The sequence below is a fragment of the Coprococcus sp. AM97-35 genome (genome assembly GCF_027697525.1).
GTDB lineage: Bacteria > Bacillota > Clostridia > Lachnospirales > Lachnospiraceae > Allocoprococcus > Allocoprococcus comes.
This window is the reverse complement of the sequence record NZ_JAQESL010000006.1, coordinates 1-57,671: the sequence shown is the minus strand read 5'-3', so window position 1 is coordinate 57,671 and position 57,671 is coordinate 1. Positions and strand designations below refer to the sequence as shown.

Below are 57,671 nucleotides of genomic sequence, written 5' to 3'. Positions count from 1 at the left end.
TTCGCTTGCCGTTTTCGTTCTTCACTTGTTTTGTTATAAGCCATTATCTTTCTTCCGATCTGATTTTTGGTATAGAAATCAAATCGGAGCATGGCGGTGACCGGATATGTGGTATCCCACAATTCTCAAAAAATATCGAAAAAAAAGTGTTGCAACCAGTATGATGATTACAACACTTTGTTCATTCTTATTGTTTAATTCTTTTTGTTGGACCCATTGATGCAAATACCACTTCTCCTATTGCTCATGTCTCCCCTCAAAACATTACATTTAGAAGCATATGACATAATAATTAACCACTACCCCATATTATAAATACCACCCAGAGATACTTATTTCAGACTGATAATCAGATTTTTATTGAATTTATTAATCTATATGTTATGACAACATATCTTTCAGACATGTACTCCGGTAGTCACTCGGTGATATTTTATATCTTTCTTTAAATACTCGGTTAAATGTTCTCTGACTTTCAAATCCACTATCCAGACAAATGTTTGTAATAGAATCACTCGTATTTTCCAAACGCTGGCATGCATAGTTCAGCCTTGCATCGTTAAGATATTGATTAAAGTTTCTATGGAATGTTTTGGAAAAGAGTCTGGATAAAACATATTTGCTCACCCCCAGATCTTTTGCCATCTCTTCCAGCGAAAATTTCTTCTTAAAATTTGCTGATATATAGGAAACTGTCTGGTAAATAAGATCGTTGCTCCCCACATTACTCTTTTCTACCAAATTTAATTTTCCTATACAGCGTGCCAACACAATTTGAAGATATGCCTGTGCAACAGTAATATCCGACTGTTCTGTCTCTAAAATTGCATTTATAACCCTATATACCTCCGGTTCAACCTTTTCCGCTTTGATGATTGGGTATTCAGGAGCCATGGATTGCATGATATCTGCAAATTTGGCTATCGTAAATGGCGATGCAATCAGATAAGTCGCTTTATTTACACCGGGTTTCAGTACCTGATAGTGATGAATAACATCTGGAAATACAAAGCCTATATCTCCTTTTTCCATATGGTATAGTTCCTGTCCGACACCAAGTTCTAATGATCCACTTGTTACACAAACGATCTCCAGTGCATTATGAAGATGTGGTTCAATATGTTTTGACTTCCTATTTATTGCTATGATCTCCTCTTTTGTGTCAACATATTTTAACTGCATGAAATACTCCCCTTTGCAACATTTGTCTATATCTTCTTTCGATTTGGCAAGCAATCCTTTTACACCTATCTTATAATCAACTTGTAAATAAGGAAAGGAGGAATTGCAAATGAGCAACCTAAAAAAATATCTGAATGACCTTTTAGTATTCTACATTGAATATTTTGAGCATCCTTACCATGTATAAATACTAAAAGGACTATTTTGTGAAAACTGAATATTTTCTTAAGGCCATTTCACAAAAATGAAGTGGTCCTTTTTTATTTTCAAAATACAGTTCAATCACTTTATATATAGAAAAAAGCACTGTCTCATCGAGCAATGACCAGACAACGCTTTCTCCTGTCAATTCTAATTTATGTCTGATGCATCTGTTACTTCATCTGCAGCAATTCCTTTTTCTGCTTTCAGTTTTTTATTTGCATCTTCTACATTCATTCTTGAAAGTACAAACATAATCAATACATCAAAGATTAACGGAAGCCAAAGATACATAAACTGCATCATATCAAGTGCAGACTGCGGCTGAGTTGTATTTGTTCCGATATATCCACTGAACTCAAGCAACCATCCAACAACAGCGGTTCCAATACCTCCACCGATTTTTACGCCAAGAGAAGTACAAGAGTACATCGTTCCGTCAATTCTCTTTCCCTGTGTAAGATAAGTGTACTCAGAGCAGGATGCGATAACTGCATTCATATCTCCCTGCCATGGCCCCTGACCTAAGGCTGCAAGAGCTGTAAATGCCATCATCAGCGGAACACTGCCCATATATCCTGCAACAACAACAAGTGCTCTACCGATGACTGCTAAGACATAACCTCTTAAGTTCAGTTTATACATACCTTTCCACTTACCAACTAATGTCGGTGTGAAAATCAGGGCAATGATCAGTGGAATATTTACTGCCCATGCAAATTGTCCAAACAAATTCTTATTTTTCAGTACCCATGTCATGTAATAAATGCCAGCTCCAATCATGGCACCATATAACTGCTGTAAAATATATGTTCCACAAATCATCATGTAATATTTGTTTTTAACAAGAAGCTTGAATGCCTGTACCATTCCGTACTTTTCATTATCATTCTTTACTTCTCCTTCATTAAGTTCTTCCTCAGGAAGTTCCTTAACAGAAAGTGCTGAAATCGTATTTACGACAAGACCAATGATTGCATAGATAATAGCAACCGTTCTCCATGCTGCAGCATCTCCACCACATTTATCTACAAATCCAACTGTAATTGCCTGAATCAGAAGACTTGTTGAAAACGCAAAAATAAAACGGTAAGATCCCATCTGCACACGCTCTTTGCTGTTCTTTGTAATCAGTGACGTAAGTGCTGAATAAGCAATATTGTTTGCTGTATAAAACACACCATTTAACAGTGTGTAAGAGATAAAGAACCATGCATATTTAGCCGTTGTTCCCAAGCTGACTGGTACTGCAAAACAGCAGACCAGCGTAATGGCACAACCAATATATCCATATAGCATCCAAGGTTTCGCTTTTCCCATTTTACTGTGTGTTTTGTCAATCATTGATCCAAAAAATATATCCGTAAAACCATCAAATAGTTTTGATACGGCAATTAGGGTACCTACGACACCTGCAGCAAGTCCTACTGAGTCCGTCAAATAGACCATTATAAAAGATGTCAGGAACGCATAGACTACATTACCTGCAATATCGCCTGATCCATATCCAATTTTGTTATACCATTTCAAATACTTTTTTTCTTCCATCGAATTTCTTTGCTCCTCATCTTCATCGCACTTAGAATTTCAAGATGTCTAACAGAGTATGATGTCTAATTCTAGTTTTTTCTCTGTTTTTGTCTGATTGCTCTGTATATCCGGACTTTACATAACAATCAGACTCTCTTTCCTTGTTTACAGGTTACATGAAACTTTATTATCCCTTTATATACGGTATCAGTGTAAACTGGAACCGGAATAATACATCATCAAATCGGTACTGCTCCAATACAACTGGACCACAACTGTTAGAACCAATGCCATTTAGTGCATAGTCAACACAAAATACTACACTATCTGATTCTGTCAGTTCATAATTATGCGTTTTCTCCTCAAGTTCTTCCTGCGTATAATAAGAAGCATTGAATGAGAAGGCATTTTCCGCAGAGGCCACAATTCCATATCGGCTGTTGTTAAGCTCTACATATTCACAATCATAATGGCTTCCATTTTCCTGTGGGCGAATATAATCCTCATGCAAATCATCTACATTTGCCCGATACAAACCGTGGCTCGCAGCCTGATGTTTGTCACAATAGCTTTCCTGTGGTCCCATTCCAAAGTATCGTGCAGCTGAAAGTTTTTTATCCAGGAACATCCTCACACCAAATCTTGGCAGGTCCGGAAATTCATCATCTTTTGTTACTGCAATATCTGCATCAATCTTTCCAGCAGCTTCTATTTTCCATGTGATCGTCACATCAAGAATCTTCTGTACTGTCTCTGCCACAACGGATGCATGGCTTGTAATTTTCACACCATGCTTTCCCTGCACGACCTCTGTCGTGTAAGCTCTTGTATAAGCTTTATCATAATGGGCTTTCTTCCATTCAGACTTGATGTACATATCATTATCTGTTGGTGCCCTCCAGATATTTAATTCCATCGGGTGGTTCAGATATTCCCGACCTGCGAATTTCATCTCTGTAAAAAGTGCAGTCCGTCGGTCGATTGTATATGCGAATTCACGGCCTTTGATATGAATCTGGGTATCATCTTCACTCACCTGTAATTCAGAATCCGTCACTGTTTTTTCAACCCATTTTTCTGCTAACTGGCATTTGGCATCCTTCTGGCTTACTTCGATCTCATCAAATCCAAGGATATAATCCTCTTCCAGCAGAGGCATTTCTTTTTTCAGGTGATAAGTGAGTTTTAAATAGCATTTTCCATTTTCCGGAACGTTGACCTGCAGGTTTGTTTTTCCTTCACTATGTGGTACCACAGATACTTCATCAAGTTTTCCTTTCCCAATCAAAAGTCCATCCTGTGTCAATTCATAGCTGATTTTCACATAATCTTTCAGATTATCAAAATCCATGTAGTTATGAAGCACCAGTTCTCCGCTTTCTTTGTCATAGGAAATAACCCTTGCCGGGCGATAAACATTCTTGTATTCCAAAAGTCCTGTATGTACCGTTCTGTCCGGATATACTAATCCATCCATACAGAAGTTGCCATCATGAATTTCTTCGCCATGGTCGCCCCCATAAGCATATATAGTCTTTCCATTCTCAGCAGTTCCATGAGCAATCGCATGGTCACACCATTCCCAGACAAAGCCGCCGCACATTTTATCATTATCCTGAATCATCTGGAAGTAATCTTCAAAGTCTCCAGGTCCGTTTCCCATACTGTGACAGTACTCTACCAAAAGGAAGGGTTTGCTTCCATCTTTATCCAGATATTCCTGAATTTCGGAAAGCGCCGGATACATCCGGCTGTACACATCCAGATTGCTGTAATCATATGTTTCATCATAATTACGGTATCTTGCACTCTCATATTGTGTGATGCGGTCTGGATCAAAATTCTTTGTCCATTCCAGTGCTTTTTCAAAGTTGCAGCCATAAGCACTCTCATTTCCCATTGACCACATAACAATACAGAAACGGTTTTTGTCACGTTCCACCATGAGTTTTACGCGATCAACGATTGCCTCTTCCCATGCCGGATCATCTGCAATCATCTCATTCCATCGTTTGAACCGATTGTAATCGGTGTCTTCTTTTCTGTAGATCATAAATGGACCATGAGCTTCAATATCTGCTTCATCTATTACCATGAATCCATACTTGTCACACATTTCATAGAAAAATGGTGCGTTCGGATAGTGGCTGGAACGGATCGCATTAAAATTATGCTGCTTCATTAACGTAAGATCGGTTGTAATCTGTTCCGGATTGATTGTAAATCCAGTAACCGGATCAGAATCATGTCGATTGACACCACGGAATTTAATCTTCTGTCCATTTAAATAAATAACCTGGTCTTTAATCTCTATCTTTCTTAATGCAATGTGATCTACAATTACTTCATTCTCTGTTTCAAGAATCAGTTTATATAGATATGGATTTTCTGTATTCCAAAGTTCCGGACTTGCGATTTCTAATACAGCTGTTCCTTCTTCAGCAATACTTCCTAGTGCTACGACTGCTCCGTTTCTATCTTCAATCGAAATTTTTACATTTAACGGAGAGTAGAATTTCATTTCAATTTCTACTTTCGCAAGCATATCCTCAATTCTTGTTTTAATATGATAATCACTGATTGCCTGTTTTGGGCGTTTCAAAATGTACACATCCCGGAAAATACCACTCATACGGAATTTGTCCTGATCTTCCAAATAGGAACCATCACACCACTTCATGACCAGAACCGCTATGCTGTTCTCTCCGTCCCGAAGGAGGTCGGTGATATCAAACTCACTGGTCATATGAGAAACCTGGCTATACCCTACATAAGAGCCATTGATCCATACATAAAAGCAACTGTCTACTCCTTCAAAATTCAAGAAAGCTTTTGGTGCATTTTCATCTTTGTGATAAACAAAGGTATGTGCATATGTTCCACATGGAATATCCTGTGGTACATACGGTGGATCAAATGGGAACGGATACCTGATGTTTGTATACTGATGTGTGTCATATCCTGCCATCTGCCATACACTCGGAACCTGAATCTCATCAAAATTTTCTGTATCATAATCTTTCTCAAAGAAGGATTCCTGAACATCATAGATACTGTTAAAATACTGGAACTTCCAAGTTCCGTTCAATAACTGCATTCGGTCTGACTCTTCCCTGTGCTCCACCAGGTTATCCATTCTTTTGGATGCCGGAATAAAATAGGCTCTGGCTGGCATTGTATTTTCATGCAGTACGCTTAAATCCTCATAATAACGTGGTACAATCATAAATAACTCTCCTTTAATACATATACATTTTTTTGCACTTTGTTTTTCCACAGCAAACCTTGTCTTTTACTTTTATGTTTACTCTTCTCTGTTTTGCTATATATATCTTATCCTAATCTGCAAAACATGTCTATGAATTGGATTAGACAAAATATGCACTAAATGATACAATAACAAAAAAGGAAAAGAGGTGCTACCATATGTATATGAATACCGGTTATTTAAACCACTCCCATATGGATTTCAAAGACAAAAGTCGCCCACTGGTTGTAGGAAGTTGCGGTACTTACCGCCTTTCCAGCCATCCAAAGTTACCAACCTACCGTCCAAGGGGACGCCTGGATTATCAGATTATCTATATCACTGCTGGTTGTGGGCATTTTCATTTTGACAATATGGATAACGAAACGATTGTCCCCGCCGGTAATATTGTACTGTACAGACCGAAGGAACTTCAGAAATATGAATATTATGGAAAAGATAAGACAGAAGTATACTGGATTCATTTTACAGGCAACAATGTAAAAAATATCCTACGGCAATATGGATTCCCGGATAAAGAGCGTGTATTTCAGGTCGGAACCTCTATGGAATACGAACAGATTTTCAAGCGTATTATCATCGAACTTCAGCGTTGCCAAGATAATTATGAGGAAATGCTTGTCCTTCTGCTCCGTCATCTTCTTATCATCTTTCATCGGGAACTGACCAGGGAACATATCTCGAAAAATGAATACCTGGATCACGAGATGGATAACGCAGTTACCTTTTTCAGTGAAAATTATAACCAGAATATTAGCATAGATGATTATGCTGCCTCACGTGGAATGAGTGTCAGCTGGTTTATCCGAAACTTCAAAAAATACACAGGTTCTACACCAATGCAGTTTATTGTGGGAATCCGAATTAACAATGCCCAGATGTTACTTGAAACAACAACCTATTCCATCAATGAAATTTCTAAAATCGTCGGGTATGATAATCAGCTTTATTTCAGCCGGCTTTTCCACAAGCTGAAAGGATATTCCCCAAGAGAGTACCGAAAGATAAGAAACAAGTTCTAAAATCCACAATATCATAAATCCAGTTTCCCCTCCAAAAGAGGATGCCACGGAATCATCAAATCAACGATTCCATGGCATCCTCTTCTCTCTTTTTGCTATTCTTATTTTACAAACTCAACCGAATAATAATACATATAGATAAATTCATGTTCTGAAAAGCAACCTGCTGTTGACATACCCTGTTTATGAAAGCTGCGAATTGCCTTCTTATTAAGATGACGCTCCATAAGAACCTGACTTAGTTCCTTGCCCGACCGCATTTTATGCCACTTTCGGATGCACTCCCTGCAGCATGTTGCCGGATTGTGTCCAACCCTTTTTTCAGATTCGTGATTTTTTCAAAATCCGGCTTTATAATCAAAAAAGTACTCATCTCAGACACCTAGTACCTTTTACGCAAAAAAACCAGATACCATTTTCGAATGATATCTGGCTTTTCTCTTCTTATACATCTCTTATCAGTCTTTCGTTTCCATAATAACAATCCGACCATTTACAAAACTGATCTTCACTTCATCATCCACAAACTGGTTGCTCACCGTCAGACTGTCGCACGGCATCAGATCATGATGATTGAGCGGCCATTTCGTACCCTCCAAACTGAAATCATAAATCTCGCCTTCCAAAGAAAATACAGAAAGATATGGTCCGTATGCTTCTGACTTTTTCAGCACACAGGATTTATTCGTTACCCAGATTTTATTTTTCTCATCCAGAATGCAGGCATTTACTCCGGCATCACATGCCACACTAAGTGTCTGGACATTCGCCCACAAATGATCGATTCTTCCACCGGTTGCCCCAAGAAGGATCATCTCTTTGCTTCCCAGTGTAATTCCCAGCCGAAGAGCAATCTCTGTATCCGTCGCATCCTTAACCGGATTATATTCCCGGATCGGAATATTCGTCTCCTTGCGATAGTAATCAATCACCTTTGGATCAATACTGTCAAAATCCCCAACAATATACTGAGGCTCAATCTTATGGTTATACAGATACTCAAGCCCCTTATCTACTGCGATAATATAAGCCTCCGGATTTGCTTCAAGAACCTTCTCTGCAAATCCCTCATCAAGCATTCCCCCACTGATAATGACTGTCTTACTCATAATTCTTTAAAATCTCCATCAATTCTCTTGTGTTTTCTCCTGCATTCCCTTTGAATACAGCTGATCCCGCAACAATCACATTTGCTCCCGCATCCAGTGCCTCTTTCACATTGAATGCATAAATTCCTCCGTCAACCTGAATATCAGTCTCAAGTCCACGTTCATTCAGCATTGCCCTAAGTGTTCTGACCTTATCCAGCATCTCAGAAATCAGCTTTTGTCCGCCAAATCCCGGATGGACTGTCATCACAAGGAACATATCCACTTCACCAAGGAATTCCTTCAGGACCTCCACCGGTGTATCCGGTGAAATTGCCAGTCCTGTCTTCATGCCACACGCTTTGATCTTGTCCAGAGTCGCACGTATATCCTTGCATGCTTCATAATGTACAGTAAGAATATCCGCTCCTGCCTCTGCAAATGCTTCCACATAACGGATTGGTTCCGTAATCATCAGATGCGTATCTATCACCTGCTTTACCGCCGGTTTGATTGATGCAAGCACAGGCATTCCAAAAGAAATACTCGGTACAAACACGCCATCCATCACATCAAAATGTAAATATACCGCTCCATTTTCCTCTGTCTGGCGGATACCTTCTTCCAGATTACAAAAATCTGCCGATAAAATAGATGGTGATAATTTATATTCCATTTTAGTTTAGTACCTCCTTTTTTCCTTCTGTTCCAGTTCCCGATACATCTCACAATAATCTTCATACCGCACCGGATGCACTTTTCCCTCTTCCAGAGCCTCTTTTACCAGACACCCCGGTTCACTGATGTGATTACACCCCTGAAACCTGCAGCCTCCCTGATACTGATCAAACTCCGGAAAATAATATTTCAATTCTTCCTTGCCAAAATCATTGGTATACAGTGACGAAAATCCCGGTGTATCCATGATATAGGAATCCTCGTCGATCGGGATCAGTTCTGAATGGCGGGTAGTATGTTTTCCCCGCTCGATCTTTCTGCTGATACTTCCTGTCTCCATATTGACATTTTCCTGAAGACAGTTGATCAGAGAGGATTTTCCAACTCCTGAAGGTCCAGCAACAGTTGTTGTCTTTCCTTTTAGTGCCTCTTTAATCTCCAGAATATTTTCTCCTTCTCTGGCACTTGCAAAGATCACACGGTACCCACAAGCCTCATAAGTCTTCTCCAGAGACTCAATTTCCGGCTCATCTGCAATATCCTTCTTGTTGAAACAGATAATAACCGGAATCTCCTGCCGCTCCATCATAACCAGAAACCTGTCCAGCAGATTAAAATGCGGATCCGGCTTCTTCACTGCAAATACAACCAGTGCCTGATCAATATTTGCCACTGCCGGTCTGATCAGTTCATTCTTCCTTGGAAGGATCCGGATGATATTACCGGTCTTCTCTTCTGCATCTAAGATCTCATATTCTACCAGATCTCCGACCAGTGGTTTAATCTTCTCCTTACGGAAAATTCCTTTTGCTTTACATTCATAAATGACAGATTCTACTACGTCATAAACGTAGTAGAATCCTGCAATCCCTTTTATAATTCTTCCCTGCATAAAACAGTCCTTTTAATTTCCTGTATTGTTGCCGTTATTTGAGTTGTTACCGGAATTATTGCTGCCCGAATTGTTACTGTCGGATCCACTGCTTGCCTGTGAGCCATTGCTTACATACAGTGTGATCGCAGTTCCTACATCTACCGATGTACCTTCTCCCGGATCAACTTTTACAACTTTTCCAGATGGTTCTGCACTGTCAATATCAACTTCTGTATAAGTCAGATTTCTGGCATTCAGTGCTGAAATCGCATCTCCAAGTGTCTTTCCTGTCAGAGTTGGTACCTTCACCTGATCTGCAGGCTTTGGTCCTTTGCTGACAACATAACTCACACTTGTTCCTTCAGCCACCTTCGTTCCGGCATCTGTGCTCTGACGGATAATCATACCTTCTGCATAATCATCTGAATATTCTTCACTGCTCGTTCCGCCATCGGACAGTCTGCTTGCACTCAGTGTAGATACCGCATCATTTACATACATTCCCACAATTGGCGGAACTGACACCTTATCCGGCTGTTTTTCACCTTTACTGATATACAGTGTGATTTTAGAGTCAGCAGATACCTCTGTTCCCTCTGCCGGATCAGTCCTTGTTGCTTTTCCACTTTCAACATCACTGCTGTATTCACTGGTAACAGTAATGTTCTTGCTCGTAAAGCCCTGTTTGATCAGTGCTTTCTTGGCTGCATCTTCATTCATTCCCTCTACACTCTGGATCATGATCTTTTCCGGTCCTGAACTTATTACAACCTTGATCACCGTATTTTTCTTGACTTTCTTTCCTGCTTTTGTCTTCTGCTCAATAATCGTACCTGTTGCCTTATCTGATGCTTTCTCGGATTCTACTTCCAGCTTCAGCTGCTTCTTTTCGCACATCGTCTCTGCAACATTCTGCGGCTGTCCAACCAGATTTGGCACTTCAATCTCATTGGAAACTGAAATCTGACTGTCTGAACGCTTACCGAACACACCTGCTGCTTTGCCGATCAGGAAAATCAGCGCAAATGCAACGATCACTGCAACTGCAGCCATGAGGATCTTCATCATCTTGTTCATCTTCGGATCTACGCCATTTTTACTGTTACCGCGTCTGCCCCCGTTATAATTATCCTCTTCGTCATCCTCATCATAGTCATCATTTTCGTCATATTCTTCATCGTCATAGCCATCATCATACTCTTCGTCATCATAACCATCGCCCTGACGCTTTTTCATACGTGCCATCCGCTCCGGCGAGATCATCACCGTATCTCCCATACTCCGGATCGGAACCATATCTACAAATTCGCCACTCGGATCGACCAACGCCCTCTTCAAATCCTGGATCAGTTCTCCGGCACTCTGGTAACGTCTTTCCGCGCTCTTCTGTGTACACTTGAGAATAATCTTCTCCAGCGCCGGATATAAATCCGGTGCATACTCAGAAGGCGGGGTAATATTCTCCTGTAAATGCTTCATTGCAACCGAAACAGTAGAATCGCCATCGAAAGGAACCCTTCCGGTCACCATCTCATACATGGTGATACCTGCAGAATAGATATCACTCTTCTCATCACAATAGCCACCCCGTGCCTGCTCCGGAGATACATAGTGTACCGATCCCATTGCACTGGTGCTGACTGTCTGCGATGTTGTCGCCTTTGCAATACCAAAATCCGTAACCTTTACCTTTCCTTCTTTGGAAATGATAATATTCTGCGGTTTGATATCTCTGTGTATGATGTGATGATTGTGAGCTGCCTCAATACCGGTACACATCTGAATTGCAATACTGATCGCTTCCTTGGAAGAAAGCTTTCCTTTTTTATGCACATATTCTTTCAGAGTGATTCCTTCTACCAGCTCCATGACCATATAATAGAGTCCTCGATCCTCCCCTACATCATATACATTGACAATATTCGGGTTCAGAAGCCCTGCTGCTGCCTGTGCTTCTGACCGGAATTTCTTTACAAAGTTTTCATCTTCCCTGTATTCTTTTTTCAGGACTTTCACTGCGACATATCTGTTCAGCATACAGTCCTTCGCCTTATATACATCCGCCATTCCACCGGCTCCGATCTTGCTCAGAACCTGATAACGGCCACTTAAATAAATCCCGTCTTTTACCATATACTCACCTCATCAGAAAACGGTTCTGCAAGAACAACACTGATATTGTCATTGCCCCCGTTCTCATTCGCCCGGTCAATCAGATTCTGACCGGCTTCTACGATATCTCTTGCCCCTTTAACTATCGCAAAAATTTCTTCATCCTCTATCATATTACTGAGTCCATCGGAACACATCAGGATGATATCTCCCTTTTTGAGGCTGAATTCATAAAAATCCACCTCTACATCCTCTTTTACTCCAATTGCTCTGGTAATGATATTCTTATCCGGATGATGTCTTGCCTCTTCCTCATTGATTCCTCCCAGACGAACCATCTCTTCTACCAGGGAATGGTCTCTGGAAAGCTGCCTGATATCCTTATTCAGCAGATACAGACGGCTGTCACCTACATTTATAAAATAAAGTGTATGATCGATCACAGTTGCCGCAACCAGAGTGGTTCCCATCCCCTCCAGATTAATGTCTTCATCTGCTTTCTCGATCAGCTTGTGGTTCGCTGTCTGAGCCGCATCTTTTAAAATCTCTTCCGGCCCATCCTTTAATGTATGCTTCAGTTCTTCTTTCAGAACTTCCACCGTATATTTTGACGCAAAATCGCCTGCCTTGTGTCCACCCATTCCATCGGCTACTACCAGAAGATTCGGCAGCGTACCTAATGACTCATCTGTGGCAAACACGTAATCCTGGTTCATTTCACGTTTTCTTCCAACATCTGTCATAGAAAATATTTTCATATTTTATACTCCTTGCATCGTCTTGCGCCGTAACTGTCCACAGGCTCCGTCTATATCTGAGCCCATTTCTCTTCTTATAGTAACATTTATCCCGTTTTTTTCAAGTTTATTTTTGAAATTCTCGGCACTTTTTTTGTCCGGTTTTTCGTAGTTTCTCTCCTTGATCGGGTTCACCGGAATCAGGTTTAAATGGCAGTTTCTGTCTTTTAAGATTCCCATCAGCTCTTTTGCATCCTCCGGTGTATCGTTTACGCCGTGAACCAGGCTGTACTCAAAAGTGATCCTCCGTCCGGTTTTTTCAAAATAATAATCACACGCTTCCAGAACCTCATGAAGCTCGTATTTATTTGCCACCGGCATCAGCGATCTTCTCTTTTCCTGGTTGGAACCGTGCAGGGAAAGTGCCAGCGTGATCTGCAGCTTTTCTTCTGCAAGTCTCCGGATGTTCGGTACAATTCCACAGGTAGACGCCGTGATATTTCTCTGGCTGATATTGAGCCCGTGCTCATCACTGACCATGTGAATGAATTTCAGAAAATTGTCATAATTATCCAGCGGTTCTCCAGTTCCCATGATCACAATATTAGAAACTCTCTCGCCAGTGATCTTCTGGATCTGGTAAACCTGTCTTAACATCTCTGACGGTGTCAGGTTTCGTTCCAGCCCGTCCAGTGTTGATGCACAGAAACGGCATCCCATCCGGCAGCCAACCTGCGAGGAAATACATACCGAATTGCCATGTTTATATTTCATCAGAACACTTTCTACCATATTCCCGTCTTTCAGGCAAAACAGGAATTTATTGGTCCCGTCAATCTTTGAAATCTGTCTTTTTTCCATTTCGACTCTTCGTATTTCGTATGCTGCTTCCAGTTTCTGGCGTAAAGTTTTTGGAAGATTGGTCATTTCTTCAAAATCATCCACCAGCTTTTCATGGATCCAGGAATAAATCTGTCGACTGCGGAATCCTTTTTCTCCAATCGCCAGCATTTCTTCCTGTAACTCTTCAAATGAATACGAAGCGATATCTTTTTTTTCCATTATCTGCCCCTCCGGATAAATTTAGCAATATAGAAACCATCGGTTATATCAGACGGGAAAATCTGTTTCTCCCATTCCAGGTCAAATTCCGGATGTTTTTCGGCAAACCATCCGGCGTTTTCCTCGTTCTCTGTCCTGCTGATCGTACAGGTGCTGTACATCAGTGTTCCCTCCGGCTTCACATATCGGCAAACCGCATCCAGGATCTCTCTCTGAAGTGCTGCAACTTCAGTCTCCGTCTCCGGGTTCATCTTATACTTCAGATCGGTCTTCTTCGCAAGAACACCAAGGCCGGAACACGGAAGATCCGCAATCAGAACATCTGCTTTTTCCTCAGAGTCCGCATCGAAGCAGGTTGCATCCTGCTGTACTGCACGGATATTTTCAAATCCCATCCGTGAAATATTTTCCCGAATCAGCTCTACCTTCATCTCTGTCAGATCCCTTGCCTCTACCATACCTGTCCCATTCAGGACCTGTGCCGCATGGAGCGCTTTTCCTCCCGGTGCCGCGCACACATCCAGTATGTAATCTCCTTCTTTGATTCCTGCCTGTTCTGCTACCATGATCGAAGCTGCATCCTGTACCTGGAATTTTCCTTCCCGGAACGCCGGGATTGCTGCCAGATAATCATAGCCTGAGATCAGAAGCGCAGACGCAAGAAGCGGATGTTCTTTTACCTGAATGCCTTCTCCTGTCAGCTCTCTGATCAGCTCTTCTTTGCTGGTTGCATTTCCATTGATCCGGATTGTTGTTGCACGTTCTTTATAAAAACCTTTCAGGATGTATTTCGTCTTCTCTTCTCCATAATCTCTCACCCACATACGGATGATCCATTGTGGCATGGAATACTTTATTGAGAGAAATTCTTCTGTATTCTCCGGATACGCAATCTTATCAATGTTTCGCGCGATATTTCTAAGTACCCCATTTACAAATCCCCGCAGGTTCTTAAAGCCTTTCCGGATAGCAAGGTTGACTGCTTCATTGCATGCTGCCGAATCCGGAACCTGATCCATGTATTTGATCTGATAGACCGCACAGCGCAGGATATTGCGGATCACCGGTTTCATTTTTTCTGTCTTTACTTTTGAAAACTGGTTGATAATATAGTCCAGTTCTATCCTCCGCTCTGTTGTCCCTTCTGCAAGCCTGGTCAGAAATGCACGGTCCTGCTTGGACAGATACTGATATTTTTCCAGCACCTGTCTGAGCACGATATGACTTTTCTCTCCACGCTCGATTTCCAGCAGGATCATCAGTGCAAGTTCTCTTGTACCTACTCCCTGGTTATTCGTCGTCATTTCTTCTTCCTCCTGTCAGGATCAGTATTCTTAAAAGCTGCAGAAGTGCAGATGCTGCACTCGCCACATAGGTAAGCGCTGCCGCTGTAAGAACACTTCTCGCCTCACGTACTTCTGATTCATATAGCATGCCTGAACTTTTCAGGATTTTAAGTGCTCTTCCCGATGCATTAAACTCTACCGGAAGCGTGATGATCTGGAACAGCACTGCCAATGAAAACATCAGGATTCCAAGATTGATAAACAATGTAGACATTTCTCCTCTGATAAATAATCCCATTATGATCAGCGGCCATGAAATCCCGGATCCAAAATTCGCCACCGGAACAAGTGCTCCGCGTATTGTCAGCGGTACATAATGCCTTGCATGCTGGATCGCGTGTCCACATTCATGTGCTGCAACTCCAAGTGCCGCAACCGATGTCGAACCGTAAGTGGAATCCGAAAGCCGCAGTACATGGTTCGCCGGATCGTAATGATCGGTCAGTTTTCCACTTACTCTCATCACCTGTACATCATAAATCCCTTCCATCCTGAGGATCTGCTCCGCTGCCATCGCACCGGTGATCCCGGCGTGGTTGCGGACCTGATCGTACCTGGCGTAGGTGGAATTCACTTTGGCGGATGCAAGGGCGCAGATGATGACGCCGATGATGACAAGGAAATAAGTTGGATCAAAATAATATGGGTAGTACATGTTTGCCTCCTTGTTGAATAAGGGTCCGCCCGGAAGCGAAAGATATTCGCACGCAGGCCCGCTCGCGCTTAATCCGGAAACGCAGCGGTACTAAGCGCGACCTTCGCTTGCGCTCGGTCTTGCTAAGTGCCGGCGTTTTCGATGACCTGCTTAGCGAATATCTTTCGCTTCCGGGCTACATTTTTCAATGGGTGTCGGCTGTTTGTCCTATCGTGCGGTGCACGATGGGACAAATGCGCCAAAGGGCGCGAAAAACGCTTTGCGTTTTTTTGCGCCAGATATGTTAGGTCGAAAAATATTTGTTAAATTTGCAAAGCTCAAATTCTAAAAGTAAACTCTAGCCTAATTTTGTTCCTGTTTCTATGTGGTATCCGCGTAGGAAGGCATCGGCTTCCATGCGTTTTTTGCCTGGGATCTGGAGGGACTTGATGGCTAGTCTGCCTTCACCGGTCTGGACTTTGAAGCCGTGTTTTGTGACTTCTGTGATCGTTCCGGGCTCATGAGTATCTATGGTTTCTACAACATCCTCTACTTCTGCTTCCCAGATTTTCATCGTTTTGCCTTCCCACTGGGTGTAGGCACTTGGCCATGGATTTAAGCCGCGGATCAGGCGTTCGATTTCTACTGCTGTTTTCGTCCAGTCGATCTCACCGGATTTTTTGTTGAGCATTTTTGCGTATTCGGTGGTGCTTTCGCCCTGTTTTTGTGGAGTAATGGTTCCTTTTTCCAGTTCTGCAAGGGTATGGACGCAGAGTGCGGCTCCTTTTGCGGAAAGTTTATCGAAAAGGCTTCCTCCTGTTTCTTTTTTATCTAATGTGATTTCTACTTTTTCCAGCATATCACCCGTGTCAAGTCCTTCATCCATCTGCATCGTTGTGACACCGGATACTTTTTCTCCATTGATGACCGCCCATTGGATCGGTGCAGCACCGCGGTATTTCGGCAGAAGGGATGCATGGACATTGATACATCCGTACGGCGTCATTTCCAGGATCTCTTTTGGAAGGATCTGTCCAAATGCCACGACTACGCAGACATCTGCCTGATATTTTTTCAGTTCTTCGATACATTCAGGTTCCCGGATCTTCTTTGGCTGATAGACTGGGATATTATGTGCAAGTGCACATTCTTTTACCGGAGTGAACTGCATTTCTTTGCCTCTGCCCTTTGGCTTGTCCGGCTGTGTGACAGCGAGCACTACTTCATGTCCTGCTTCTACCAGTGCTTCCAGTGTTCCGACTGAGAAATCAGGAGTTCCCATAAATATTATCTTCATCTTATCTTAACCTCCCGCTTCCAGCCTAGGCTTCTTCGTATTCTGTGCTGTGAAGTTCGCCTTCTACTTTTTCTACATAAAGATGACCGTCCAGATGCTCCAGTTCGTGACAGATTGCTCTTGCCATCAATCCTTCGCCTTCGATCTCGTATTCTTTCATATCTTCATCAAGTGCTACTGCTTTTACATAATTCGGACGGGTAACAATACCGGATTTACCTGGTACACTAAGACATCCTTCTTCCCCGGTCTGTTCTCCGCTGCTCTCTACGATGCGTGGGTTGATCATGACAACCGGACCTTCTCCGATATCGATGACAACGATTCTTTTGAGAATTCCAACCTGTGGTGCAGCAAGACCTACCCCCATTGCCTCGTACATGGTCTCTAACATATCGTCGATCAGTTCTGTTGTTCTTGGTGTCATCTTTGTTACTTCCTTACACACCTTTGTCAGTACTTCATCGCCTATTTCTCTGATTTTTCTAATTGCCATTTGTTCTTCCTCCTGCCTTTTCTTTTAAAATCCACTCATCGGATCAAAATCAAACTGAATCCGCATCTTTGCAAATCCCCGGTTCAATTCAATATATTGTTCCATTTTATCTTTCATTTCAATCAGGATCTCATAGGATTCCTGCTTCAGATACAAAACTTTCCGGTACACATCCTTGACCTTTCCGACTGCCGGAGCTGCCGGACCGATCACCTGTACCTTGCGGTTCTTCGTGATCCGCATTGCATATAATTTGAGATAGTGCATTCCTTTTTCCAGAAGTGCTTCATCCTCACAGGCTACCAGTACCGCCATCAGATGCTCTGCCGGCGGATACCCCATCAGTTCCCTGTAATTCATCTCTTCTGTATAAAATGCCTGATAATCCTGACGTGCTGCCGTCTGGATACTATAATGCTCCGGGCTGTAGGTCTGAATCACGACCTCTCCTTTTTTTGCCCCTCTTCCGGCCCTTCCCGCAGCCTGTGTCAGAAGCTCGAATGTCCTCTCTGCTGACCGGAAATCATCCGAGTATAAGGACATATCCGCAGCAAGCACGCCAACCAGGGTCACATTTGGAAAATCATGTCCTTTTACGATCATCTGCGTTCCGACAAGAATATCTGCCTCTTCATTTGCAAATGCAGATAGAATCTTTTCATGTCCTTCTTTGGATCTTGTAGTATCCAGATCCATCCGAAGTACCCTTGCCTGCGAAAATTCCTTTTTTACCAGTTCTTCAATCTGCTGTGTTCCTGCGCGGAAACCTCCAATATGAGGGGAGCCGCAGGACGGGCATTTTTTTGCAACCGTTTCTTCGTAGCCACAGTAGTGGCACACCATTTTCCCATTATTGTGCGCTGCCAGTGAAACATCACAATGAGGACATTTTACTACATATCCGCAGGACCTGCAAGAAAGGAATCCGGCATACCCTCTTCGATTCAGAAACAAAATGATCTGTTCCTTCTTTTTCAGACGGTCTTCCATCAGCTCATGGAGCCTGTCACTTAAAATAGAACGGTTCCCTTTTTGCAGTTCTTCACGCATATCCACCGTGTAGACCTCCGGGAGTTCTGCTTTTGCAGTCCGCCTCTTTAATTCCAGCAACGTATACTCTCCCAGCTCGCACCGGTAAAATGCTTCCATGGAAGGGGTTGCCGATCCCAGTACCACACTTGCCCCTTCCAGGCTTGCGCGTTCGATTGCCGTCTCCCGCGCATGATACCGGGGAACCTGTTCACTTTTATAAGCTGCCTCATGTTCCTCATCGATCACGATCAGCCCAAGACTCGGAAACGGGGTAAAAAGTGCAGATCTTGGACCGATCATCACATCAATCTCTCCTTTTTTCGCCCGCATCATCTGGTCATACCGCTCTCCCGCTGAAAGTCTGGAATTCATGATGGAAACGCGTTCCCCAAATGTCCTGTAAAAGCGCATCACCGTCTGGTAAGTCAATGCGATCTCCGGGATCAGCACGATTGCCTGGCGCTTTTCCTTTACCACCTGCCGGATCATTTCCATATAGACCTCTGTCTTGCCGCTTCCGGTCACACCGTATAAAAGATAGGTCTTTCGGATTCCTTTTTTATAATCGTTTTCAAACGTCCGGATTGCTCTTTCCTGCTCCTCCGTGTAAGTAATAAAATGCCGCTGCTGCTCTTTTTCTTTAACCGGATTCCGGTAAATCTTATGATTTTTAATTTTCAGAACCCCCTGCTCTTCAAGCGCTCTCACCACCGTCAGCGTGATATTCAGCTTCTGACTGATCAGGGAATATTCTACCTCTTCATCATCCAAAAGTGCTGCCATCAGTCTTGCCCGCGCTTTCTGGTTCTTGTGAAGATATTCTTCCAGCTTCTTTTCGCCTGCTTCTCTGGAAATACATCTTTTTAAAATCCGCTGTTCCTTCTGCTGCTCGGTACGCTTGATCGGAAGCACCGTCTTCAATGCCTGGATCATCGTACCGCCATAATTTTCTTTCATCCACGCAGCAAGTGCGACCAGCCTTGCCTCAATCATCACACTCGATGTATCCGTGCGCAGAATATTTTTTATTTTTTCCGCATCATAATCACATGTTTCCGAAAAACCGACAATGTACCCTTTCGTTTCCCGGTTGCCACGTCCAAACGGCACAATGACGCCTGCACCGGTCCGTAAATCTCCTTCCAGTTCTTCCGGTACACGGTACTGAAATACTTTATCCAGTTTTTCATGTGTAATATCTATAATAATGTCTGCGTACATTCTGTCTGTTCCTTTTTCTGTCTCTTTTGTGCAGCCAGCCTGACGGCTTTTCGCACCAGTTCCCGGTCATCCATCGGATACCTGACTCCCTGGATCTCCTGGTAATTTTCATGTCCCTTTCCCGCAATCAGAAGGATATCCCCTTGTCTTGCCATTTCTACCGCAAAGAATACTGCCTCTTCCCGATCCTGGATCATCCGATAGGCTCCGGAAGTTTCTTTGATGCCTTCTTCAACGTCTGCCATAATCTTTGCCGGCTCTTCCCATCTCGGATTATCTGAAGTGATGATCGTCAGATTCGCAAGCTCTCCTGCTACTCTTCCCATCCCGCTTCTTCTGCTTCCGGCACGGTTGCCTCCACATCCAAACACCAGTAAAATACGTTCTGGTTCGTAAATTCTCAGCATTTTAAGCACTTTTGCAAGACTCATGGCATTATGCGCGTAATCAATGTAACACAGGATATTTTCTCCTGCATCTACCCGTTCCATCCTGCCTCTTACCACCAGATGCTTTAACACGTCTCCTGCTTCTTCTCTTTCAAATCCAAGACAGCTCACCGTCTGTAAAGCAGCCAGTGCATTGTACACATTAAATTTTCCAGGAAGGGCAAGCTCATATTTTCTATCATCTGCATAAAATACCGTTTTAAGTTCTCCACCTTCCATCAGAAAACTGATTTTTTCTGCCGTCAGTACATGACTGTTTCTAAATCCTCTTTCCTGCCCTTCTTCTTCCCGACAGGTAAATCCGTATTTCGTGCAACATTTTCTCTGGAACATATAGCTGCACTGTGCATCATCCAGATTCCCTATTCCAATCCTGCACTGTTCAAAAAGACATGATTTGTAATATCGGTATTCCCCAAGACTTGCATGCTCGCCTGGTCCGATGTGATCCTCCCCGAAATTAGTGAATACCGCGATTTCAAACCAAATTCCATCGATCCGATGCTGCTTTATTCCCTGTGAAGATACCTCCATCACCGCATAGTGGCAACCTGCTTCTACCATTTTAGCAAAATACGACTGAATGGTAAAGGCATCCGGGGTCGTATTTTGCGAAGTTACCACTTCATTTCCAAGATGGTGTTCGATCGTACCGATCAGTCCGCATTTTTGGCCAAGACTTTCCAGCATCTCCCGGATCATCACTGCCACCGTACTTTTCCCCTTTGTGCCGGTCACGCCAATCACTTTCAACTTATCAGCAGGACTTCCAAACCAGATCCTGCTGATCCCGGCAAGAGCTTCCCGTGTATCTTTTACCAGAACGACGGCAACATTTTCCGGAAACTTCAGCATCCTTCCCCCAGATACCAGTTTTTCTATCAGAATGCAGGATGCCCCAAGGTTGCAGGCTTCTTCTATATAATCATGTCCATCTGCCCGGTTTCCCTGAATGCAGACAAACAGACTGTCTTCTTCTGCCTTTTGGGAATTACAGGTAATCCCCCGGATTTCCATCTCTTCTTCTAATTCCGGCATTTGGATCACCGCATGCTGAATCCTTTTAAACAGAACCGAAAGCTTCATAAGGCTCCTCTTTTTGGACTCTTTGTTTTCAGAATATGCTGTTTCCCCTCAAACGTCACACCGGATATGAAAATATATAAAATGGGTGGATTTCCTGCTTTCGTTTTCACGCATCCTGTGCGTTTGCAGGAACACCCACCCATCTCTCAGTTTCTATTGATGCTTTTTATCATACTCGGCAAGATATTCTTTAACATACTGTGTATCTGATTTGCAGTCCAGATACTCACAGCCATATTTCTGTCTTGTCTCATTTCCTTTTCCGGTAATCAGGAAAATAGTCTTTCCCTCTGCTTCATCCATCGCTGCTTTGATTGCTTCTCCCCGATCCTCGATCATGGCATACGGACAGTTTTGTGCTTCCACATACTGTGCGATTTCTTTGGAAATCTGCTCTACCGGCTCATATCCCGGATCTTCCGCTGTCAGATAAACCTTTTTCGCATACTGACCCGCTACCGTTCCAAGGTCTCTTCTCCGGATAAATGCTTTCTTTCCGGGGCATCCGAAGATCGATACGATATTATAATCCGGATATTCATCTTTTATTGAAGAGAACAGCTTTTCAAAACTAAGCTTGTTGTGTGCATAATCCACAACAGCGATCAGATTCTTATCTGCACTTCCATAAAGCTCCATACGTCCGCTGGATCTTGCCCTCAAAAGACCGCTGTGCATATACTCCTTCGGGATTTCAAGAAGAATGGATGCCGCAATGACAGCCAGTGCATTTTCCACATTGAAAAGTCCCGGCATCGTCAGACGGAATTCTTCATCAAACAGCTCTGTCTTTACCATAAATACCGTTTCATGTCCGTCTTTCTGGATCTCATAACCATAAACATCTGCTTCCGGATTCTTTGTACTGAACGTCAGCACCTTCTCACAGACCTTTGACTCTTTCAGAATACGGTCTGCAAAATCTGCATCCATGTTCACAACTCCGTAACGTGATTTTCCGAAAATTTTCAGTTTAGACGAAAAATAGTCTTCAAAATCCGGATGCTCGATCGGACTGATATGGTCCTCTGAAATATTCAGAAAAATTCCCACATCAAACTGCATGTTATCGACACGATTGTATTTTAACGCCTGTGAAGATACTTCCATCTCGGCAAATGTAATACCACTTTCTACGGCATGGCGCAGATGCTCCTGCAATTCTACCGACTCCGGCGTAGTAATATGGGATTCTTTCTTGATCACTCCGTCATAAATATCGATTGAAGAAAGGACTGCACTTTCCTTTCCACCGGTTGCTTCCATATAATCATCCACGATTGCTTTCATATAGTAAGCAGAAGTGGATTTTCCTTTTGTTCCGCCGATTCCGGTGATCGTCAGTTTCTTCCACGGTGCATTATTGAACTTCTCTGCAAGTGGAGGCATCGCCTTACGGATATCGTCTACCAGAAAATATGGAACATCTTCTTTTGTTTCATATTTTACTTCGCTGACATAAGCAATCGCACCTTTTTCGATCGCTGCATCCAGATACTCAGCCTTAAATGCCGCACCTTTGCAAATAAACAATGTCCCTTCCGTCACCTCTCTGGAATCATAGGTCAGATATCCTACGTTTTTTTCTTCTTCCCCATTTGAATAAAATTCTTTCATCATACGCAGGTTCTGTAACAGATTTGCGTACTCCTGTAATGTGTATTTTTCCATCTGGTATTTATCTCCCTTATATTCTTTCCGGTATTATTCCCGGTACTCTGCGCCGGATCTGATGATGGATTCTCTTACCAGAACATCCATTGCATCCATACAGTCTGCCGGTACCTGATAATATTCTTTGAATACCGAAATTTCTGTGCATGCAAGAATTACTGCATCACAGCCTTTTGCCTTCAGATCATTATAAGCACGGTCAAATTTGTTCTTGTCTCCCGGCTTTCCTTTTTTGATATCATCATAGATCAGCGACATCACATCTTTCTGGCAGGCTTCTCCCGGAACTACCGGTGTGATTCCAAATTTTTCGCAGGCTCGGTGGTAAGTCTTTGCCTGCATCGTTCCATCTGTTCCCATGATCCCGATCTTCTTCACTTTTGGATGAGCCTCTACTACATATCTGACACTCTCCTCTACCATATTGATGATCGGAACACTTGTAGATTTCTGGATATCTTCCAGGAAATAGTGCGAGGTATTGCACGGAATCGCAATATTTTCCACTCCCAGCATCTCCAGATCTCTTGCGTCCTGTGTGATTGCTTTCAGAAACGGAATCTTATTTCCTGTAAGGATTGCCTGTGTCCTGTCCGGCATTGTCGCATGACTTAAAATGATCATGTTGATATGCTCCTGATCACTCTCCGCCTTTGTCCTCGCGATCACTCTTGCATAATAAAAACTTGTCGCCTCCGGTCCCATTCCGCCGATAACACCTAATTTTTTCAGCATATCATTCTCCCTGTTTCAGCTTCTCTTAGCTGTAATATTTCTTAAAGTTACCAAACTGTCTGAGATGATTCTTCACCATAGCAAGATAACGTCTTGGTTTAAAATCACCTCTCTTAAATACCGGATTGACCATCTTCTTTTCCTTAAGAAGGCGTCTCATCTTCTCACGGTTTGCTTCTTCTTTGATATATTTGAAAGCAACTGCCTTCGGTACTGTCATCCAGAGATGTTCTTCTTTTGCAAATTCAAGCGGCAGTTCTTTTCCGTAAACATATTCTTCTACTACATATTTTGCAACATTGAATCCAGATCCTGTCACATAATAATTACTTCGTCCCTGGCGGGTGTTGATCTCGAAGAAACGGTATTTGCCATCACGCCTGTCATACTTGATATCAAAGTTGGAGAATCCTACATAGTGCAAATCTTCCAGCAGATTCTTCACCTTCATCATCAGCTCTTCGTTTGGCTCTGTGATGATAACTGCATGATTTCCAAGTCCGTGTGGTGTGTGTTCTTCCAGGAGTACATGTCCCAGACACATCATTTTAACTTTTCCATTCCGGTCAGAATAAGAAGTCAGAACACGCATATATTCATCATTTCCCGGAATCATATCTTGGATGATCAGTTTATCTGTATAACCTGCCCCATAGATATCCCGAATTACTTTTTCCAGTTCTTTTCTGTCCTTGATCGTGTAGATCTTATTCTGGGTTGCAAACGGATGCTCCCAGTAAGAAATACTGTCAGACGGCTTTAAAATTACCGGGTACGGGAAATTCATCTCAAAATCCAGTCCCATGGACTGATCGTAAATAATCGTTCCCGGATAATCTACCCCATGCTTTTCGCACAACTTGTAGAAAGTCTCTTTCTGCTGCAGACTGTTCATCAGATCAAAATCGATATATGGTGCGATAATATTTTTCTCAAGCTCTGCCTTATGCTTACTGATCAGCGCCACATAACTGTCACCACATCCGATGAGCATAATCTTTTTGTCTTTATGCTTTTTTGCAAATCCATTGACTGTCTGAAGAAAATAATCGTCCGTATCAATCTTCGGATTCGGATGATATTCGATGATCTTACTTCCGTAACTCGGTCCTGTTGCAAACTTTCCAAATATATATGTCTTCACCTGATACTGCTCATAAAATGCGCGGGCAACACTGTAAGTATTGATATCTCCACCAAGCAGTACCGGAATAAATTCTCTGTCTTTAAATTCCATTGTTTAAAGAAGCTCCTTTCTATCCCCTTATATTTCTACATATCATCTCATTATACTCCAGTGGCTCTTTAGGTGTCAAGGCGCGGAAACAGCTCTGAAAGCTCTGAAAGTTTCCCGGAAAATTTTCAGAACTGTTTCTTTTCATATTTCTTCTCTTTTTCTCTCTGCTCCAGAACACTGCCCCGTATCACCGCATCCGCCCCATACTTTCCGCGGATCTCTCCCATTGCCGCACTGAGCTTTTTCAGCTTTTCCATGCTCTTCTTCGGCTTCTCAGATTTCACCTCGAATTGCAGGTCAAACAGGCTTAACTGCTCCGGTTCATCTTCATCCACAAGCTTCGCTGTGCGAACACCAAGCAATCTGATCGGCTCACCGTTCCACAACTCATCGAACAGACTGCAGGCCGCCTCGTAGATCACCTGATCTGCACCGGATGCTCTGCCAAGCTGCTTCTGGTGAGATACATTCTGAAAATCACTGTAGCGGATTTCCACACTAACCATATTGGCTTTCTGCCCTGCTTTCCTTAGTCTCTTTCCCACACTTTCTGCCAGAGAAAATAGAACCTTTTTTGCATCCTCTGCCTTTTCCACATCTTTTGGAAGTGTGGTGGAATTACCGACACCCTTTGCTGCGGTCTCCTCGGATTGCACCTTTGCATCACCGATTCCATTCGCAAATTCCCACAGCGTTCTCCCATGACTTTTCAAATGGAATTCCAGAAGCTTCGGATCTGTCTGCGCAAGCTCACCAATTGTCCGGATTTCCAGCTTTTCCAGAATCGCCACACTGGACTTCCCTGCCATAAAAAGCTCACTCACCGGAAGCGGCCACATTTTTTCCTTGACCTCTTCCGGGAAAAGAGTGTGGACACGGTTTGGCTTTTCAAAGTCTGATGCCATTTTTGCCAGAAGCTTGTTTGTCGAAATCCCCACATTCACGGTAAACCCAAACTTTTCATAAACCCGGGCTTTGATTTCATACGCAGCCTCCACCGGCGAAGAAAAACGCTGTGCGATTCCGGTAAAATCCATATAGCACTCGTCCACACTGACCTGCTCGATTTCCGGTGTATAGGTTTTCAGGAAATCCATCAGTCTCCGGCTATACTCCCTGTACATCCTGTGATTTGGCGGATCCATGTGAAGATTCGGACACTTGCGGAACGCATTTACCACCGGCTCTCCCGTCCGGATGCCGAATTTCTTTGCCGAAGGAGATTTCGCCAATACGATCCCGTGACGTGATTCTCTGTCACCGCCGATGATCGCGGGGATCGTGCGGATATCCACATCGGCACCATTTTTCAGTTGTTCTACTGCCGTCCAACTAAGGTAGGCTGAATTGACATCTATATGGAAAATGATGTGTGACATTCCTGCTGTCTCCTCTCTGTAAATAATCGAGCAGGCTGACTCCTGCTCGATTTGTATACTTTGTACACCATCTCGCTTAACAGCCAGGTGATGTACATTCGACAAATGCAGATCCTTTTGCAAGCACAAATCTGCACTTGGCTCATCGTATACACAAAAAATACGGAATATGATATTCATTTTATCATATCCCGCATCCATTTTCATTATTTTATCTTTTATTTATCAAGCTTACCGCCGATTTCACTCCATCCACAGTTAAATACATATTGTGCAAATTCTTCCAGCTGCTTCTCATTATATAAACTTAAATCCATCGTTTTCAGCTTGGATTCTACTATTTTTTTGTTGTATCTCAGATCGGATACATATGAACAGTCCACTCTCTTTATCATATCATCAAATATATCTCTTTCCATATGTTCCCTCTTTTCTACATAATGTTAATTATGTTGTAGTTTTCGATATAGGTATTTTGACTCGAAAATATGAAAATAAAAAGGAAAAAATAAATGTTTTACATAATTAAAGTGAAAGGACTGTTTTGCATTTTTGTAACGTTTTTTAATGTTGACAGTCTTTGTAATACAGACTAGAATATAGTTGGACTGAGTTTGGACGATTTATATTACAACATAATTAACATTATGTCGTCATTCTACAAGCATCTCTAACATTTCCATGCTCTTTTTCCATTCCATAATTCCATCCGAAGCATAAATCCTTGTCACCTCGATACTGCTGTGTCCCAGAATATCCGCAAGCTGCAACAGATTCCCAGTAACCCTGTAAAAAATTCTTGCAAACATATGTCTGAAATTGTGCGGAAATACTTTTTCGGTTTCCACCCCCGCACTTACTGCAAGCTGTTTTAATTCTCTCCATATATTCGACCGGTCTTTTTCATGACCCGATCTCGTTATAAACACATTTCCCTTTTGAATCCTGTTTTTTCTTATATAATACAACAGTCTTTTTCTCAACTGATCCGTTAAAATAACCGGTCTGTATTTTCCTTTATTCCACACCTTCACGATCCCGCTTTGAACACTATCAACTGAAAAATATCTTAGCTCACTGATCCGGATTCCTGTCCCTGCAAGCGTCTCCATAATCATTACAAGCTGTTCCTTTCCCTGCTCTTTTGCTTTCCGCACCAGTTTGATATAATCGGATTTCTGCAGTTCTCTTTCCATCATCTTTGAATTACAGCCCTGTACACGGACTCTGCGGAGCTTCCATTTTCCAAGCCCAACGGCAAGTAAATACTGATTCAGTGCCACAAGCATCGAATTTACACTGCTTACTGCATAATGCTGCATCAGCCACTCCCGGTAAGCAAGCAGAAGTTCCTTATCTATTTCTTCCGCTTCTGCTGCATAGGAATAAAAAGTCGTTACATCTGTCATATATTTCTTCTTTGTTGCCTCCGATGCTTCCCGCTCGATCAAATACTTCATAAAGATTTCTTTTTCAAATTTCATTCCGCTCATAATGTGTCCTCCTAGTTTTTTCTCTTTACTCACATTATTTCACAGATCTGAAATTTTATTAACCGAAAAAGCAGTAGGACAAAACCTTTTTTCATTGTCCTACTGCTCATATCCATCTATTTTCCTTATCTTATACTTCTCTTAAGTGCTGCTTGATCCTTGCAGTAAGTTTTCCATCCACATTATCGATCAGGATCGTATCTCCGCTGCCAACATTTCCTTCCAGGATCAGTTTAGCTGCCTCGGTTTCAACATTCTTCTGAAGATATCTCTTCAATGGTCTTGCACCATAGGTCGGATCATATCCGCCTTCCACTACAAGCTGTTTGGCTGCTTCAGTAAGCTCGATCCTCAGTTCTTTATCTGCAAGCCGTTTATTGATATCATTGACAAGCAGGCTGATGATAGAGTAGACATTATCTTTCGTCAGCGGACGGAACATAATCGTCTCATCCAGACGGTTCAGAAATTCCGGTCTGAAATGTGCTCTCAGATCATTCATGACCATCTCCTCTGCCTCTGGTTTGATATCGCCATTTTCATCGATACCATCCAGCAGATAAGAAGATCCGATGTTCGATGTCATGATCAAGATCGTATTCTTGAAATCAACGGTACGTCCCTGTGAGTCCGTGATACGTCCGTCATCCAGTACCTGCAGAAGTACGTTAAATACATCCGGATGTGCTTTTTCTACTTCATCGAAAAGCACTACGGAATACGGTTTTCTGCGAACGGCTTCCGTAAGCTGACCGCCCTCATCATATCCGACATATCCCGGAGGCGCTCCGATCAGACGGGACACAGAATATTTCTCCATGTACTCACTCATATCGATACGCACCATATTGTTCTCATCATCAAACAGATTCTCGGCAAGTGCTTTTGCAAGCTCTGTTTTACCTACACCTGTAGGTCCAAGAAAGAGGAAGGAACCAATCGGCTTAGTCGGATCTTTGATTCCTGCTTTGGAACGGATGATTGCATCGGTTACTTTCGTAACGCCTTCGTCCTGTCCGATGACACGTTTGTGAAGTTCATCTGCAAGGTGCAGTGTCTTGCTTCTCTCGCTTTCGTTTAATTTTGCAACCGGAATGCCAGTCCAGCGGGAAATGATCTTGGCAATCTCATCATCGGTAACACTTTCATGAACCAGTGACAGATCTTCATCTTTTACCTTTGCTTCCTCTTCTTCCAGCTGTTTCTGCAACTGTGGAAGACGTCCGTACTGAAGCTCTGCTGCCTTGTTCAGATCATAGCTCCTCTGAGCTGCTTCGATTTCACGGTTCAGCTGTTCAATCTGCTCACGAATCTTCTGTACATGTTCAACAGAATGTTTTTCGTTATCCCACTGTGCTTTCTGCTTTGCGAATTTTTCCCGTTCTTCGGCAAGTTCTTCCTGCAGTTTCTGCAGTCTTTCCTTGCTCAGTCGGTCATCCTCTTTCTTCAAAGCGGCTTCTTCAATCTCCAGCTGCATGATCTTACGGTTCAGTTCATCCAGCTCTGTCGGCATAGAATCCAGCTCTGTCTTAATGGATGCACATGCTTCATCAACCAGGTCGATTGCCTTATCCGGAAGGAAACGGTCTGAAATATAACGGTTACTCAGAGTAACCGCCGCAACCAGTGCGCTGTCTGTGATCTTGACACCATGGAATACTTCATAACGCTCTTTCAATCCACGAAGGATAGAAATGGCATCCTCAACTGAAGGCTCATCCACCATAACCGGCTGGAAACGACGTTCCAGAGCGGCATCCTTTTCGATATACTGGCGATACTCATCCAGAGTTGTCGCACCAATACAATGCAGCTCACCACGGGCAAGCATTGGTTTTAACATATTTCCGGCGTCCATTGCACCGTCTGACTTTCCGGCACCTACAATGGTATGCAGCTCATCGATAAACAGGATGATGTTTCCATCACTGTTCTTGACTTCTTCCAGAACTGCTTTCAGACGCTCTTCAAATTCACCACGATACTTGGCACCTGCAACCAGTGCTCCCATATCCAGTGCAAATACTTTTTTATCTTTCAAAGCTTCCGGTACATCACCACGCACGATACGCTGTGCCAGACCTTCTACTGCTGCTGTCTTACCTACACCAGGTTCACCGATCAGAACCGGGTTGTTCTTTGTCTTACGTGACAGGATACGGATCACATTCCGGATCTCTGCATCACGTCCGATGACCGGATCCAGCTTCTGCTCCCTGGCTTTTTCTACCAGATCTTCCCCGTATTTGTTCAAGGTATCATAAGTAGCTTCCGGATTATCACTGGTTACTCGCTGATTACCTCTTACCGAAGAAAGTACCTGAAGGAAGCTTTCCCTTGTGATTCCAAGTTCCTTCATCATACCTTTGATCTCACGGTTCGCATATTTCAGAAGTGCGAGGAACAGATGCTCAACCGATACATATTCATCACCCATCTGCTTTGCCTCATCCTCGCCATGGATCAGCACATTATTCAGATTCTGACCAATATACATCTGACCGCCCTGTACCTTCGGACGCTTCCGTAAAAGCTCTTCCACACGGTTCATCATTGTCTCTTTTGTAATGCCCATCTTCTCAATCAGCTTGAGAATCAGGCTGTCATCTATTGTAAGCAAAGAATACAGAAGATGTTCCTGTTCAATTTCCTGGTTGCCATAATCTGCCGCAATCTTTTCAAGGTTCTGTACTGCCGCCATAGAACTTTGTGTAAATTTATTGATATTCATAACATGAGTCCCTCCTTTGCCTTGCTATCTTTGTTCTACTCGAACTATAGCACTTGTTGTTAGCACTGTCAAGAGTCGAGTGCTAAATCTATACAAATTTTTACTTCCCTGTTAAATCATCGGACTCATTTTCTGAGTCCCATCTATATGAAACGCCCCGGATCCTTTATCTTCCTCCGGCAGCGGCTTTCTTATATTCCATCAGTTTCTGTCTTGCTTCTGCATTTAAATGTTTCGGAACCTGAATTTGTACCGTTACATACTGATCACCATGGACATTTGCATCCTTCATGGAAACGATTCCTTTTCCTCTTAAACGAATCCTGCTTCCTGACTGTGTTCCTTCTTTAATCTTGCACATCACATCACCATACAGGGTATGCACCCTTGCTTCTCCACCAAACACAGCCGTTGTATAAGGAATGCTGACCGTTGTATAAACATCCATACCTTTTCGTTCATATCCGGCTTTTGGCTGAACAGTTACTTTCAGAAGCAGATCTCCTGCACCGCCTTTTCCGGTTCCAGGCATCCCTTTTCCACGAAGTCTTATACTCTTTCCACTGTCAATTCCTGCCGGAATATGCACCTCAAGTGTCTGCGCCTTTCCGCTCTGATCCTGCAGAGTAATTCTTTTATCACATCCAAATGCTGCCTCATCAAATGTAACAGATACACTGGCATTCAGATCCTGTCCTTTCTGATCAAAGCCTGCTGACCCGTGACCGCCAAATCCTCCGAAGCCACCAAATCCGGATCCATCGTCATAGAAACTGCTTCTGTGAAAACCATGACCTCCGAAACCATCTGTGCTTTTACTGCTGCTTCCATGGAAGATATCTTTAAACATATCTCCGAAAATATCATCTGCATTTCCTGTAAAATGATACTCCTGATATCCTCCAGGACCACTTTTGAATCCCTGGAAACCATTTCCAAATCCACTGCCCTGATAGCTGCCTCCTGCAGACTGGTCAAATGCGGCGTGTCCAAACTGGTCATACATCTTCTTCTTTTCCGGATCACTCAGTACTGAATAGGCTTCTGTTACTTCTTTGAATTTCTTTTCTGCATCCGGATTTCCGGCATTGGTATCCGGATGATACTTCTTTGCCATCTTCCGGTAAGCTTTTTTGATTGTCTTCTCATCTGCATTCTTTGCTACTCCGAGCACCTCGTAGTAATCCCGCTTTGCTGCCATGTTCTGTCACCTCCTGCCTGTAAAACACCCCGGAGATTGCTCTCCGGGGAAAATTTATCTTCTATATTAACCTTCAATTGTGATATATTTCTTCTCTTCTACCGCTGGTTTTGCTTCTTTTTTCGGAACAAAGAGTTTCAGAATACCATGTTTAAATTCTGCTTTGATATCTTCTTCTGTGATATCTTCACCAACATAGTAACTTCTCTGACATGCTCCTGCGTAACGTTCACGGCGGATATACCTGCCGGTTTCTTTCTCCTGTTCATCCTGATCAAGACCTTTCGCCGCACTGACTGTCAGATAACCATCTTTCAATTCTGCAGTAACTTCATCTTTCTTGAACCCTGGAAGATCAATCTCAAGTTCATATCCATCTTTCATTTCCTTGATATCTGTCTTCATCAGATTATTCGCATGATGTCCATAGAGCTTCTTTTCTGCTCTGTTCTCTGCTTTATCTGCATATCCGTAAAACGGAAATCCAAACCAATCATCATCAAATAAATTATTATTAAAAATACTAGGCATTAACATAAGTCCTGTCTCCTTTCAAACACTCATAATACGTTCGGAACACTCTCTGGCGAACCTTTCTTTTCGTTCCCCTTCCTTTGTTCTACCTGTACTATAGCACGTATTATTAGCACTGTCAAGAGGTGAGTGCTAATTTTTTGAGATTTTTTTTTCACCAGCTTTTAAGATTGCTTGTATGTCTTTTATATTTATTCCAATCATAAAGAATCCTTTCGATTTTACAAATGTCGCAGATTCACACGATATTCTTTTAAAGACGCTTCATCGGCATTGGAAATCTGATATTCCAAATGCTTAATCAATTTCTTCTTTCCAGTTTCCCTTTTGAAGCTCATACTGTGAGATTTGTGTCATTTTCGACTTGTTATCCAGATATTTCTCCAGTTCGATTTCTCCCATAACTCTGTCAAAAGTCAGCACTGGATCACAGATGTCCAGATAATCTTGAATTAGCATTGGCAAAATTTTTTTCGGGACTGTTCTTTTTTCACAGCCCCTCAGCTACAGTTTTTTTACTCTCTAAAACAGAATTTACAGGATATTTTTTATACAAAAAAAGAACCTCACTGGTCGTTTCCTGTTGTTCTGGCATATTCCTTTGATGTAATCTGTCTGCCCTGTCTCCATTTCCGATAGACATACTCCAGAAGGTCTTCTTCCAGTTCTCCTCTGGCTTTTGCAGTATCAATATTTCTGTTTTCTGTTTTTTTTATCCGCCATTACTTCACTCTCTGTGTTCTTGTTTTCCTCTTTTGCTTCTGGTTAGTTACTTCAAACCATGGTTTTCCCCATTATATTGTTCTTTTTTTAAGTTTGTCAATGCATTTTACCTGTTAATCATCCGTTTCCTTTAATTTTGTCTGGTCTGTTGTCTGGGTATCGATACATACCGCATGAACAGCAAACCGTTTGCTGTATCCATTCCCGGTACAGGTGGACAGCGTCAGGATCTTGTTCGTTGACTTTGGTCTGATCCCGGTATCAAAATCCGAGTCTTTTACCATCTCGTCAATAAACGTCTGGTATTCTTCCCCCGGCTGATAACCGACTTTATATACATTGCCGCCATTCACCGCATCCTCATAGGAGAAGATCTGATAGCGGTAGGCAGTGCTTTCGGTATAGACCGTAAAGTACTGGTTCTTTTTCCAGAAGCCTTCATCCTTGTATTTCTTCAGACTGCCGAACATACTGCCATTGTTCATGTTGTGTCCGTAAATGATGTTATAAAGGTCGGAAAAATCTGACTGATTCAGTCCTTCCAGAAAGATACTTCCGGCGATATGCTTATTGCCATGGATATCTTTGCGCAGATATTTTTCGTTGTCCCCGGAGTGCACGATAGGATAGTTGATACCAAGCTCATTCTGATCGTCGAACCGTATCTAGCCGATGCCGTCCGGGTTTTCTGTTTTTAACTGGTCAAATTCGACTTTAATGTCGGTGCTCCACCAGTCTTTTTTCTTCTGCTTCCCGTCATCTGGTTCGGATTCATCACTGACATATTCTTCGGCAAGTTTTTCATAATCTTTCGTCGACTGCCATCGATCAATATACGGCGGCAGAATATTCCACAATGCCACACCTATCAGAATTACAGCCAGAAAAATCCATATCAGCCATCTATAAGAATTCTTTTTCCTCATGTCACGCTCCCGCTCTTGTTAGCTCTATCAAACTGCTATTGTCATTATGGAATGCACCGCCAGAAATGTCAATCCTTTTCTTCGCACTGTTTATCCATTGGAACTGCCAGCCAGTGTTTCTGATTCATGTACTTTGCCGGAGCAAGGTGATACATTTCGATATAATTGCTTATCATATCCGACTCTGCCTGAACTTCCATGATTAACATTGCAGATTCTGAATTTCATCTCTGGTTGGCATTACACGCAGTGCCCCTTTTCTTGTTGTAATCACAGATGCTGCCGCATTTGCAAAAGTCAGCATTTCCTTCAGGTTTTCTTCCTCTAAACCTTCCATTCCGTGTTCACAGATATAATGTAATACACAACCACAAAATGTATCTCCTGCTCCTGTCGTCTCAATTGTATTCTTCTGAAGGAACGGTTTTACTTCTACCATCGTTCCGTTATAGTATGCACGACTTCCTTCTTTTCCCATAGATACAAGGATCAGCGGAATCTGATATCTTTCTCTAATCCAATTTACCCCTGCCGTATAGTCTTCTTCACCTGTCAGCCATTGGATTTCATTGTCTGAAATTTTCAGAATCTGACAATGTGCTAATCCATACAATACCTGTTCCTTTGCCTCATCCAAAGAGTTCCAAAGTGGTGGACGTAAGTTCGGATCAAAGGAAATAACTGCACCGGATTCTTCTGCAATACGGATTGCTTCTTTTGTTGCTTCGCGCACTCCTCCATGTGTCATGGACAACGTTCCGAAATGGAAGATTTTTGTTTCTTTAATAAGTTCTGCCTGAACCTCTTCTTTATTCAGCATCATATCCGCTCCCGGATTACGATAAAACGAAAAATCTCTGTCTCCATCCGGATAAGTATGTACCATAGCAAGTGTCGTATGGATTTCCTTATCTGTACATAATCCACCTGCATCAATCCCTGCTTCTGTTATCGCATCTCTCAGCTGTTCTCCGAAAAAGTCTTCCCCTACTTTTCCGATAAATGCCGTCTTATGTCCGAGTTTCGTCAGCATTGCAAGTACATTGCATGGCGCTCCTCCCGGATTTGCCTCAAAAAGTGGATTTCCCTGATTACTTTTTCCATTTTCTGTGAAATCAATTAACAATTCTCCAAGTGCCACTACATCATATTTTTTCATTATATTCTCCATTCTGCCTCCAAAAATGACATTGCTTTTTCCATAAAATTCCTGTTTTTTCACGCACCATCTGTACTGATAAGGATTCATCCATACCGAATTTATTTCCAGTTTTTCTCCTGTAAATAAATCCTCATATTCACCTTCCAGACAATTCAGCCATGCATTCTGTCCATATTCTGAAAAATTAGCCAGACAGATTAATTCTTCATTTCCTGCTGTTCTTCTAATCGCAAAAACCGCATAATTTCCTGTATCCCAGGTAGAAATACCGGCAGTTTCTCCAAAGCAATTTTCCTGACGCCGTATTTCTTCCATCTGCTTCAGACCATTCCAGATGTCGTACTGTACTGTACCCGCTTTTTTTCTCTTGTCTGCATTGTCCCACTGGAACGGACTGCGGTGCAGATACCTGCTATCCGCAGCAGTATCTGGATTTTTCTTATAATCATAATCATTTACCTGACCGATCTCGTCCCCGGATGAAAGCATTACAAATCCTTCCATACTCATACATGCCGCATGCATCATGAGCACTCTTTGGATTCCTTGTTTCACCTGTTCTAAATCCCCTTCAAATCCACCTTTTTCAATTCCGCACAAACTCGCAGTTGTTCCACAGCTTCTGGCATCTTTCGTCGCTGGATCGTAATTATATAATTCTCCTCGCGCAAAGCTATATGGATAAGTACCTTCAAAGAAATGATACAAATATTCTTTGTGCCGGATTGGGTTTATTTCCAGCTTTTTCTCCTGTTCTTCATCCAGTCCCCAGCCAATATCATCATGACAGCGAAGGTAATTGACAAAATAGCAGTTCTTCGGAAGGCTGTGGATCACATCCATCTGATGCTTCAACATCCTTGTGTCTCTCGTAGCCAGTGCTGCCCACAAATTTACCATGCTGGAAACTCCATATAACATATGACATTCCGGTTCACTCTCTGTTCCAAAATAAACCGGCAGTTCTTTTGGTTCCATAACAACCTCACCTTTCAGGATCACAGCCGGGCAGATCATTTCAACAATGATACGCAGCATCCGGACAATACTATGAACCTGGGGAAGATTTCTGCAGCTTGTTCCTAATTCTTTCCAGATATAAGGAACTGCATCAATACGAAACACTTCTACTCCAAGATTTGCCAGATACAGGATATTCCCAATCATTTCATTAAATACTTTCGGATTATGATAATTCAAATCCCATTGATAAGTATAAAATGTTGTCAGTACATGCCTGTGCATCTCTTCACACCATGTAAAATTTCCCGGAGCGGTTTCCGGAAACACTTGCGGCATAGTCTTTTCAAATTGATCCGGAATTTCTCGCGTCTCATAGCACTGATAACGATCCATATATTCCTGTTCGCCTCTCTTGGCTCGTATCGCCCACTCATGTGTATCTGCCGTATGATTCATAACTACATCCAGACATAAGCTGATGCCACGCTTTCTCAGCTCTTTTGTCAGTCTTTTTAACTCTTCGTTTGTTCCTATTTCCGAATCGACCTGCTTAAAATCTTCCACCGCATACCCACCGTCATTATATGGATGAGGCATCTTTAAAAGCGGCATCAAATGAAGATAGGTAATCTTCTGCTCTGACAGATAATCCAAGTGTTCTATCACACCTTTTAATCCCCCCGCAAACAGCTTCGGATACATCGTCATTCCAAGCATATTTCTGTTGCGATACCAGTTTGGTTCTTTCTCTCTTCTACCGTCTAATCTCCTAAGCTCCGCCGATCTGTCCTGATAAGCCCCTTCCAACATCTGCATTAGTTCTTCATAACATTGTTCATTGTGATATAACTGCAGATATTTTTCATGCAGTTCCTTCTCATATCTTTTTCTTCTTTCCTCTATCATCAATACTCTATGCTCCTATACTACAAAGGGGATTCCCGTTCCAGGAATCCCCCTATCATTATCCATACGTCTTCAAACTCCATGTAAGTTTTATCATGTATTTTCTAAACCAGATCGTATTTCACTACATCGATTTTAGCTGCACCTTCAGCAAAAAATGAAATTCCTTTTGCCTCTTGTTCTGTAAATAGGACAGCCGACATAACCTGCTCGCCATCATTAATAAATATCTCTGCGCTAAATCTATCCAAAATCACACGAAGCTTTAATTCATCGGCATCTCCATTTACCCGGCATCTTCTCTGATGAACCAATGCTCGTTCACTTCCTGAAAATTTTCTATCAATTTTCAGGACAGACTCATCCGGGCGGAAACTCAGTTCTGTATGAAACTTCTCATTCTGTGCAAAGCGTAATGCAAATTTTTTATAGACATTCCCCTTATCTTCCGGACGTATCACAAGTTCCATGTCTATGGTTCGTCCTTCGATTTTATCTAATGTAATTATATCATTATTTATTACCACATTGTTGTACTCAACTCTGTTTTTACGCATTGCATCAAGTTCTTTGACTGGAGTTTGGTAAAGTCTTCCATTTTTTACAGACAATTCTCTCGGCAGACTCATTTGTGCAAACCACTTCGAATCGTTATCACGATGAGCTAGTGTATCCCAGTTCTGCATCCAACCAATCATAATTCTCCTGCCATCCGGGGCTTCCAACGTCTGCATTGCATAAAAATCAATTCCATAATCCACAGATTGCGTAAACTGCTCTTTTAAAGTATATGTATCTTTGTCCATTTCTCCTATGATACATAAAGTACCGTTTCCATTATGAAATTCGAAGCCTTCCGGCAACATATCCTGCGGACTGGTCAAAAGAACGTGTTTTCCATCCAGTTCAAAGAAGTCCGGACATTCCCACATCTTTCCAAAACGTTTCTTATTTTCTGCAAGGATGCTGACAAATTCCCACTCAAATCCATCCTTGCTTCTATAAAGAAGAATCTGTCCACTTCCGTCTGCTGGTCTGCTTCCGATAACACAATAGAAGTTCCCGTCTTTTCCTTTCCAGATCTTTGGATCACGAAAATCCACTTTACTTGCACCTTCCGGAAGATCTTTGGCTGTCAGAACCGGATTCTTCTCATATTTCTTATAATCTTTTCCATCGCCAACAGCCACTGCCTGTGTCTGAATATCCCTTACCGTTCCATCTTCCATTTTCTCCTGATCCACTGCAGTATAGATGAGCAGCTGTCTGCCGTCTCCTAACTCTGTTGCACTTCCTGAAAAGCATCCAATCTTATCATACTCTTCATCCGGTGCCAAAGCTGCCGGAAGATATTCCCAGTGAAGCAGATCCTTACTAACCACATGCCCCCAATGCATACTGTTCCAGTATGTATCGTATGGATGATACTGATAAAAAAGATGATACTCTCCCCGATAGTATGAAAAACCATTCGGATCATTCATCCATCCGACATATGGACTCACATGAAAAACCGGTCTGTCTTCTGCTTTTATCTGCTTTCCCTGTTCATCTTCATATTTTCTAGCCTTTTCTAACATCTCACTCATGCGAATCCTCCTATTATTCGTATCGTTATTTTTCTTCACTCAATGACTCTTGATACTGATCAAAGTATTTCTGTTTAATTGAAAGATAATCAGAAAGTCCATACTGTTCCATTTTCTTCAGATAGGAATCCCACTCTTTTTCAATTCCTCCATTCAGGATCCAGTCTGCTTTCTTCTGCTCTGCATATTTTTTAATATCGGTATCGTACTGAGATACTTTATTGGTATCATCAATGCTCATAAAGACATTTGGGTAAACATACTTGCTATTCATATCCTGTAAATAAGTTTCATGCATATTGTCTAAACGCCATTTTGCATCTTCCGGCTGTGTTACATATACATCATAATATTCATTCAGTACTGCAAGTGGACCATTTACAGATTGTGCCTCACGTACTTCTACCGGCGACTGCGTTCCAAGATCCATGTGCTTCAGCATTTCTCCGCCATCTTTATTTTTGGTCAGTTCAAAAATGTTAAAAGAATCCTTTTCTCCATAAGTTCCCCAGTTATTCTGTGGTGACTGAAGGGGTGCATACATCTGATCGATCCATGCAGCAGCAAGTGCTGTGTCACGACAGCTGGATGTAAGGACACATCTTCCACGATCGAATCCGCTTGTTTCGCTGTTGTTCTGTCTTGTGATATTTCTCATTCCATTCGGTCCTGTCAAAGCCGGCAGCATAACATAATCTTCATTGTTATCAATATTTGCAATATCCCATGTAAAGCAGAGACCATATCGATGATTCTTTCCTTTTGCTACATAGGTGGACCACTCTTGTGTAAATGCTTCCGGGTCAACCAGATCCTCTGTTACAAGCCTATGCAACCATTCAATTCCTTCTTTATACCCCTCCTGAACCGTTGTATAAATAACTTTTCCTTCATCCGTTACAGCGAAATGATCCCCTGTATCTCCATAACCCTCTCCAAATCCATTGATCAAAATTGCAGGATCCTGATCTCCATTATTGATAATAAATGACATTGGGATCACATCACCTTCAATTGAAAATTCTTTTTCAAGTTCATCTGCATGATCACGGAACTGAATTAATACCTGTTCCAATTCATCTGTTGTTGTCGGAATCTCAAGTCCAAGATAATCCAGCCATTTTTTGTTAATATACGGAATATCTCCGATTGCCTGAATGGCTTCTTTCCCAGCTCCAAGCTGTTCAATCCATGGAAATGAATAAATATGCCCATCCGGTGCTGTACACATTGTCCTGTATTCTGGGTATTTTTCAAATACTGCCTGTAAATTCGGCATATATTTATCTATCAGATTTTCCAATGGAATAATGATTCCCTGCTTTGCATAACGCAACAGATCATACTCACTCATTCCGGCATTGAATAATCCATCCGGCAGATTTCCAAACTGGGCAAGTGCCAGGTTTTTCTTATCAGAAAACTGATCTGATACAAAACAAGTCCAGTCAATATGAACATTGGTCTGCTCTTCCATACGCTGAAAGATCACTCGTTCATTTGGCTCCTGTGTTGATGTAGCCGGTGCACTTGTAATAAAGGAAAGTTCTGCGGTTTCCTTCAATGGAAACTGCACTTCCGATACAGGTGTATCCGGATCAATTTCAGCTGCAAGCTGCCGCTCTTTTCCACATCCTGCAACTCCTACCATCATCGTCATAGACAGTACAATTACAAGTAATGCATTTACTTTTCTTTTCTTCATATCTGTATCGTTCCTTTCTTATTAGCCTTTTACCGATCCTACCATAATTCCTTTGTCAAAATATTTCTGGAAGAACGGGTACATTACTAACAGTGGTAAACTTGATACTACAATGGTTGCATATTTAAGCTGTTCTGCTATTTTTGCCATTTCTGCCGTGCTCTGGATATCGGCGATCATTCCCGGCTGTGGTGTATTCTGTACCAGGATAGAACGGAGCACTAACTGCAACGGCTGCAGATTTGCATCATTCAAATAAATCATTGCATCGAAATAACTGTTCCACATTCCAACGAAAGACCAGAGTGCCAGAACTGCAATGATCGGCTTACATACCGGAATCATAATTTTAAAGAAATGTTGGATCTCATTCGCCCCGTCAAGCGCAGATGCTTCTCTTAATTCTGTCGGAATTGATTGATAATAAGTTCTTGCGAGAATCATATTCCATACATTAAATGCCCCCGGAATCAGGATTGCCCACACCGTATTCACCATGTGCAGCTGATTGATCAAAATGAATGTAGGAATCATTCCACCCCCAAAGAACATTGTGATCAGGAAAATAATATTGAAAAATTTTCTTCCTACAAATTCTTTTTTAGACAACGGATATGCTGCCAGCAATGTCACAAAAACGGAAATAACTGTAAATGCAAGTGAATACAGGAAAGAATTTAAGAATCCACGCCAGATCATTTTATTCTGTAACACTCTTCGATATGCGTCTAATGTCCAGTCCTTAATGTTAAAACTCAATCCCTGGTTATTCAAAACAGTCGGATCCATAAAGGACGCTAATACCACATAGATAATCGGTATTGCTATAGAAAGGACGAATAAACCAAGAATGGTAAACCCGATTCCAAGGATTACTTTGTCTGTCCTTGAATATTTTTTCTTCTTTTTTTTCTCCATCTTTTCTCCCTCTTTCCTATAATCCTTCTCCGTCATTCAGTTTCTTAACAACCCAGTTTACAAAAATCAGCAAGATAACATTTACAACAGAATTGAAAAGACCTACTGCTGTAGAATATCCATAATCTCCATTCAAAAGTCCGATACGGTATACATATGTAGACAGGATTTCTGATGCTGGCAAGTTCATATCTGTCTGTAACGCATAAGCTTTTTCAAAACCTATACTCATAATATTTCCGGCCTGTAAGATAAACTGAATTACAATAATATTTTTAATTGCCGGCAGCTCTACATACCAAATCTGCTGCAGAAGATTCGCTCCATCCATGATGGCTGCTTCTTCCAGCTCCTTGCTGGCATTTGCCAATGCTGCTGTGTACATAATAGATGACCATCCTGCCGCCTGCCAGATTCCACTTGCAATATAGATTGTCCGAAATGCAGAAGGCATTGTCATCCAGTTTGTACTGATTCCGAGTACTTTATTCAGCGGTCCTACAGGTGATAAAAGCATACGGACCATACCACAGAGTACAATGACTGAAATAAAGTTCGGCATATAGATCAAAAGCTGGACTTTCTTCTTAATTCCTGTCTTTCGGATACGATTCAGAAGCAATGCAAGAATAATCGGAACCGGAAAGCCCCACAGCAATCCGTAGATACTCAATTTTAATGTATTCATCAGATAGTTCATAAAATCCGGTGAAGATAAAAATCGTCTGAAATACTCAAGTCCGACCCAGGGACTCCCAAGAATTCCTTTGATTACATTGTAGTCTTCAAAAGCAATCAGAAGACCACCCATCGGGAGATACTTAAAAATAATTGTCAGCAAAAGTCCCGGCATCAGGAAGAAAAGATATAACTGCCAGTTTTTCTTCACATAAGTCATCTTTTCTCTCCAGGTTCGCTTACTTACGGACTTTGCTTGGTTTTGCATTCTTTTCATGCATTTCTTCCTCCATTCCTTTAACTTATCGTGCAAAACCGGTTAAGTAACCGGTTACTTTATGATTTGATAATACTATATCCATCTCACTCTGTCAACACTTTTATGCGCTAAAATAACCGGTTACGTAATCGGTTATTTTTCCATTGCGTTTTTCCATGAGAATTGCTATACTAAAGAATATTATAGACTATTAGCCGTCATATTGAAGGAGATTCAACTTTTATGAGTAAAAAACAGGTAACTTTTGCAGATATTGCAGAATACACAAATTTTTCAAAGACTACAATATCAAGATACTTCAATCATCCTGATTCTCTTACCTTAGAAAATCAGGAAAAGATTTCACAGGCTCTTGACACACTTGGATATAAAAAGAATAAGCTGGCAAAGGTCCTGGCGAATGGAAAAAGTGAATTTATCGGAATCATTGTTCCAAACCTCTACCTGCACTATTATTCTGAGATGCTGACACAATTTCTTTCCAGCTACAGAGATTATCATTATAAATTTCTTGTTTTCGCCAGCGAACATGGAGCTGAAGAAGAACAACAGTACATTGAGGAACTTCTATCTTATCAGATTGAGGGACTGATTGTTTTAAGTCACACGCTTCCATCCGAGAAGCTCGCTTCCTATCAGATTCCTGTCATCGCAATTGAACGTGAAGCAGAACATATCAGCAGTGTCAATACCGATAACTATATGGGCGCACTTCAGGCTACTTCCCTGTTGATCCGGGATAAATGTGACATATTGATTCATATAAATGTCAATGTGGATAAATCCATCCCAGCTTATGACCGCATCCGGGCCTTTCAGGAAACTTGTGAAGACTATCATGTTCCATATGATATCGATCTGAGTGTAGAAGGTAATTCTTATCATGAGATTTTAAATGTGATCCGGGAGATTTTTAATAAGATAGAAGCAAAATACCCAGATCAAAAAAAAGGTATCTTTCTTGCGAATGATACCTATGCCAATATGTTTCTTAATTTAATTTTCCAAAAATACGGAACCTTTCCTTCAACTTATGAGATTGTTGGATTTGACAATTCCCCGATTGCCAGCGAGGCAATCCTTCCAATCACAACCGTTGGCCAGCAGATTGATGTAATTGCCAAAACCGCCATGGATCTTCTGGTCCGACAGATGGATGAGCAGAAAAAGCGTGCTCCCAAACCATTGGGCGAACCTATTCACAAACAAATTACACCTGTATTGATCCGCCGTAATACAACACAATAGTTTATTTTTCCAGATTAAAAAACACTTTCTGCTACCACTAGGTTTCCTATATTATTTTAACATCCAAGTTATATGCAAAAAACAAGAAGTTTTTAAGGTTAAACCGTAAAAACTTCTTGTTTTTACAATTTTTTACACCCCTAAACATTCCATAATGATCTTCTCACATCTGTCATATCCAAGCTGCGAACTGTTCAGACATAAGGTATAATTGCTGGCTTTTCCCCATTTCTGATCTGTGTAAAAATTATAATTTGTCATACGCCTTTTATCTGTATCTGCCAGCATTTTGGCAGCTTCCTTTTCACCGACATGATATAACTGACCGATACGCTGTATTTTTTCCGGCATATTCCCATGAATAAACACATTTAGCACATCCTCCCTGTCTTTCAGGATATAATCTGCATTTCTTCCAATGATCACACAAGGCTCTTTCTCTGCTATATCTAAAATCATTTTTCTCTGTGCCTCGTATACCATATCTTCTACTGATTTTCCTGTAATGTCACGCCCTGCAAATGCATAGGCAAATACTCTTTTCTTCGGTGATAATTCTGCATTTTCCTTGATATATTCCGGTGATAAACCAGACTTTTCTGCAATTTCATTGATAATGCTTTTATCATAATACGCAATTCCAAGTTTCTTTGCAACTTCTTCTCCGATAAAACGTCCACCGCTTCCAAATTCTCTACTGATCGTAATAATTCTTTTTTCCATCTCTGTTTCCTCTTTAGCTTAACGCATTGACTTTATATTTTCTGATTCTCTTTAAAAATAAATATCCTATCAGACATGAAATCACTTCCGTAATCGGAAATGCCCATCAGATCAGCGAAACTCCCACCTGACCGATTACAGTTGCGTAAGCTGCACCTTTCACTCTCATTTCGGGACAAGGTCCTATACCATAGATCATGATCGGATCAAGGATAATATTTACCACAGCACCAACTACCTGACCGATTGTAGAATAAAGAGAGCGTCCTGTCGCCTGTAATAATTTTTCAAATAAAGAAAAGAAAATAATGCCAAAAGAAATCACACAGCATATCCGCAGATAACTGACTCCCATTTCAAGTACTTCTGCATCAACAGTCTGTGATGAAATGTATGCTCTCACTCCAAAGAAACCAAATAATAAACAAACCACATAAATGATCACGCCAAGAACCAGACTGTTACCAGCTACCTTCGCAGCTTTTTTCCTGTTCCCCTGTCCAAGTGTCCTTGCCAGAAGTGCATTGGTTCCTACACCGGTTCCGATCCCTACTGCTACCATGAGCATCTGCACCGGAAATACCAGAGTCAAAGCATTTAATGCTGCTTCACTGCCTGCTTTCATATTTCCTACAAATGCACTGTCTACGATATTATAGACCGCCTGTAATGCCATGGATAAGATCATCGGGATCCCCATTTGGACCATCAGCTTATTCACCGGCATCTCCTTCATCTTGTTGCTTTCTACCATTTTGTTTTAACTCCTCTCTTTTTGGCACAAAAAAAATATCTTGTAAATTCTGTTTCAGATGGTGCAAAGGCAATTGACTTTTCTATCACAGAAGAAAAACAGCTGTTAGCAATATAAGAAAAAAATACGAATGATACTTAAAACCGTGCTACTAAACTTGTCGGGATTTTGCTATAATGTATGTCAGAAGGAAAAATCTGAAAAAAGAAGAAAAGGAGTATTTTTGAGATGGATTTACAGCAGATTTTTAACGACACGGATTTTGTCCATACAAGTGGGACAAAAGAAGAATTGCAGGTTGCAGGATATCTGAAAATGCAGTGTGAGAACATGGGGGTTCCAACACAGATCGAAGGTTTTCGCGTGGCAATGGGCGATATTGAAGAGGTTCATTTGTATGCAGATGGGGAAGAGATAACATGCAAGGCTTTTTCCTGCTGCGGAAGCGGTGTGGCAGAAGGAGAGCTGTATTACATGCCGGGAACAGATCCAGTATCGATTGCAGGAGCCAAAGACAAGATTGTTCTGATGGACACACAGGGATTTGGATTCTTTACTTACCGGGATCTGATGAAGGCAGGTGCAAAGGCAATTCTCTGCCAGTATGGTAACTTATATTATCCACAGCAGGATATTGACCAGAGAGATCTTCGGGAAGCAGTTGTCGGAGAAGAAAAGAAAGTCCTTTGTGCAATGATTCATACAGGAGATGCGGTTAAGCTGGTAAAAAATCATGCGAAAAAGATGCGGTTAGAGATTAAGCAGAAGGAATATGACGGAGAATCCCATAATGTGATCGCAGAACTTCCGGGAAAAAAGGAAGAGTGGATCATGCTTAGTGCACATTATGATACAACCGCTCTTTCACATGGTGCTTATGACAATATGAGTGGATGTGCAGGACTTCTCGGAATTATGGAATACATGAAAGACAAAGAACGCAATTACGGTCTTCGCTTTGTGTTCTGCGGAAGCGAGGAACGTGGTTTATTAGGATCGAAAGCTTATGTGAAAGATCATGAGGCAGAGCTGGATAAAATCGTATTCAACATCAATCTTGATATGATCGGAACCTATATGGGTAAATTCATTGCATGCGTGTCAGCAGAAGAGAAGCTTTCTCATTACATCAGCTATATGTCAGCGGAAATTGGATTCCCGATAGCTTCTGAGACAGGCGTGTACCCCAGTGATTCCACTCCATTTGCAGATAAAGGTGTACCGGCAGTCTCATTTGCCCGTCTTGCAAGCGGAAATGTTGCACCGATCCATTGCCGGTACGATGTGAAGGCTGTGATGTCCATGGAGCAGCTGCAGAAAGATATTCATTTCCTGAGTTTATTTACAAATCGTTTCACAAACGCTGTGGTATGCCCGGTGAAGAGAGAAATTCCGGAAAATATCAAAAAAGAATTAGATGAATATCTTTTCCGTAAAAGAAAAGAGAATTAAATGAAAGGAAGAACTGTCGCAGTGTAAGAAAAATTTATTTGACTTTTGAAAAAACTGGAAATATAATTATAGTAGACGAGTAGCAGGTAAGCGTAAATCCAGTTTAGCAGCTACTCGTTTTTTGCTTTGTTAAAATAATATATTTGCTATGAAAAAAGTGTGTAGCTTGTCAGCGTAAGTCCAGCTTATAAGACAAGGTGCGCACTTTTTTGTGCAAAAAAAAGAACCGCCCTGATCGTTTCATCAACCATCTGAGGTTCTTCTTTTTACGCATAACAAAAGCGGGTGATGGGAATCGAACCCACGTATCCAGCTTGGAAGGCTGGTGTTCTACCATTGAACTACACCCGCGTCTTAAAGACAAATAATATAATATCACATCTCAGAAAAAATGCAAGTCTTTTTTTCATTTTTTGATCACTTTGATTACTTTTTGTCCACTTTATTTTCTAACTGCTATTTTATCTATTTCGGTTCTTTTCCTTCCATTTCCACATATATTTTATCAATCACCTGTTCTTCTATCCGATCGGAGTTCCTTTTATGTTTTCCAGATTAAAATCAAAAAACGTTATACGGATCTGTTTTCTTTTCCTCGCGGCTTTCTTTGTGGGAATCGGCGCTGCATTTCTGCATGATCATTTCTTTTCAGCCGCTGTTCCCACCTCTTCTGAAGGCAACTGGGGGCTCAGCTTCCAAACTGATGGGGATCCCCCTGTCGGCAATGCCACATTTGACGAGTTGAAAAAATTTGATGCCTTTTACGCACAGGACACCGGCGAAAAGGTAATCTACCTTACTTTCGATGCCGGTTATGAAAATGGAAATACACCGGCTATTCTGGAAGCTCTTACGAAACATCAGGCTCCGGCAACGTTCTTCGTCGTCGGCACACTTCTGGAAAGCAATCCAGAACTTATCAAACAGATCCTCGCTGCCGGTAACACCATCGGTAACCACACCTGGCATCACAAAGACATGTCACAGATTTCTACAATGGAATCCTTTTCTGAAGAAATCCAGACAGTTGAAAAACTGTATCAGCAGATCACCGGACAGGAAATTTCCAGATTTTATCGTCCACCACAAGGCAAATACAGCGAAGCCAACCTGAAAATGGCACAGGATCTTGGCTATCATACCTTCTTCTGGAGTCTCGCCTACGTCGACTGGTATCAGGATAGCCAGCCATCCCACGAAGAGGCTTTTGAAAAGCTGCTTGGGAGGATCCATCCCGGTGCCATCGTTTTACTCCACAGTACGTCCTCTACAAACGCTGAAATCTTAGATGAACTTCTCACCAAATGGGAAGAAATGGGTTATCATTTTGCTTCTCTTGATGACCTTATAAAAGCTACTGCATCTTAGGAATTTTTCTCTATCACTTTATCGGAGGATTCTCTAATCGATCAGTCCATATTTCTTCATCGCATAAGCAATTCCATCTTCTTCAACGGTCTTTGTAATAAATTCTGTATAAGGTTCCAGCACCTGGTCATGCGCGCCCATCGCAATCGCATGCCCGGCATGCTGGAACATTGCCAGATCATTGCTGCTGTCTCCAAATACATATGACTGATCTCTCGTCATTCCAAAATGCTCCAGTACCCAGTCAATCGCAGTTCCTTTTGTATAGCCCTTCAGGATACATTCAAACGTATTACTTCCACGGTCAATTACTTCCATGTCATCTTTGATAAATTCAAAAAATGCTTTTACATCACTTTTTTCATCCGTATAAATAAAGATTTTATCATATGGACATCTTCTCTGCTCCATATAACGCTCGATTCCAAGTCCACGGTTATTCATGTATTTTTTTGTATTTTCCAATCTGTCAAATCTTGAAACTCTTGAAGTGAAATACACATCTTCTGCTCCCTCAAAAATCCCATCAATCTGACATTTAGTCATATAATCAGCAATCTCATCGCCCCTCTCCGGATCCAGATGCTTTTCAAAAATAATTTCTTCATCAAATGTAAAATAAATCCCACATCCACACAAATATCCATCAAATGGAAGTTTTTTCAGTTCCACCGGAACACTGCAGTATGTTCTTCCTGTATTGATAAATAAAAAATGTCCTGCGTCGTGTGCCCTTTTAAGTGCATCTACCGTACTTGCGGGAATCTCTTTTGTAATCTCACTGAGTACGGTCCCATCAATATCAAAAAATAATGCTTCTCTATTCATTCTACCTTTTCCTCCCGGTTATACTCCAATTACACGATACTCATTATACTCATATCTCACCATTATGCGCAACCCTTTTTCATTTTCTGCAAAATATCTGTGATAAATACCATTTTGACTTCTCCATATAAAAGTAATATAATAGATGTTGTACAATTTGAAAAAGGGGTAATAATAATGAATAAAAGAATCGATAAGAAAAAACAGAAAAGAACACTTGAATCAGCAGTAACTGCTACAGCTACATCATCAGCACCAGCTACAGCAACTCCTGTTGTAGAGATAAAAGAAGTTGTAAAAGAAGTCAAAGTACCAGTAGAAGTTCCTGCCAAAAATCCTGCATTCTATGTTCAGTACCAGAGTGCAGAATATACTGTAGCCGCTATCACAGAACGTGTGATTGCTGACTGCAATGCAAAGGGACACGCTGTAGAAACTCCGGAAGCTCTCTCCATTTATCTGAAACCAGAAGACAAAAAAGCATATTACACCCTTGGAGGGTTCAATGGATATATTGAATTATAAAGGAGTATTTTATGGCGCTTAACTTTCAACAGCTTGGAATGCTTGCAAAACTGAAATCCGCATTTTCCACTTTTCAACAGGAGCATCCTAAATTTATGCCTTTTATTCATGCAGTAAAAGGAGATGCATGCCGCAAAGACAGCATCATCGAAATCTCCGTCAAATCTCCGGAAGGACGGAATTATACCACTAATTTCCGTGTTACCGAAAAGGATTTGGAACTTATCCAGATGCTGAAAGATATGCAGGAAAACCAATAAAGTAAAAAGAGCAGGTAAGAAAGGATAAAATTTCTTACCTACTCTTTTTCTATCTTACTTTAGCATTTCTTTGCTAATACAAAGGAATGGCCTTCCATTTTTATTGCCTGAAGGCTGACTTTTTTACCGGTATATAAATCCATATACTCTCCCTCTTCTTCGATCCAGGCTGTCCGGGCCTCTTCTGCGAAATTAAAAAGTGCTGTCATCTGCTCGCCCTCCAGTTCCCGCACAACTCCAAGGATTCCATTTTCCCAGGTATCAAGCGTCCAGACATTTGCCGATGCGTCAAATACTTTTTCCTTACTTCGGATGGATCTAAGTTTTCCAATTCCATCAAACAGTTCTTTTTGTACCGTTCCTTTTCTCTTTCGTCCGTCTGCCAGCTTCCAGTCAAATTTTCCTCTGTGGATATACCTGGAATCAACCCGTTTTTCCGGATCATTTTTATAAGTATAATCATTTACCTGACCAATCTCATCTCCACTGTAAAGCATTGGAATTCCGGATTGCACCATCATATATGCATGCAGCATCAGATCAAATCTGACTGCTCTTTTTTTCTTTTCTTCATTTTGTTCAAATCCGGCACTTTCAATTCCACACATGGAAGCTGTCGTTGCACAGAATCTGGCATCTCCTGTTATCGGATCTTCATTATAAAGTTCCCCGCGGCTCACACTTTCTGCGATTTTTCCTGTGAAAAAGTCATTCAGATATCTTTTGTGTGGGACTTCTTGCATTCCCCAACCAGAAAGAGTCTGAAAATCCAGTCCCCATCCAATATCATCATGACATCTGAGGTAATTTAAGAAAGTATACTCTTTCGGAAGGTTGTTCATAATATCAAGCTGCATCCGTAAAAGTCTGGTATCTCTCGTCGCAACCGTATTCCATGTAGTAGCCATCATAGTTACATTATAAAGCATATGACATTCCGGCTTTTCTATGGTACCAAAATAAGGAACAACCTTTTCCGGTTCCATCACGACTTCCCCTAATAATACAACCGACGGACACACAATCTCCCCGATCATACGCATCATCCTGACTATCGTGTGTACCTGTGGAAGATTTCTGCAGCTTGTCCCCATTTCCTTCCAGATATAAGGAACTGCATCGATCCGCAGAATGTCAATCCCCTGATTGACCAGGAAAAGAAAATTATACATCATTTCGTTAAACACCCTCGGATTCTTATAATTCAGATCCCATTGATAAGGATAAAAGGTAGTCAACACATAGTGTCCGATTTCAGGGAGCCAGGTGAAATTCCCCGGTGCTGTTTCCGGAAATACCTGTGGCACTGTTTTCTCATATTCTCTGACATAGTTTTCATTGTCACAGAAGAAATACCGGCTCATATATTCGCCTTCACCCATTCTTGCCTTCTGTGCCCATTCATGATCTTCGGAAGTATGGTTCATTACAAAATCCATACACAGATTCATGTCTTTTTCATGGCAGGCTTCAGCCAGATCTGCAAGGTCTTCTATGGTTCCAAGTTCCGGCTTTACTTTTCTGAAATCCGCAACCGCATAGCCTCCATCGGATCTTCCCTTTGGCGAATCGAGAAACGGCATCAGATGAACACAGTTTACACCACATTCTTCCAGATACTTAAGCTTTCCTTTGACTCCTCTTAAATTTCCGGCGAAATTATCAATATACAGCATCATTCCCAGCATGTTTTTTTTACGATACCACGCCTGATCCTTTTCCTTCTCCAGATCTCTCTTTCGAAGTTTCGCATTTCTTGCATGATAGTAATTCTGCATCTGTTCACAGAGTTCTGCAAACATTGCTTCATTATCATATAATTCCATATAGAGCCAGCGAAGCTCATCCATATGCTTCGCCAGTCTCTTTTCAAAAATATCATTTGTTTTTCTCATTTTTACTCGACCATTTCCAGATAAATCTGATATGCTTTGTACTCACCAAATTCAAGTGGCAGCGGAATTCCAACTTCCATCAGCGCCTCTGCCGGATAAATTTTTTCGGTATTTGAATCTTTATAGAATTGTCCGGCACACAGACCTTTCATTTTTACATAATTTACTGTCATGTTTCCATGGATTTCAAGCATAACTACATTTACAAGTACTTCTTTCCCATCTTCTGACACAAATTCCCATGCGCCGATTTCTTCTGCGAATGGATTACTCAGTCGATAGTAAAGTCCATTTTGTACAAGCTGTGCATATTTTTTGTATTCTACTATCTGTTCCCTGATCTCTCTGCGCTCTTCATCTGTCATTTTCGCCGGATCCAGTTCATAGCCGAAGGTTCCTGCCATGGCACAGACACCTCTTGTATGGAGTGATGTCTTTCTTCCTGTCTGATGATTCGGAACTGCAGATACGTGAGATCCAACTGCAGATACCGGATACCCAAAGGATGTTCCGTATTGAATCCTTACACGATCCACTGCATCGGTATTGTCACTGCACCAGATCTGTGGTGTATAATACAGCATTCCCGCGTCAAAACGACCTCCACCACCACTGCAGCCTTCGATCAGAAGGTCTGGATAGCGGCTTATAATACGCTCCAGGAAATCATAAAGTCCAAGCATGTAGTCATACTGCACACTGCCCTGTTCTTCTGCTGTCATAGAATATACTTCTGCCATACTTCGGTTCATATCCCATTTTACATATTCGATATTTCCCTGATCGAGCACCTGACACATCTGCTCATAAACAGCATCCACAACTTCTTTTCTCGAAAAATCAAGGAGCAGCTGGTTTCTTCCTTTTACCGGTTTTCTTCCCGGAATCTGAATTGCCCAGTCCGGATGTTCACGGCAAAGATCACTGTCTTCATTTACCATCTCCGGCTCAAACCAGAGCCCGAATTTAACACCTAACGCATTGATCCTGCTGATCAGGTCACCAAGACTTCCCTGCAGCTTTTCTTCATTTACCTTCCAGTCGCCAAGTCCACTGTTGTCATCATTTCGGCTTCCAAACCATCCATCGTCCAGTACAACCATATCGATTCCCAGATCCTTTGCCTGTTCAGCAAGATGATAGATGTCTTCTCCCGTAAAATCAAAGTAGCAGGCTTCCCAACTGTTGATCAGTACCGGTCTTACTTTTTCTTTATATTTTCCGCGGCACAGATTTTTACGAATACATCTCTGCAGATTCTGGGAAAGCTTTCCGAGTCCCTGATTGCTGCAGGTTAAAATAACTTCCGGAATCACAAATTCCTGTCCTTTTTCCAATGGATAAGAAAACTGCTCTTCCTGCAATCCCATCTGCATTCTTGTCTGCCCAAACTGATCCTTCTCTACTTCTGCTTTAAATCCTCCGCTGTATACAAAGGACATTCCATAACAAGTACCTGCGTCTTCCGTCGTTTCTTTTTCTGCCAGTATCATCATTGGATTGTACTGATGGCTGGATGTTCCTCTACGGCTTCCAATTACAAAAGCTCCATGTCCTGCCGGTGTTCTCTGCATATTTCTTTCCATCGCATGGCGGCCGTAAAAAGAAATGATATCAAACTCACCATGAACAAAATCAATACATGCTGCCTGTGCTTTTGTCAGTCTGATTTTATCTTCTTCTGTATTGATCACTTTTGCACTTCTTGTGATCACATCATACTCCGGAAGAACTCCATAAAGTAATTCTACCTGTAATCCTGTCACCTGATCTTTCATATAAATGATCAGAGTCTGGGCTTCCTCTTCTGCAGCATAAACTGCCGGAAGCCCCTTCAAATTGTATTTTCCATCACAAATCTCATATCCCTGATATCTAAGATCGCATCCAAAAGAACCATCTGCATTTACAAGGTCAAGCACCGGACTCCTGAAATCTCCTGTCAGTCGGCATGGAAATTCCTGCGGCAGCACATCAAGGGAATATGTTCTGTCATTTCCTGCATCCTGCGGATTTCCAGAGAAGCCACGGTCTGCATAGGTCAGAAGATAGTCCATAACTCCATCTGTCTTTCTTCCATAATATAAATGCAGTAAAAATCCATATGCATCAATCTGCATCTGATACGTTGTATTATGGGTATGTAATGTAAATGTTCTTGCTTTCTCGTTGTATATGATTCCCATGTTCTTCTCCTTAAGCTTCTGTCAAATTTATTTTACTGCTCCATTTACAACACCGTTCAGAATCTGTTTCTGGCAGATCAGATAGAAAATCAAAATCGGAAGCAGTGCCAGTAAATAGGACGCAAATGCAAGATTATAATTGGTTCCAAACTGTGTCTGGAATGTCATCTGTGCAAGTGGCAGTGTGTTCACATCGCTACCTGCCAGAATTACAAGTGGTGTCATAACATCATTCCATGTACCAAGTGCTGTGAGTACCGCTACTGTTGCATGCATCGGTTTCATGATCGGAAAAATAACACTCCAATAAGTTTTCCAGGTTGTTGCCCCGTCTACATGTGCAGCCTCTTCCAGTGCCATCGGAATATTTTTCAGATAACCGGAATATAAGAGCACATTCATCGGCATATAAAATATAAGATAACACAAAATAACACCGAAAATATTGTCAATTCCCATCTGTGCTGTCTGCTTCACAAGTGGCATCATCAAAATTGCAAATGGAACAAACATACCGCTTACAATATAAAGATAGGCTACTTTGTAAAATTTACTGGTACTTTTACTTCTTCCGATCACATAACCGATCATAGAATGAATCAGAATGGAAAGAACTACCGTTACAATCGTTATCAGCACACTGTTGCCCAGTGAATGCCAGAAATCTGTTACACGCATTGCTTCTGCAAAGTTAGAAAAGCTCCAGCTTTTTGGCAGTGATAAGATTCCGGAAATACTGTTTGTCATTTCCGACGGTTTCTTAAATGCAATCACAACTGTAAGATAAAGAGGAAAAATAACGGTTACAAGACCCAGAATCAATAAAATTGTGATTGGCCAGTTTACTCTTTCTTTCACCTTTACTTTCATTATAACTGTTCCTCCTTATTTCCCAAAAAGTTCATCTGTAATACAGAGATCACAACGATCACTACAAAGAACACAACTGCATTGGCACTCTGGAACCCAAACTGTCCTCCGGCCATACCATTGTTATAAATCAAAAATGAAATTGATTCTGTACTCTGCGCCGGGCCTCCTTTGGTAAGAGCCATGATCTGATCAAATACCATCAGAAAATTCTTCATGCAAAGTACCATATTGATGGTAAAGAATGGAAGGATCAGTGGAAATGTCAGATTCTTGAATTTTTTCCATCCGGTCGCTCCATCAAGAGAACCTGCTTCGTATACATCCTCCGGTACCGTCTGAAGTCCGGAAATATAAATAATCGTATTCATTGCAACAGACTGCCATGCACATACAATTACGATCGCAACCCATGCCCATTTTGAGCTCGCCAGGATACTGTCACCTTTTCCGCCCATCATTTTTACAACTGCCGGAAGAATATAAGTGAAAAAGTAATTGAAAATATAGCCCACTACAAGTGCTCCTAAAATATTTGGAACGAAATACATTCCTCTGAGTGCACTTTTAAATTTAATTTTACTGTTTAATCCAAGAGCTAAAACAAGACTTAACACATTTACAACTATTGTTGCAACAATTGCAAGCTTGAATGTAAACAGGTAGGATTTCCCGACTCTTGCATCAGTAAATAAATCTGCATAATTCCGAAGACCTACCCAATCAAACTCGCCATATCCTCGAAAATTTGTAAAACTATAAATAACACCTTTAATAAGTGGCAGCGTATTAAAGCAGAAAAACAACGCAAGTATCGGTATCGTAATCAGTAAAAATGTCCGCTCTCTGCCATTCATCCTTTTCAATTTATTCATGATCTGTATCCCTCCTACTTGCCTGCTTCATAATCTTCCATCATACGAATGATATCCCTGTTATATCTGATCCAGTCTTTGTCAAATTTTTTCAGGAATGCGTCAACATCCTGGTTTATGAGAAATGTCTGGATTTGTGCATCGACTGCCATTTCTGACGGATAATAGTGATCCTGGTAATCCGCCATACGGTTATCCTGAATATATGGTTTCATATCTTCCAGTTCCGGAGCTAATGCAAAATCCTCGTCTTTACAAGGCACCGCATTCTGTGCATCTAAGTATAACTGGATACTATCATGATCCATCAGGAAATCAAGTACTTCATATGCCGCTTCTTTATTTTCACATGCATCCATCACGCAGAACTGAAGGTCTACTCCTGAATTTAATACATTGTCCTCTTCAGAATCATTAGCCGGCATAACAAAGGATCCGATATTCATATCCGGATTTACAGATTTGATCTGCGGAATTGCATAGCTTCCGATTGTATACATCGCTGATTCACCATTTGCAAATGCAGTACATGCATCGTTGTATCCGTATCCAAACGGTCCATCTTCACCATAATTTAACAATTCAAGCATTTTTTCTGCCACTTGCGGATATTCTTTGGAGAAGGTTGTTTCTCCCTTATTCACCTGCTGACAAACATCGGATGGTGCAAGTCCGACTGCAAGTGCATTCCAAGGTGCAAGGCAGGTCCAGGTATCTTTATATCCAAAATAAAGTGGCTGGATTCCTTCATTCTGAATCTCCTCGCAAAGAGAAATAAATTCATCCCAGGTCTGCGGAATCTCCCATCCATGTTCCGCAAACATATCTTTGTTATAGAGCACTCCTGCCGCATTTGCCACATACGGAAGCCCATATGTTCCTTCTGTCGGAACAAACTCCAATCCTTCAATAATATCCAGATAAGCAGGTTTTACTTCACCAAGTCCTTCATAATCTGAAATGTCAGCCAGTATTCCTGAATCAACAAAATACGAATAATTGATATCTCCTCCGATTCCGATAATATCCGGATAATCTTCTCTGATAAAACGTGTTTTCAAAATTGTTGTCGCATCATTTGGGGAAGATATTTTTAAATGGATATCATCATGTGTCTCATTAAATTCTTTTTCGAGCTGTTCAAATATATCTACCGCCTCTGGTTTATACTGAACAAGTTCAATTTCCACTTTTCCGCTTTTTGGATTTTGCTGACATCCCTGTAATACAGCTGATGCCATCAGAATACAGGACATTCCCAAAACAATTGCTGCTCTTTTCCTTCTCATTTTTTCTCCTTCCTCACAGGTATATTCGTTTTTAGTTACCGCTCGATATATCAAGCACTTTCTTTATAGTTGCATTATAACATACCATTATGCGACTATAAATATCATTGTATTTGAATTTTTATTTCAAAATGCTATTATTTTCTTCTTTTTTGCTAAATGCATAGCATTTTGGTATATTTTAGTTGCAATCTATTTATTAAATCTGTAAAATAAATATATATCAACTTACTTAACATCTGCTAAACATCATTTTTTCACGGCAGAGCACCTATGAGAAAGGAATTATTATGAAAGAACTTATGTTTTCAGTATTTCCAAGCGAGAATTTTGTCGATCTTGGATTGTATCAGTTTGGTTACGAACAATGTAAACCGGCGCATAGTTTTGGTCCTGCCGTCCGTAATCATTTTCTTTTTCACTACATTATCTCCGGCACCGGAATTTTAATGGCAAATGATTCTCACGGTGTAACACAGACCTATCACGTAAAAAGTGGACAGGGCTTTATGATTTTCCCCGGTCAGATCAATACTTATATCTCTGATGAAAAACTCCCATGGGAATATACATGGATTGAATTTGACGGACTGCGTGCAAAGGAAACCATTGAACTTTCCGGACTTAGTTTGGATAATCCGATTTATAAAGCTACTTCTAAGGATCTGCGTGAAATACTGAAAGAAGAACTTCTCTATATTGCAAGTCACGGAGACGCTACACCATTTCACCTGATCGGGCATCTCTATCTTGCACTTGATGCTCTTATTCGTTCTACTTCCATCATGCAGACATCGAAAATCAGCCGTCTTCAGGATTTTTATATCCATGAAGCCCTATCTTATATAGAGCAGAATTTTCAAAACGATATTTCAGTTGAAAACATCGCTGCTGTATGCGGATTAAACCGCAGTTATTTCGGAAAAATTTTCAAAGACGGAATTGGAAAATCTCCTCAGGAATTTTTGTTGAATTATAGAATGATTAAAGCTGCTGAATTATTAAAACTGACAAAGCTTTCCATTAAAGATGTAGGTAATGCAGTCGGTTATCCCAACCAATTACATTTTTCCAGAGCATTTAAAAATATTTATGGAATATCGCCAAGAGACTGGCGTAATCAGAACAGACTTAAACAATAATAGAAAAAGAATGCTGCAGTTCAGACTGTGCATTCTTTTTTTATTATTTAATATGTAATAATAAAGAATGTGCCTAGGCTCGTAGTGCCTTTTATTTAACAGGAAGT

The 57,671-nt window shown here is 41.5% G+C and carries 46 protein-coding genes, 1 tRNA gene and 3 pseudogenes; 7 read left to right on the top strand and 43 right to left on the bottom strand.

Going from position 1 to position 57,671, the window contains the following annotated elements:
• Nucleotides 1–381 precede the first annotated feature (381 nt).
• The 3 genes from PG840_RS07025 to PG840_RS07015 form a co-directional block, all read right to left on the bottom strand.
• Nucleotides 382–1,182, bottom strand: a complete 801-nt coding sequence (locus tag PG840_RS07025) for a helix-turn-helix transcriptional regulator (protein ID WP_270205302.1) — start codon at nucleotides 1,180–1,182, stop codon at nucleotides 382–384.
• Between the two features lie 351 nt (nucleotides 1,183–1,533).
• A complete protein-coding gene (locus tag PG840_RS07020; RefSeq protein ID WP_270205301.1) occupies nucleotides 1,534–2,931 on the bottom strand; it encodes an MFS transporter in 1,398 nt (465 codons plus the stop codon).
• A 169-nt stretch (nucleotides 2,932–3,100) separates the two neighbouring features.
• The gene (locus PG840_RS07015) at nucleotides 3,101–6,139 is read right to left on the bottom strand and encodes a glycoside hydrolase family 2 TIM barrel-domain containing protein (protein ID WP_270205300.1); all 3,039 of its coding nucleotides are present in this window, start codon (nucleotides 6,137–6,139) and stop codon (nucleotides 3,101–3,103) included.
• A 200-nt stretch (nucleotides 6,140–6,339) separates the two neighbouring features.
• Between PG840_RS07015 and PG840_RS07010 the strand changes: the two genes are divergently transcribed.
• Nucleotides 6,340–7,203: an AraC family transcriptional regulator gene (locus PG840_RS07010; protein ID WP_055145504.1), complete on the top strand. Its 864-nt coding sequence runs from the start codon at nucleotides 6,340–6,342 to the stop codon at nucleotides 7,201–7,203.
• Between the two features lie 101 nt (nucleotides 7,204–7,304).
• On the opposite strand, the pseudogene PG840_RS16935 reads toward PG840_RS07010, so the two are convergent.
• From PG840_RS16935 to PG840_RS06860, 31 genes and pseudogenes are all read right to left on the bottom strand, one after another.
• Nucleotides 7,305–7,511, bottom strand: a pseudogene (locus tag PG840_RS16935) (DUF4186 family protein); the annotation flags it as partial.
• 150 nt (nucleotides 7,512–7,661) lie between these two features.
• Nucleotides 7,662–8,312: a thiamine diphosphokinase gene (locus tag PG840_RS07000; RefSeq protein ID WP_008372144.1), complete on the bottom strand. Its 651-nt coding sequence runs from the start codon at nucleotides 8,310–8,312 to the stop codon at nucleotides 7,662–7,664.
• Entirely contained in the window at nucleotides 8,305–8,967 is a 663-nt protein-coding gene (gene rpe, locus PG840_RS06995) for a ribulose-phosphate 3-epimerase (RefSeq protein WP_055157431.1), read from the bottom strand. The genes PG840_RS07000 and rpe overlap by 8 nt, the downstream gene beginning before the upstream one ends.
• Before the next feature lie 6 nt (nucleotides 8,968–8,973).
• Entirely contained in the window at nucleotides 8,974–9,861 is an 888-nt protein-coding gene (rsgA, locus tag PG840_RS06990) for a ribosome small subunit-dependent GTPase A (protein ID WP_008372146.1), read from the bottom strand.
• Nucleotides 9,862–9,873: 12 nt separating this feature from the next.
• Nucleotides 9,874–11,976 (bottom strand): Stk1 family PASTA domain-containing Ser/Thr kinase, encoded by a 2,103-nt coding sequence (pknB, locus tag PG840_RS06985; protein ID WP_270205299.1) that lies wholly within the window; start codon nucleotides 11,974–11,976, stop codon nucleotides 9,874–9,876.
• Nucleotides 11,970–12,713: a Stp1/IreP family PP2C-type Ser/Thr phosphatase gene (locus tag PG840_RS06980; RefSeq protein ID WP_022220921.1), complete on the bottom strand. Its 744-nt coding sequence runs from the start codon at nucleotides 12,711–12,713 to the stop codon at nucleotides 11,970–11,972. Before PG840_RS06980 ends, pknB begins: the two co-directional genes overlap by 7 nt.
• A 3-nt stretch (nucleotides 12,714–12,716) precedes the next feature.
• Nucleotides 12,717–13,754, bottom strand: coding sequence for a 23S rRNA (adenine(2503)-C(2))-methyltransferase RlmN (rlmN, locus tag PG840_RS06975; RefSeq protein ID WP_055157425.1), 1,038 nt, complete (start codon nucleotides 13,752–13,754; stop codon nucleotides 12,717–12,719).
• Entirely contained in the window at nucleotides 13,754–15,058 is a 1,305-nt protein-coding gene (gene rsmB / locus PG840_RS06970) for a 16S rRNA (cytosine(967)-C(5))-methyltransferase RsmB (protein WP_270205298.1), read from the bottom strand. The genes rlmN and rsmB overlap by 1 nt, the downstream gene beginning before the upstream one ends.
• On the bottom strand, nucleotides 15,045–15,755 hold the full coding sequence (locus PG840_RS06965) for a zinc metallopeptidase (RefSeq protein ID WP_055157421.1): 711 nt from the start codon (nucleotides 15,753–15,755) through the stop codon (nucleotides 15,045–15,047). The genes rsmB and PG840_RS06965 overlap by 14 nt, the downstream gene beginning before the upstream one ends.
• 337 nt (nucleotides 15,756–16,092) lie before the next feature.
• The gene (gene fmt / locus PG840_RS06960; RefSeq protein WP_055158259.1) at nucleotides 16,093–17,031 is read right to left on the bottom strand and encodes a methionyl-tRNA formyltransferase; all 939 of its coding nucleotides are present in this window, start codon (nucleotides 17,029–17,031) and stop codon (nucleotides 16,093–16,095) included.
• 25 nt (nucleotides 17,032–17,056) lie between these two features.
• Nucleotides 17,057–17,527 carry a peptide deformylase gene (gene def / locus PG840_RS06955; protein ID WP_008370813.1) on the bottom strand — a complete coding sequence of 157 codons (471 nt, stop codon included), beginning with the start codon at nucleotides 17,525–17,527 and terminating at the stop codon, nucleotides 17,057–17,059.
• Between the two features lie 24 nt (nucleotides 17,528–17,551).
• On the bottom strand, nucleotides 17,552–19,780 hold the full coding sequence (gene priA / locus PG840_RS06950; RefSeq protein ID WP_270613456.1) for a replication restart helicase PriA: 2,229 nt from the start codon (nucleotides 19,778–19,780) through the stop codon (nucleotides 17,552–17,554).
• Entirely contained in the window at nucleotides 19,759–21,315 is a 1,557-nt protein-coding gene (locus PG840_RS06945) for a UDP-N-acetylmuramoyl-L-alanyl-D-glutamate--2,6-diaminopimelate ligase (RefSeq protein WP_117835586.1), read from the bottom strand. Before PG840_RS06945 ends, priA begins: the two co-directional genes overlap by 22 nt.
• A 153-nt stretch (nucleotides 21,316–21,468) precedes the next feature.
• The gene (locus PG840_RS06940; RefSeq protein ID WP_008370817.1) at nucleotides 21,469–22,986 is read right to left on the bottom strand and encodes a Mur ligase family protein; all 1,518 of its coding nucleotides are present in this window, start codon (nucleotides 22,984–22,986) and stop codon (nucleotides 21,469–21,471) included.
• Between the two features lie 33 nt (nucleotides 22,987–23,019).
• Nucleotides 23,020–23,724: an aspartate/glutamate racemase family protein gene (locus PG840_RS06935; protein ID WP_195502851.1), complete on the bottom strand. Its 705-nt coding sequence runs from the start codon at nucleotides 23,722–23,724 to the stop codon at nucleotides 23,020–23,022.
• Between the two features lie 25 nt (nucleotides 23,725–23,749).
• Entirely contained in the window at nucleotides 23,750–24,961 is a 1,212-nt protein-coding gene (locus PG840_RS06930; RefSeq protein WP_055297612.1) for a carboxylate--amine ligase, read from the bottom strand.
• Nucleotides 24,962–25,086: 125 nt separating this feature from the next.
• Nucleotides 25,087–26,340 carry a Y-family DNA polymerase gene (locus PG840_RS06925; RefSeq protein ID WP_055158263.1) on the bottom strand — a complete coding sequence of 418 codons (1,254 nt, stop codon included), beginning with the start codon at nucleotides 26,338–26,340 and terminating at the stop codon, nucleotides 25,087–25,089.
• Between the two features lie 218 nt (nucleotides 26,341–26,558).
• Entirely contained in the window at nucleotides 26,559–26,759 is a 201-nt protein-coding gene (locus PG840_RS06920; protein WP_173826095.1) for a hypothetical protein, read from the bottom strand.
• 234 nt (nucleotides 26,760–26,993) lie between these two features.
• Nucleotides 26,994–27,833, bottom strand: coding sequence for a tyrosine-type recombinase/integrase (locus PG840_RS06915; protein WP_118217602.1), 840 nt, complete (start codon nucleotides 27,831–27,833; stop codon nucleotides 26,994–26,996).
• A 130-nt stretch (nucleotides 27,834–27,963) separates the two neighbouring features.
• On the bottom strand, nucleotides 27,964–30,564 hold the full coding sequence (gene clpB, locus PG840_RS06910) for an ATP-dependent chaperone ClpB (RefSeq protein WP_008370859.1): 2,601 nt from the start codon (nucleotides 30,562–30,564) through the stop codon (nucleotides 27,964–27,966).
• Between the two features lie 166 nt (nucleotides 30,565–30,730).
• On the bottom strand, nucleotides 30,731–31,765 hold the full coding sequence (locus PG840_RS06905; protein ID WP_270205295.1) for a DnaJ C-terminal domain-containing protein: 1,035 nt from the start codon (nucleotides 31,763–31,765) through the stop codon (nucleotides 30,731–30,733).
• 66 nt (nucleotides 31,766–31,831) lie between these two features.
• Complete coding sequence (locus PG840_RS06900; RefSeq protein ID WP_008370865.1) at nucleotides 31,832–32,302, bottom strand: Hsp20/alpha crystallin family protein; 471 nt, start codon at nucleotides 32,300–32,302, stop codon at nucleotides 31,832–31,834.
• Nucleotides 32,303–32,596: 294 nt separating this feature from the next.
• Nucleotides 32,597–32,758 carry a hypothetical protein gene (locus tag PG840_RS06895; protein WP_243000039.1) on the bottom strand — a complete coding sequence of 54 codons (162 nt, stop codon included), beginning with the start codon at nucleotides 32,756–32,758 and terminating at the stop codon, nucleotides 32,597–32,599.
• 377 nt (nucleotides 32,759–33,135) lie between these two features.
• Nucleotides 33,136–33,657 carry a class B sortase gene (locus PG840_RS06890; RefSeq protein ID WP_270613468.1) on the bottom strand — a complete coding sequence of 174 codons (522 nt, stop codon included), beginning with the start codon at nucleotides 33,655–33,657 and terminating at the stop codon, nucleotides 33,136–33,138.
• A 30-nt stretch (nucleotides 33,658–33,687) separates the two neighbouring features.
• Complete coding sequence (locus tag PG840_RS06885; RefSeq protein WP_117835592.1) at nucleotides 33,688–33,948, bottom strand: hypothetical protein; 261 nt, start codon at nucleotides 33,946–33,948, stop codon at nucleotides 33,688–33,690.
• Between the two features lie 202 nt (nucleotides 33,949–34,150).
• Nucleotides 34,151–35,107 carry a carbohydrate kinase family protein gene (locus tag PG840_RS16930; protein WP_117555945.1) on the bottom strand — a complete coding sequence of 319 codons (957 nt, stop codon included), beginning with the start codon at nucleotides 35,105–35,107 and terminating at the stop codon, nucleotides 34,151–34,153.
• A gap of 795 nt (nucleotides 35,108–35,902) precedes the next feature.
• Nucleotides 35,903–36,775, bottom strand: a pseudogene (locus PG840_RS16925) (alpha-amylase family glycosyl hydrolase); the annotation flags it as partial.
• Nucleotides 36,776–37,083: 308 nt separating this feature from the next.
• The gene (locus PG840_RS06875; RefSeq protein WP_270613454.1) at nucleotides 37,084–38,568 is read right to left on the bottom strand and encodes a glycoside hydrolase family 32 protein; all 1,485 of its coding nucleotides are present in this window, start codon (nucleotides 38,566–38,568) and stop codon (nucleotides 37,084–37,086) included.
• 25 nt (nucleotides 38,569–38,593) lie between these two features.
• The gene (locus PG840_RS06870) at nucleotides 38,594–40,273 is read right to left on the bottom strand and encodes an ABC transporter substrate-binding protein (protein ID WP_117822665.1); all 1,680 of its coding nucleotides are present in this window, start codon (nucleotides 40,271–40,273) and stop codon (nucleotides 38,594–38,596) included.
• A 21-nt stretch (nucleotides 40,274–40,294) separates the two neighbouring features.
• Nucleotides 40,295–41,191 (bottom strand): carbohydrate ABC transporter permease, encoded by an 897-nt coding sequence (locus PG840_RS06865; protein WP_173826182.1) that lies wholly within the window; start codon nucleotides 41,189–41,191, stop codon nucleotides 40,295–40,297.
• Nucleotides 41,192–41,207: 16 nt separating this feature from the next.
• A complete protein-coding gene (locus PG840_RS06860; protein ID WP_117822661.1) occupies nucleotides 41,208–42,146 on the bottom strand; it encodes an ABC transporter permease in 939 nt (312 codons plus the stop codon).
• Nucleotides 42,147–42,371: 225 nt separating this feature from the next.
• Between PG840_RS06860 and PG840_RS06855 the strand changes: the two genes are divergently transcribed.
• On the top strand, nucleotides 42,372–43,397 hold the full coding sequence (locus PG840_RS06855) for a LacI family DNA-binding transcriptional regulator (protein ID WP_270613453.1): 1,026 nt from the start codon (nucleotides 42,372–42,374) through the stop codon (nucleotides 43,395–43,397).
• Between the two features lie 132 nt (nucleotides 43,398–43,529).
• Here PG840_RS06855 and PG840_RS06850 read toward each other — a convergent pair whose 3' ends face one another.
• Nucleotides 43,530–44,120 carry a cytidylate kinase-like family protein gene (locus PG840_RS06850; protein ID WP_270613452.1) on the bottom strand — a complete coding sequence of 197 codons (591 nt, stop codon included), beginning with the start codon at nucleotides 44,118–44,120 and terminating at the stop codon, nucleotides 43,530–43,532.
• A gap of 109 nt (nucleotides 44,121–44,229) precedes the next feature.
• Nucleotides 44,230–44,874 (bottom strand): annotated as a pseudogene (locus tag PG840_RS06845) (MATE family efflux transporter); the annotation flags it as partial.
• 228 nt (nucleotides 44,875–45,102) lie between these two features.
• On the opposite strand from PG840_RS06845, the gene PG840_RS06840 reads away from it, so the two are divergent.
• Entirely contained in the window at nucleotides 45,103–46,326 is a 1,224-nt protein-coding gene (locus tag PG840_RS06840) for a M28 family metallopeptidase (RefSeq protein WP_270613451.1), read from the top strand.
• A 280-nt stretch (nucleotides 46,327–46,606) separates the two neighbouring features.
• Here the strand turns inward: PG840_RS06840 and PG840_RS06835 are convergent.
• Nucleotides 46,607–46,677 (bottom strand) — tRNA-Gly (locus PG840_RS06835).
• 192 nt (nucleotides 46,678–46,869) lie between these two features.
• Here PG840_RS06835 and PG840_RS06830 point away from each other — a divergent pair.
• A complete protein-coding gene (locus PG840_RS06830; protein ID WP_270613450.1) occupies nucleotides 46,870–47,694 on the top strand; it encodes a polysaccharide deacetylase family protein in 825 nt (274 codons plus the stop codon).
• Nucleotides 47,695–47,727: 33 nt separating this feature from the next.
• Here PG840_RS06830 and PG840_RS06825 read toward each other — a convergent pair whose 3' ends face one another.
• Nucleotides 47,728–48,522: a Cof-type HAD-IIB family hydrolase gene (locus tag PG840_RS06825; protein WP_270613449.1), complete on the bottom strand. Its 795-nt coding sequence runs from the start codon at nucleotides 48,520–48,522 to the stop codon at nucleotides 47,728–47,730.
• A gap of 177 nt (nucleotides 48,523–48,699) precedes the next feature.
• Between PG840_RS06825 and PG840_RS06820 the strand changes: the two genes are divergently transcribed.
• A complete protein-coding gene (locus tag PG840_RS06820; RefSeq protein ID WP_117555423.1) occupies nucleotides 48,700–49,047 on the top strand; it encodes a DUF6465 family protein in 348 nt (115 codons plus the stop codon).
• 11 nt (nucleotides 49,048–49,058) lie between these two features.
• Entirely contained in the window at nucleotides 49,059–49,307 is a 249-nt protein-coding gene (locus PG840_RS06815; RefSeq protein ID WP_022219869.1) for a hypothetical protein, read from the top strand.
• Nucleotides 49,308–49,366: 59 nt separating this feature from the next.
• Here PG840_RS06815 and PG840_RS06810 read toward each other — a convergent pair whose 3' ends face one another.
• From PG840_RS06810 to PG840_RS06790, 5 genes are read right to left on the bottom strand one after another with little or no spacing between them, the layout of a single operon-like run.
• Nucleotides 49,367–51,202: an alpha-amylase family protein gene (locus PG840_RS06810; protein ID WP_270613448.1), complete on the bottom strand. Its 1,836-nt coding sequence runs from the start codon at nucleotides 51,200–51,202 to the stop codon at nucleotides 49,367–49,369.
• Between the two features lie 2 nt (nucleotides 51,203–51,204).
• A complete protein-coding gene (locus PG840_RS06805; protein ID WP_270613447.1) occupies nucleotides 51,205–53,388 on the bottom strand; it encodes an alpha-galactosidase in 2,184 nt (727 codons plus the stop codon).
• Between the two features lie 27 nt (nucleotides 53,389–53,415).
• Complete coding sequence (locus tag PG840_RS06800; RefSeq protein WP_270613446.1) at nucleotides 53,416–54,258, bottom strand: carbohydrate ABC transporter permease; 843 nt, start codon at nucleotides 54,256–54,258, stop codon at nucleotides 53,416–53,418.
• On the bottom strand, nucleotides 54,258–55,133 hold the full coding sequence (locus PG840_RS06795) for a carbohydrate ABC transporter permease (protein ID WP_117555415.1): 876 nt from the start codon (nucleotides 55,131–55,133) through the stop codon (nucleotides 54,258–54,260). The genes PG840_RS06800 and PG840_RS06795 overlap by 1 nt, the downstream gene beginning before the upstream one ends.
• A gap of 14 nt (nucleotides 55,134–55,147) precedes the next feature.
• Entirely contained in the window at nucleotides 55,148–56,422 is a 1,275-nt protein-coding gene (locus PG840_RS06790) for an ABC transporter substrate-binding protein (protein WP_117835604.1), read from the bottom strand.
• Between the two features lie 290 nt (nucleotides 56,423–56,712).
• Here PG840_RS06790 and PG840_RS06785 point away from each other — a divergent pair, with 290 nt between their 5' ends.
• Nucleotides 56,713–57,564 (top strand): AraC family transcriptional regulator, encoded by an 852-nt coding sequence (locus tag PG840_RS06785; protein ID WP_117835606.1) that lies wholly within the window; start codon nucleotides 56,713–56,715, stop codon nucleotides 57,562–57,564.
• Nucleotides 57,565–57,671 lie beyond the last annotated feature (107 nt).

Excerpts from the sequence above, each read along its gene's own strand:
- PG840_RS06945 (WP_117835586.1), bottom strand. The coding sequence starts at position 21,315 with ATGAAGCTTTCGGTTCTGTTTAAAAGGATTCAGCATGCGGTGATCCAA.
- pknB (WP_270205299.1), bottom strand. The coding sequence starts at position 11,976 with ATGGTAAAAGACGGGATTTATTTAAGTGGCCGTTATCAGGTTCTGAGC.
- clpB (WP_008370859.1), bottom strand. The coding sequence starts at position 30,564 with ATGAATATCAATAAATTTACACAAAGTTCTATGGCGGCAGTACAGAAC.
- PG840_RS06790 (WP_117835604.1), bottom strand. The coding sequence starts at position 56,422 with ATGAGAAGGAAAAGAGCAGCAATTGTTTTGGGAATGTCCTGTATTCTG.
- PG840_RS06895 (WP_243000039.1), bottom strand. The coding sequence starts at position 32,758 with ATGCTAATTCAAGATTATCTGGACATCTGTGATCCAGTGCTGACTTTT.
- def (WP_008370813.1), bottom strand. The coding sequence starts at position 17,527 with ATGGCAATTAGAAAAATCAGAGAAATAGGCGATGAAGTACTGACAAAG.
- PG840_RS06815 (WP_022219869.1), top strand. The coding sequence starts at position 49,059 with ATGGCGCTTAACTTTCAACAGCTTGGAATGCTTGCAAAACTGAAATCC.
- PG840_RS06965 (WP_055157421.1), bottom strand. The coding sequence starts at position 15,755 with ATGTACTACCCATATTATTTTGATCCAACTTATTTCCTTGTCATCATC.
- PG840_RS06855 (WP_270613453.1), top strand. The coding sequence starts at position 42,372 with ATGAGTAAAAAACAGGTAACTTTTGCAGATATTGCAGAATACACAAAT.
- PG840_RS06905 (WP_270205295.1), bottom strand. The coding sequence starts at position 31,765 with ATGGCAGCAAAGCGGGATTACTACGAGGTGCTCGGAGTAGCAAAGAAT.
- fmt (WP_055158259.1), bottom strand. The coding sequence starts at position 17,031 with ATGAAGATAATATTTATGGGAACTCCTGATTTCTCAGTCGGAACACTG.
- PG840_RS16930 (WP_117555945.1), bottom strand. The coding sequence starts at position 35,107 with ATGAAAAAATATGATGTAGTGGCACTTGGAGAATTGTTAATTGATTTC.
- rsmB (WP_270205298.1), bottom strand. The coding sequence starts at position 15,058 with ATGACGACGAATAACCAGGGAGTAGGTACAAGAGAACTTGCACTGATG.
- priA (WP_270613456.1), bottom strand. The coding sequence starts at position 19,780 with ATGTACGCAGACATTATTATAGATATTACACATGAAAAACTGGATAAA.
- PG840_RS06850 (WP_270613452.1), bottom strand. The coding sequence starts at position 44,120 with ATGGAAAAAAGAATTATTACGATCAGTAGAGAATTTGGAAGCGGTGGA.
- PG840_RS06980 (WP_022220921.1), bottom strand. The coding sequence starts at position 12,713 with ATGAAAATATTTTCTATGACAGATGTTGGAAGAAAACGTGAAATGAAC.
- PG840_RS06865 (WP_173826182.1), bottom strand. The coding sequence starts at position 41,191 with ATGGAGAAAAAAAAGAAGAAAAAATATTCAAGGACAGACAAAGTAATC.
- PG840_RS06870 (WP_117822665.1), bottom strand. The coding sequence starts at position 40,273 with ATGAAGAAAAGAAAAGTAAATGCATTACTTGTAATTGTACTGTCTATG.
- PG840_RS06900 (WP_008370865.1), bottom strand. The coding sequence starts at position 32,302 with ATGTTAATGCCTAGTATTTTTAATAATAATTTATTTGATGATGATTGG.
- PG840_RS06800 (WP_270613446.1), bottom strand. The coding sequence starts at position 54,258 with ATGAAAGTAAAGGTGAAAGAAAGAGTAAACTGGCCAATCACAATTTTA.
- rpe (WP_055157431.1), bottom strand. The coding sequence starts at position 8,967 with ATGGAATATAAATTATCACCATCTATTTTATCGGCAGATTTTTGTAAT.
- PG840_RS06915 (WP_118217602.1), bottom strand. The coding sequence starts at position 27,833 with ATGAGCGGAATGAAATTTGAAAAAGAAATCTTTATGAAGTATTTGATC.
- PG840_RS06935 (WP_195502851.1), bottom strand. The coding sequence starts at position 23,724 with ATGCTGAAAAAATTAGGTGTTATCGGCGGAATGGGACCGGAGGCGACA.
- PG840_RS06930 (WP_055297612.1), bottom strand. The coding sequence starts at position 24,961 with ATGGAATTTAAAGACAGAGAATTTATTCCGGTACTGCTTGGTGGAGAT.
- PG840_RS07020 (WP_270205301.1), bottom strand. The coding sequence starts at position 2,931 with ATGGAAGAAAAAAAGTATTTGAAATGGTATAACAAAATTGGATATGGA.
- PG840_RS06920 (WP_173826095.1), bottom strand. The coding sequence starts at position 26,759 with ATGGAAAGAGATATATTTGATGATATGATAAAGAGAGTGGACTGTTCA.
- PG840_RS06875 (WP_270613454.1), bottom strand. The coding sequence starts at position 38,568 with ATGAGTGAGATGTTAGAAAAGGCTAGAAAATATGAAGATGAACAGGGA.
- PG840_RS06860 (WP_117822661.1), bottom strand. The coding sequence starts at position 42,146 with ATGAAAAGAATGCAAAACCAAGCAAAGTCCGTAAGTAAGCGAACCTGG.
- PG840_RS06805 (WP_270613447.1), bottom strand. The coding sequence starts at position 53,388 with ATGGGAATCATATACAACGAGAAAGCAAGAACATTTACATTACATACC.
- PG840_RS06810 (WP_270613448.1), bottom strand. The coding sequence starts at position 51,202 with ATGAGAAAAACAAATGATATTTTTGAAAAGAGACTGGCGAAGCATATG.
- PG840_RS06785 (WP_117835606.1), top strand. The coding sequence starts at position 56,713 with ATGAAAGAACTTATGTTTTCAGTATTTCCAAGCGAGAATTTTGTCGAT.
- PG840_RS07015 (WP_270205300.1), bottom strand. The coding sequence starts at position 6,139 with ATGATTGTACCACGTTATTATGAGGATTTAAGCGTACTGCATGAAAAT.
- PG840_RS07010 (WP_055145504.1), top strand. The coding sequence starts at position 6,340 with ATGTATATGAATACCGGTTATTTAAACCACTCCCATATGGATTTCAAA.
- PG840_RS06825 (WP_270613449.1), bottom strand. The coding sequence starts at position 48,522 with ATGAATAGAGAAGCATTATTTTTTGATATTGATGGGACCGTACTCAGT.
- PG840_RS06840 (WP_270613451.1), top strand. The coding sequence starts at position 45,103 with ATGGATTTACAGCAGATTTTTAACGACACGGATTTTGTCCATACAAGT.
- rlmN (WP_055157425.1), bottom strand. The coding sequence starts at position 13,754 with ATGGAAAAAAAAGATATCGCTTCGTATTCATTTGAAGAGTTACAGGAA.
- PG840_RS06830 (WP_270613450.1), top strand. The coding sequence starts at position 46,870 with ATGTTTTCCAGATTAAAATCAAAAAACGTTATACGGATCTGTTTTCTT.
- PG840_RS06925 (WP_055158263.1), bottom strand. The coding sequence starts at position 26,340 with ATGTCACACATCATTTTCCATATAGATGTCAATTCAGCCTACCTTAGT.
- PG840_RS07000 (WP_008372144.1), bottom strand. The coding sequence starts at position 8,312 with ATGAGTAAGACAGTCATTATCAGTGGGGGAATGCTTGATGAGGGATTT.
- PG840_RS06885 (WP_117835592.1), bottom strand. The coding sequence starts at position 33,948 with ATGAGGAAAAAGAATTCTTATAGATGGCTGATATGGATTTTTCTGGCT.
- PG840_RS07025 (WP_270205302.1), bottom strand. The coding sequence starts at position 1,182 with ATGCAGTTAAAATATGTTGACACAAAAGAGGAGATCATAGCAATAAAT.
- PG840_RS06820 (WP_117555423.1), top strand. The coding sequence starts at position 48,700 with ATGAATAAAAGAATCGATAAGAAAAAACAGAAAAGAACACTTGAATCA.
- PG840_RS06940 (WP_008370817.1), bottom strand. The coding sequence starts at position 22,986 with ATGGAAAAATACACATTACAGGAGTACGCAAATCTGTTACAGAACCTG.
- rsgA (WP_008372146.1), bottom strand. The coding sequence starts at position 9,861 with ATGCAGGGAAGAATTATAAAAGGGATTGCAGGATTCTACTACGTTTAT.
- PG840_RS06795 (WP_117555415.1), bottom strand. The coding sequence starts at position 55,133 with ATGAATAAATTGAAAAGGATGAATGGCAGAGAGCGGACATTTTTACTG.